At 55.1% G+C, this 57,671-nt stretch carries 52 protein-coding genes, 1 tRNA gene and 1 pseudogene (2 of these 54 cut by a window edge); 28 read left to right on the forward strand and 26 right to left on the reverse strand.

Features of this window, described 5'->3' with window-relative positions; translation table 11 throughout:
* Together F3H58_RS18675 and F3H58_RS18680 are read right to left on the reverse strand one after the other, a co-directional pair.
* On the reverse strand, positions 1-611 hold the beginning of the coding sequence (locus tag F3H58_RS18675) for a transglutaminase family protein (protein ID WP_149743246.1). Its footprint begins 2,716 nt before the window's first position; only the first 611 of its 3,327 coding nucleotides appear in the window; it begins with the start codon at positions 609-611; its stop codon lies beyond the left edge, outside the window.
* A gap of 53 nt (positions 612-664) precedes the next feature.
* Positions 665-910: a hypothetical protein gene (locus tag F3H58_RS18680; RefSeq protein WP_286169777.1), complete on the reverse strand. Its 246-nt coding sequence runs from the start codon at positions 908-910 to the stop codon at positions 665-667.
* Between F3H58_RS18680 and F3H58_RS18685 the strand changes: the two genes are divergently transcribed.
* Entirely contained in the window at positions 904-2,712 is a 1,809-nt protein-coding gene (locus F3H58_RS18685) for an ABC transporter ATP-binding protein/permease (RefSeq protein ID WP_149743248.1), read from the forward strand. The two genes, F3H58_RS18680 and F3H58_RS18685, sit on opposite strands and share 7 nt — an antisense overlap.
* Before the next feature lie 30 nt (positions 2,713-2,742).
* Here the strand turns inward: F3H58_RS18685 and F3H58_RS18690 are convergent, their stop codons facing one another.
* Positions 2,743-2,976 carry a hypothetical protein gene (locus tag F3H58_RS18690; protein WP_078052121.1) on the reverse strand — a complete coding sequence of 78 codons (234 nt, stop codon included), beginning with the start codon at positions 2,974-2,976 and terminating at the stop codon, positions 2,743-2,745.
* 134 nt (positions 2,977-3,110) lie between these two features.
* On the opposite strand from F3H58_RS18690, the gene F3H58_RS18695 reads away from it, so the two are divergent.
* The 4 genes from F3H58_RS18695 (at position 3,111) to F3H58_RS18710 (ending at position 7,900) form a co-directional block, all read left to right on the forward strand.
* Positions 3,111-3,500, forward strand: a complete 390-nt coding sequence (locus F3H58_RS18695; protein ID WP_035260778.1) for an acyl-CoA thioesterase — start codon at positions 3,111-3,113, stop codon at positions 3,498-3,500.
* Positions 3,501-3,670: 170 nt separating this feature from the next.
* Positions 3,671-5,914: a polysaccharide deacetylase family protein gene (locus tag F3H58_RS18700; RefSeq protein ID WP_149743249.1), complete on the forward strand. Its 2,244-nt coding sequence runs from the start codon at positions 3,671-3,673 to the stop codon at positions 5,912-5,914.
* A gap of 233 nt (positions 5,915-6,147) precedes the next feature.
* The gene (locus F3H58_RS18705; protein WP_149743250.1) at positions 6,148-7,188 is read left to right on the forward strand and encodes a four-carbon acid sugar kinase family protein; all 1,041 of its coding nucleotides are present in this window, start codon (positions 6,148-6,150) and stop codon (positions 7,186-7,188) included.
* 4 nt (positions 7,189-7,192) lie between these two features.
* Positions 7,193-7,900, forward strand: coding sequence for a FadR/GntR family transcriptional regulator (locus F3H58_RS18710; protein ID WP_003506041.1), 708 nt, complete (start codon positions 7,193-7,195; stop codon positions 7,898-7,900).
* Between the two features lie 47 nt (positions 7,901-7,947).
* Here F3H58_RS18710 and F3H58_RS18715 read toward each other — a convergent pair whose 3' ends face one another.
* The 4 genes from F3H58_RS18715 to F3H58_RS18730 all read right to left on the reverse strand — a co-directional run bounded on the left by F3H58_RS18715 (position 7,948) and on the right by F3H58_RS18730 (position 11,510).
* Positions 7,948-9,075, reverse strand: a complete 1,128-nt coding sequence (locus F3H58_RS18715) for an iron-containing alcohol dehydrogenase (RefSeq protein ID WP_149743251.1) — start codon at positions 9,073-9,075, stop codon at positions 7,948-7,950.
* On the reverse strand, positions 9,072-10,028 hold the full coding sequence (pdxA, locus tag F3H58_RS18720) for a 4-hydroxythreonine-4-phosphate dehydrogenase PdxA (RefSeq protein ID WP_149743252.1): 957 nt from the start codon (positions 10,026-10,028) through the stop codon (positions 9,072-9,074). The genes F3H58_RS18715 and pdxA overlap by 4 nt, the downstream gene beginning before the upstream one ends.
* A complete protein-coding gene (locus F3H58_RS18725; protein WP_149743254.1) occupies positions 10,025-11,221 on the reverse strand; it encodes a sialidase family protein in 1,197 nt (398 codons plus the stop codon). Before F3H58_RS18725 ends, pdxA begins: the two co-directional genes overlap by 4 nt.
* 97 nt (positions 11,222-11,318) lie before the next feature.
* Entirely contained in the window at positions 11,319-11,510 is a 192-nt protein-coding gene (locus tag F3H58_RS18730) for a hypothetical protein (protein WP_149743255.1), read from the reverse strand.
* 34 nt (positions 11,511-11,544) lie between these two features.
* Here F3H58_RS18730 and F3H58_RS18735 point away from each other — a divergent pair, with 34 nt between their 5' ends.
* The 10 genes from F3H58_RS18735 (at position 11,545) to tnpB (ending at position 23,023) form a co-directional block, all read left to right on the forward strand.
* Positions 11,545-13,053, forward strand: coding sequence for an ABC transporter substrate-binding protein (locus tag F3H58_RS18735; RefSeq protein ID WP_149743257.1), 1,509 nt, complete (start codon positions 11,545-11,547; stop codon positions 13,051-13,053).
* Positions 13,054-13,129: 76 nt separating this feature from the next.
* Positions 13,130-14,044, forward strand: coding sequence for an ABC transporter permease (locus F3H58_RS18740; protein ID WP_003519624.1), 915 nt, complete (start codon positions 13,130-13,132; stop codon positions 14,042-14,044).
* Between the two features lie 15 nt (positions 14,045-14,059).
* Positions 14,060-14,983, forward strand: a complete 924-nt coding sequence (locus F3H58_RS18745; RefSeq protein WP_149743258.1) for an ABC transporter permease — start codon at positions 14,060-14,062, stop codon at positions 14,981-14,983.
* Positions 14,976-16,619, forward strand: coding sequence for an ABC transporter ATP-binding protein (locus F3H58_RS18750; protein WP_149743259.1), 1,644 nt, complete (start codon positions 14,976-14,978; stop codon positions 16,617-16,619). Before F3H58_RS18745 ends, F3H58_RS18750 begins: the two co-directional genes overlap by 8 nt.
* Positions 16,616-17,497 carry a dihydrodipicolinate synthase family protein gene (locus tag F3H58_RS18755; RefSeq protein WP_149743261.1) on the forward strand — a complete coding sequence of 294 codons (882 nt, stop codon included), beginning with the start codon at positions 16,616-16,618 and terminating at the stop codon, positions 17,495-17,497. Before F3H58_RS18750 ends, F3H58_RS18755 begins: the two co-directional genes overlap by 4 nt.
* A gap of 197 nt (positions 17,498-17,694) precedes the next feature.
* Positions 17,695-17,784: transfer RNA gene (locus tag F3H58_RS18760), tRNA-Ser, on the forward strand.
* Positions 17,785-18,084: 300 nt separating this feature from the next.
* A complete protein-coding gene (locus F3H58_RS18765) occupies positions 18,085-19,587 on the forward strand; it encodes a metallophosphoesterase (protein WP_149743262.1) in 1,503 nt (500 codons plus the stop codon).
* On the forward strand, positions 19,584-21,902 hold the full coding sequence (locus F3H58_RS18770; RefSeq protein WP_149743264.1) for an ATP-binding protein: 2,319 nt from the start codon (positions 19,584-19,586) through the stop codon (positions 21,900-21,902). Before F3H58_RS18765 ends, F3H58_RS18770 begins: the two co-directional genes overlap by 4 nt.
* 384 nt (positions 21,903-22,286) lie before the next feature.
* Positions 22,287-22,673 carry an IS66-like element accessory protein TnpA gene (gene tnpA, locus F3H58_RS18775; protein WP_149743266.1) on the forward strand — a complete coding sequence of 129 codons (387 nt, stop codon included), beginning with the start codon at positions 22,287-22,289 and terminating at the stop codon, positions 22,671-22,673.
* Positions 22,670-23,023, forward strand: coding sequence for an IS66 family insertion sequence element accessory protein TnpB (gene tnpB, locus F3H58_RS18780; protein WP_149743267.1), 354 nt, complete (start codon positions 22,670-22,672; stop codon positions 23,021-23,023). The genes tnpA and tnpB overlap by 4 nt, the downstream gene beginning before the upstream one ends.
* A 226-nt stretch (positions 23,024-23,249) precedes the next feature.
* Here tnpB and F3H58_RS27280 read toward each other — a convergent pair.
* Together F3H58_RS27280 and F3H58_RS18790 are read right to left on the reverse strand one after the other, a co-directional pair.
* A pseudogene (locus F3H58_RS27280) lies at positions 23,250-23,357 on the reverse strand (recombinase family protein); the annotation flags it as partial.
* 166 nt (positions 23,358-23,523) lie between these two features.
* A complete protein-coding gene (locus F3H58_RS18790; protein WP_149743271.1) occupies positions 23,524-24,075 on the reverse strand; it encodes a recombinase family protein in 552 nt (183 codons plus the stop codon).
* A gap of 521 nt (positions 24,076-24,596) precedes the next feature.
* Here F3H58_RS18790 and avs3a point away from each other — a divergent pair.
* Positions 24,597-30,869 (forward strand): AVAST type 3 anti-phage nuclease/ATPase Avs3a, encoded by a 6,273-nt coding sequence (gene avs3a, locus F3H58_RS18795; protein ID WP_149743272.1) that lies wholly within the window; start codon positions 24,597-24,599, stop codon positions 30,867-30,869.
* A 25-nt stretch (positions 30,870-30,894) separates the two neighbouring features.
* On the forward strand, positions 30,895-31,602 hold the full coding sequence (gene avs3b, locus F3H58_RS18800) for an AVAST type 3 anti-phage protein Avs3b (protein ID WP_286169796.1): 708 nt from the start codon (positions 30,895-30,897) through the stop codon (positions 31,600-31,602).
* A 159-nt stretch (positions 31,603-31,761) separates the two neighbouring features.
* Here the strand turns inward: avs3b and F3H58_RS18805 are convergent, their stop codons facing one another.
* Genes F3H58_RS18805 through F3H58_RS18815 form a run of 3 tightly spaced genes read right to left on the reverse strand, consistent with a single transcriptional unit; the run spans position 31,762 to position 34,131 of the window.
* Positions 31,762-33,195, reverse strand: a complete 1,434-nt coding sequence (locus F3H58_RS18805) for a hypothetical protein (protein ID WP_149743274.1) — start codon at positions 33,193-33,195, stop codon at positions 31,762-31,764.
* Entirely contained in the window at positions 33,192-33,737 is a 546-nt protein-coding gene (locus F3H58_RS18810; protein WP_149743275.1) for a DUF805 domain-containing protein, read from the reverse strand. The genes F3H58_RS18805 and F3H58_RS18810 overlap by 4 nt, the downstream gene beginning before the upstream one ends.
* A gap of 43 nt (positions 33,738-33,780) precedes the next feature.
* The gene (locus F3H58_RS18815) at positions 33,781-34,131 is read right to left on the reverse strand and encodes a hypothetical protein (RefSeq protein WP_149743276.1); all 351 of its coding nucleotides are present in this window, start codon (positions 34,129-34,131) and stop codon (positions 33,781-33,783) included.
* Positions 34,132-34,236: 105 nt separating this feature from the next.
* Here F3H58_RS18815 and F3H58_RS18820 point away from each other — a divergent pair, with 105 nt between their 5' ends.
* On the forward strand, positions 34,237-34,497 hold the full coding sequence (locus F3H58_RS18820; RefSeq protein WP_149743333.1) for a helix-turn-helix domain-containing protein: 261 nt from the start codon (positions 34,237-34,239) through the stop codon (positions 34,495-34,497).
* A 56-nt stretch (positions 34,498-34,553) separates the two neighbouring features.
* On the opposite strand, the gene F3H58_RS18825 is transcribed toward F3H58_RS18820, so the two are convergent.
* Both F3H58_RS18825 and F3H58_RS18830 read right to left on the reverse strand, forming a co-directional pair.
* Positions 34,554-34,919: a DUF3768 domain-containing protein gene (locus F3H58_RS18825; protein WP_149743334.1), complete on the reverse strand. Its 366-nt coding sequence runs from the start codon at positions 34,917-34,919 to the stop codon at positions 34,554-34,556.
* 5 nt (positions 34,920-34,924) lie between these two features.
* Positions 34,925-35,530 carry a hypothetical protein gene (locus F3H58_RS18830; RefSeq protein ID WP_149743277.1) on the reverse strand — a complete coding sequence of 202 codons (606 nt, stop codon included), beginning with the start codon at positions 35,528-35,530 and terminating at the stop codon, positions 34,925-34,927.
* Positions 35,531-35,944: 414 nt separating this feature from the next.
* Here F3H58_RS18830 and F3H58_RS18835 point away from each other — a divergent pair, with 414 nt between their 5' ends.
* From F3H58_RS18835 to F3H58_RS18855, 5 genes are all read left to right on the forward strand, one after another.
* Entirely contained in the window at positions 35,945-36,928 is a 984-nt protein-coding gene (locus F3H58_RS18835) for a hypothetical protein (protein ID WP_149743278.1), read from the forward strand.
* Between the two features lie 23 nt (positions 36,929-36,951).
* Complete coding sequence (locus tag F3H58_RS18840; RefSeq protein WP_149743279.1) at positions 36,952-37,986, forward strand: hypothetical protein; 1,035 nt, start codon at positions 36,952-36,954, stop codon at positions 37,984-37,986.
* 698 nt (positions 37,987-38,684) lie between these two features.
* Positions 38,685-39,848: a T6SS phospholipase effector Tle1-like catalytic domain-containing protein gene (locus tag F3H58_RS18845; RefSeq protein ID WP_286169781.1), complete on the forward strand. Its 1,164-nt coding sequence runs from the start codon at positions 38,685-38,687 to the stop codon at positions 39,846-39,848.
* A 139-nt stretch (positions 39,849-39,987) separates the two neighbouring features.
* Positions 39,988-41,154 (forward strand): MFS transporter, encoded by a 1,167-nt coding sequence (locus tag F3H58_RS18850; protein ID WP_149743280.1) that lies wholly within the window; start codon positions 39,988-39,990, stop codon positions 41,152-41,154.
* Positions 41,155-41,335: 181 nt separating this feature from the next.
* Complete coding sequence (locus F3H58_RS18855; protein WP_286169782.1) at positions 41,336-41,791, forward strand: ArsR/SmtB family transcription factor; 456 nt, start codon at positions 41,336-41,338, stop codon at positions 41,789-41,791.
* 77 nt (positions 41,792-41,868) lie between these two features.
* Here F3H58_RS18855 and F3H58_RS18860 read toward each other — a convergent pair whose 3' ends face one another.
* The gene (locus F3H58_RS18860; protein ID WP_149743281.1) at positions 41,869-42,084 is read right to left on the reverse strand and encodes a hypothetical protein; all 216 of its coding nucleotides are present in this window, start codon (positions 42,082-42,084) and stop codon (positions 41,869-41,871) included.
* Between the two features lie 388 nt (positions 42,085-42,472).
* Here F3H58_RS18860 and F3H58_RS18865 point away from each other — a divergent pair, with 388 nt between their 5' ends.
* Positions 42,473-43,036: a hypothetical protein gene (locus F3H58_RS18865; protein ID WP_149743282.1), complete on the forward strand. Its 564-nt coding sequence runs from the start codon at positions 42,473-42,475 to the stop codon at positions 43,034-43,036.
* A 20-nt stretch (positions 43,037-43,056) separates the two neighbouring features.
* Here the strand turns inward: F3H58_RS18865 and F3H58_RS27285 are convergent, their stop codons facing one another.
* The 7 genes from F3H58_RS27285 to F3H58_RS18895 form a co-directional block, all read right to left on the reverse strand.
* Complete coding sequence (locus F3H58_RS27285; RefSeq protein ID WP_188128984.1) at positions 43,057-43,206, reverse strand: hypothetical protein; 150 nt, start codon at positions 43,204-43,206, stop codon at positions 43,057-43,059.
* A complete protein-coding gene (locus tag F3H58_RS18870; RefSeq protein ID WP_149743283.1) occupies positions 43,203-43,871 on the reverse strand; it encodes a hypothetical protein in 669 nt (222 codons plus the stop codon). Before F3H58_RS18870 ends, F3H58_RS27285 begins: the two co-directional genes overlap by 4 nt.
* A gap of 1 nt (position 43,872) precedes the next feature.
* The gene (locus F3H58_RS18875; RefSeq protein WP_149743284.1) at positions 43,873-44,298 is read right to left on the reverse strand and encodes a hypothetical protein; all 426 of its coding nucleotides are present in this window, start codon (positions 44,296-44,298) and stop codon (positions 43,873-43,875) included.
* A complete protein-coding gene (locus tag F3H58_RS18880; protein WP_149743285.1) occupies positions 44,295-44,507 on the reverse strand; it encodes a helix-turn-helix transcriptional regulator in 213 nt (70 codons plus the stop codon). The genes F3H58_RS18875 and F3H58_RS18880 overlap by 4 nt, the downstream gene beginning before the upstream one ends.
* A gap of 239 nt (positions 44,508-44,746) precedes the next feature.
* The gene (locus F3H58_RS18885) at positions 44,747-45,754 is read right to left on the reverse strand and encodes a hypothetical protein (protein WP_149743286.1); all 1,008 of its coding nucleotides are present in this window, start codon (positions 45,752-45,754) and stop codon (positions 44,747-44,749) included.
* A complete protein-coding gene (locus tag F3H58_RS18890) occupies positions 45,706-46,905 on the reverse strand; it encodes a tyrosine-type recombinase/integrase (protein WP_149743287.1) in 1,200 nt (399 codons plus the stop codon). Before F3H58_RS18890 ends, F3H58_RS18885 begins: the two co-directional genes overlap by 49 nt.
* A 356-nt stretch (positions 46,906-47,261) precedes the next feature.
* Positions 47,262-48,746, reverse strand: a complete 1,485-nt coding sequence (locus F3H58_RS18895) for a hypothetical protein (protein ID WP_149743288.1) — start codon at positions 48,744-48,746, stop codon at positions 47,262-47,264.
* Positions 48,747-49,349: 603 nt separating this feature from the next.
* Here F3H58_RS18895 and F3H58_RS18900 point away from each other — a divergent pair.
* Complete coding sequence (locus F3H58_RS18900) at positions 49,350-50,414, forward strand: tyrosine-type recombinase/integrase (protein WP_286169784.1); 1,065 nt, start codon at positions 49,350-49,352, stop codon at positions 50,412-50,414.
* A 209-nt stretch (positions 50,415-50,623) separates the two neighbouring features.
* Here the strand turns inward: F3H58_RS18900 and soxG are convergent, their stop codons facing one another.
* The 4 genes from soxG to F3H58_RS18925 all read right to left on the reverse strand — a co-directional run bounded on the left by soxG (position 50,624) and on the right by F3H58_RS18925 (position 55,728).
* Positions 50,624-51,172: a sarcosine oxidase subunit gamma family protein gene (gene soxG / locus F3H58_RS18910; RefSeq protein WP_149743289.1), complete on the reverse strand. Its 549-nt coding sequence runs from the start codon at positions 51,170-51,172 to the stop codon at positions 50,624-50,626.
* Complete coding sequence (locus tag F3H58_RS18915; RefSeq protein WP_149743290.1) at positions 51,165-54,128, reverse strand: sarcosine oxidase subunit alpha; 2,964 nt, start codon at positions 54,126-54,128, stop codon at positions 51,165-51,167. Before F3H58_RS18915 ends, soxG begins: the two co-directional genes overlap by 8 nt.
* Positions 54,125-54,400 (reverse strand): sarcosine oxidase subunit delta, encoded by a 276-nt coding sequence (locus tag F3H58_RS18920; RefSeq protein ID WP_149743291.1) that lies wholly within the window; start codon positions 54,398-54,400, stop codon positions 54,125-54,127. Before F3H58_RS18920 ends, F3H58_RS18915 begins: the two co-directional genes overlap by 4 nt.
* A gap of 77 nt (positions 54,401-54,477) precedes the next feature.
* A complete protein-coding gene (locus F3H58_RS18925) occupies positions 54,478-55,728 on the reverse strand; it encodes a sarcosine oxidase subunit beta family protein (protein ID WP_149743292.1) in 1,251 nt (416 codons plus the stop codon).
* Positions 55,729-55,817: 89 nt separating this feature from the next.
* Here F3H58_RS18925 and F3H58_RS18930 point away from each other — a divergent pair, with 89 nt between their 5' ends.
* The 3 genes from F3H58_RS18930 to F3H58_RS18940 all read left to right on the forward strand — a co-directional run.
* A complete protein-coding gene (locus tag F3H58_RS18930; protein ID WP_149743293.1) occupies positions 55,818-56,792 on the forward strand; it encodes a GlxA family transcriptional regulator in 975 nt (324 codons plus the stop codon).
* A gap of 49 nt (positions 56,793-56,841) precedes the next feature.
* Entirely contained in the window at positions 56,842-57,507 is a 666-nt protein-coding gene (locus tag F3H58_RS18935; protein WP_202048287.1) for a helix-turn-helix domain-containing protein, read from the forward strand.
* A 96-nt stretch (positions 57,508-57,603) separates the two neighbouring features.
* Positions 57,604-57,671, forward strand: partial view of a class II glutamine amidotransferase gene (locus F3H58_RS18940; RefSeq protein ID WP_149743294.1) — the 5' end (the start) only. The gene runs 838 nt beyond the window's last position; only the first 68 of its 906 coding nucleotides appear in the window; the start codon lies at positions 57,604-57,606; its stop codon lies beyond the right edge, outside the window.

Genomic DNA, 57,671 nt, shown 5'->3' on the forward strand with positions numbered 1-57,671 from the left:
CCCGACACGAAACGGGCGGCGAGGCCAAGATGGCGCAGAACCTGCACGAGCAGCCAGCTGGTATCGCGGCAGGACCCCTTGCCGGAAGCGAGCGTCTCCTCCGGTGTCTGGACGCCCGGTTCCATGCGGATGACGTAACCGATCTCCTGTTGCAGGCGGGCATTGAGGCCAACGACCATGTCCACCGTCGGCTGCCCCGGTGTGCGGTCGACGGTGGCCATGAAGGCGGCGAGCAGCGGGCCGGTCGGTTCCGGTTTCATGTAGATGGACAGGTCATCACGCAATTCCTGCGGATAGTCGAAGGGCCACTTTGTCGCCTCTTCCTCCACAAAGAAATCGAACGGATTGTAAACCGTCATATCGGCGACAAGATCGACCTCGATCTTAAATTCCGTCGCGGGCTCGGGAAAAACGAAGCGGGCGAGGTAATTGCCGTAGGGATCCTGCTGAAGGTTCACGAAGTGATTGGAGGGCGAAACCTTGAGCGAATGGCTGATAACGCGGGTTCTGGAGTGCGAGGCGGGCTTTAATCTTATGATCTGTGGTCCAAGGCGAACCGGATTGTCGTATTTATAATGCGTCAGATGATAGATGCTCGCTTTGATCGCCATTAATCTGCCTTGCCCGGTTTTCCGGCTTATGCGGTTTGTCCGCCCCTCTGAAATTATTCGGATTTTGTGCAATGCAGGAAAAGAAAGCAAGGATCATTTCCGGTGGCAACCGCATTGTTGGTGGAGGCCGCGATATTTGCCCGCAGGAAGAATTGTCCGGGCTTTTCAATCATCGCCGCTGAGATTTCGCCGGGATTGTGGACAAGGTTGAACGGCGTGTTATTGCTTGGCATCGAAAGGCGCAGAATCGCGACCCGCTTTCTTTGCCGACTGACGTTTCGGAATGGAATGAATGGCAACAACGGTGACCGACGATCAGCGCAAAAGCGCGGCTAATCTTTCGGGTTTCGATCTCGATTTCCCGGCGCAGCTGCGCATGATGGGGCGTGCCTTCTGGACCTCGCCGGTTCGCACCAGGCTGATCTTGCTGTCGATAGCGCTGCTCACGGTGATATTGCTCACCGCCTATGGGCAGATCAGGCTCAATGAATGGAACGCGCCGTTTTACAACGCGCTGGAGCGGCGCGATCTTGCCGCCTTCATTCACCAGCTGGAGGTCTTCGCCATCATCGCGGGGCTGTTGCTTCTCCTCAACGTCATCCAGACCTGGCTGAACCAGATGACGGCGCTGAACATGCGCGAGGGCCTTGCCAAGGATATGGTGGATCAATGGCTGAAACCGGGACGGGCCGCCCGTCTTGCCGGTTTCGGCACGATTGCGATCAACCCCGACCAGCGCCTGCATGACGATGTCCGCAATCTGGCTGAAAGCAGCACGGCGCTTTCCATCGGTCTCGTCAATGCGACGATCCTGCTGGTCAGCTTTATCGGCGTCCTCTGGTCGCTCTCGGCCGGCTTCGCCATCACCATCAGCGGCGATACCTATGCGATCCCCGGCTATATGGTCTGGGCGGCGATCCTTTACGCCGGTTCGGCTTCCCTGCTCAGCAATCTCGTCGGTTATCGGCTGGTGGGGCTGAATGCCGAGCGTTATTCCAAAGAGGCGGAGCTTCGCTTCTCACTGATGCGGGCCAGCGAAAATCTTGCCGCCATTGCCCTTGCACGTGGCGAAAAGAACGAAAGGCGGCGGATCGGTATCGATATTGATGCGGTGCTCGGCGTCATTCGCGGGCTCGCCATGGCGCTGACACATCTGACATGGGTTTCGGCAGGATATGGCTGGCTGGCAGTGGTGGCGCCGATCCTGATCGCGGCTCCGGTTTATTTCTCCGGCAACCTCACCTTCGGCGGGCTGATGATGGCCGTCGGTGCGTTCAACCAGGTCAACACGGCGCTGCGCTGGTACATAGACAATTTCGGGCCGATCGCCAGCTGGAAGGCGACATTACAGCGCGTTTCGGTGTTCCGTAACGCCCTTATCCAGATGGACAGCGTTGAACAGCACGGTCTGGCGATCGATCTGCAACGCAGCGCGGAGAATGAAAAAATCCGCCTCCAGTCGGTAGTGATCTGCCGCGATGCGGGTGGGCAGGATCTGGATCGCGGCTTCCAGCTGCGCGAGAGCGAAGTCGAGATCGGGCCGGGCGAACGGCTGATGATCAATGGCGAGCAGGGCGTGAACCGAAGGTTGTTGTTTGCGGCCATGGCGGGCCTGTGGCCCTGGGGGCAGGGCAGGATTGAGATGCCCGAACAGTCCGATACACTTTTCATTGCCCAGCACGGCTATCTGCCGGCGGGATCGCTGCGTGAAATCCTCGCCTATCCGCGCGCGCCCCAGCGTTTCGCCGATGCGGATTATGTCTCGGCGCTCACAGCCTGCGGGCTTGGCGAGATGGCATCCCGTCTCGAGGAAAACATTCGCTGGGATAAAAAACTGGATTCGGATGAGCAGGCCAGCATCCGGGTGGCCAATGCCCTGCTGCTGAAGCCGAAATTCGTCGTTATCGACGATTTGCTCGAAGGGCTGGAAAAACAGACGCAGGATACGCTGGCGGAAGTTCTGAACGGGATCGAGGGTGCGGCGATCGTCTATATCGGCCGGTCGGAAACATTCCTGTCGGTGCTCGCCCCGGCTGTGGCGCATCTCGACCACACCGCGCAGAAGGAAAATATCTCCAGGCCCGGGAGTGCTCCGCAATAGGGCATTGGCTATCGGGCTGATCCGAGCGGACTAGAGCCGCAAATGCCATTTGTCCGAATCGAGCCGCTGCTGTTTGGCAAGGCTTATGGTGGTGTCCGGCTCCACCTGCGAACGCAGGGCAAGGGTGCCGGTCGCCAGGCTGATGGCGACGACGCTGGCGACCGCCAGGACGATACGGTCGTAGCGCTGCTGTATTGTGTTGTTTCCACTCCAGTCATAGGCCATTCGCACGCCCTCGCGTTTTTTGGAATCGTGCCTCATCATGGTTAACCGAAGCTTACGATGGCTCTGTGATTCCTTGCTGTTTTGGAAGGGCTGCCGCGACAAATCGGCTATTGGCGGATGGGGTGCGGTTGTTTAAGTCCGGCAGCGGGAGGCTTGTGAAAGGACTTTGAGATATGGACCAGCAACCGCCCGCCGATATGGAACTCACGCTCAGAACGCTTGCGATGCCTGCCGATGCCAACCCGGCCGGCGATATTTTCGGCGGCTGGGTCATGTCGCAGATGGACCTTGCCGCTTTCGTCCGCGCCAATGATGTAGCCGGCGGCCGCACTGTCACCGTCGCAGTCAATGAGATCGTCTTCAAGAAGCCGGTCAAGATCGGCGACACATTGTGTGTCTACACCAAAATCGAAAAGATCGGCCGCACCTCCGTCACGTTGAAGATCGAGGCCTGGACCCGCAGGCACTATCAGGATTCACGCGAGAAGGTGACGGAGGCCGTTTTCATCATGGTCGCGGTGGACGACAACGGCGATCCGCGTCCTGTCCGCAAGGAGGCGTGAGGCGGCATCATTTTCTTTTCAAAGCAATTCCGAAGCGCCTGCAAAAGATTAAAAACATCGGCGTTTCGGATTTTTCGCAATTCGATATCCGTCCGCTCAATACTTTAGAAATATCCAATTTATTTATCAATTTTTGCGATCAAGATATGGAATAGGACGGGGATCAGGCTTTGACCATTCCAGGTGTTGTTATTGTCGGCGGCGCTCACGGCACGCTCGCCCTTGCCCGAAGCCTCGGCGCCCTGAATGTGCCCGTTTATTACCTCACCCACGATTCCCCTTTGCCGGGTTGGTCGCGTTTCGTACGGAAAACAATCCGCTGGGCCGGCCCGCATGATGCCGGGGCACTGCCGTTCCTGCGTCAAATGGCCGACAAGCATGGTTTGAAGGGCTGTCTGCTGGTGCCGTCCGGCGACGGAGAGGTCCAGCTCGTTGCGCAGCATCGTGAGGAACTGTCCTCGCTCTACAAAATCATCCTGCCGGATTGGGCCGCGCTGCAATGGCTTTGCGAAAAGCCGCTGCTTTACCAGCGCGCTGCAGAACTTGGCGTCAGTATTCCGCGAACCTATGCGCTGGCATCGGCCGCTGACATCGATACGCTGGACATATTGTTTCCCGTCATTCTCAAGCCGAATATGGGCGGTGGCAATACCACCATCGCCAGGGCGAAAGTCATTCGCGCCGATGACCGACATGCTCTGAAAACGGCTTTTGCCGATGCGAGTGGAGAGATCGGCGCTGGCAATGTCGTCGTACAGGAACTCATTCCGGGTGGGGGAGAAAGCCAGTTCTCCTACGCGGCGCTATGGCTGAACGGAGAGCCGCTCGCCGAATTCACTGCCCGGCGCGCCCGGCAATATCCTGTCGATTTCGGCTATACCAGCACCAGCGTCGAGGTCGTCGACAACGGGCAGGCGGTGGATGCGGCCCGAAAAATACTGAAATCGGCCGGTCATAGCGGGCTGGTCGAGGCGGAATTCAAGCTCGACGGCCGGGACGGGAAACTGAAGCTTCTCGATGTCAATCCACGCCCATGGTCATGGTTTGGCCTTTGCTCTGCGGCGGGCATCGACCTTGGCGCCCTGCTTTGGCGGGTCGCCAATGGCGAGCCGGTCGGCCAGCCCCTCAATGCGCGGCAGGGCGTATCCTGGTCCTATCTTGTCCGTGATACCGTTGCCGCCTTCACAATGGCCCGCAGGGGGCAGGCGAAAATCGGCAACTATTTCGCGTCTCTTCGCAATATCCGCAGCTGGGCCGCCTTTGCGCCGAACGATCCCTTGCCGGGTTTGATCGATCTGCCGCTGACGGTCTCGAGAGTCGTGAGAAAACGCCTTCTTCCCGGCCTGACATCAGGACAATCGGGGAGGGTGTTTTTTCAACCGGTAAAACGACTTGTGAAATATGGAGCCATAAGGGCGGGGCTGGAGGTGAGTTCTCTCCCGGCCGTCCGTTCTGCATTTCCGTCTTTCGCCGGGCGTGGTGTGATCTTCACGCTTCATCATGTGCGCCCCGGAGGGGCTGTTGCGGCTTTCGCACCCAATGTGCAATTGTCCGTCACGCCGCAATTTCTGGAAGAGGCGATACAGGCCGCACTCGAATGCGGTCTCGTTCCCGTGCATCTGCACGATCTGCCGGCTCTGCTCGCCGATAATCACGAGGGCCGGTCGTTCTGCGCCTTCACGCTTGATGACGGCTATCGAAACAATGCCGACTATGCCGCGCCGATCTTCCGTAAATATGCCGTTCCCTACACGATTTTCATCACGCCGGGTTTTGTGGAGCGAACACGCAGCCTCTGGTGGGAAACCGCTGCTGCCCTGACGCAGAAAGTCGCGTCGTTCGAATTCGATTTCGGGGCGGGGCCGGAGCATGTGGCATGCGCCAGCCCTTCGCAGAAAGCGGAGGCATTCACGCAGCTTGAAGATTTTGTCCAGAACTTTTCCGAAGACGAGGCGGTGGAAAGAATCGATCGCGTCGCGAGGCAGCATGGCGTCGATCCCATCGCGATCGTGGACGAACTTGTCATGGATGAAGATGAGCTCAGGGCGCTGGCGCAGGACCCTCTGGTGCATTTCGGCGCGCATACCATGACGCATGTGAATATGCGTAAGGTGGATGCGGCGCGTCTGGCTTATGAGATCGCGGAATCGGCGCGCCGGGTGGAAGCCTATGCCGACCATCGGCCGCGGTCCTTTTCCTATCCCTATGGCTGGATAAAGGCCGTGGGGGAACGTGAAGCAAAAGCGGTTCACGATGCAGGATTTTCGGCAGCCGTGACCACGCAGGCTGGCGTTGTCGGTCCCCACAGCCTTGAAAAGCCGACGCAGTTGCCGCGTGTATCGTTGAACGGACGCTTTCAGAAAAAGCGCTTCGTCAAGGCGCTCATCTCGGGCCTGCCCTTCCGGTTCATCTAGCGACGTTGTTCGTTCGCCATCTCTCGGCCGTCTCACCATATATGGCTGCGGCCCGCGTTTGGCGTTCTCTTTGCCGTTTCCGATTTCCTTTTTCGTTCTTTGAGCCTCTTTGCGGCTGAATTGGCCAATCCGAAAAGCTGCGCCATAATTTTTGTTATTCACATCCATTTATCTATTGATTATAAATAAATTTATCGACGTAAAACATTACAACTTTTATGAAGGCCTCGCCCGTGCTGCTGATTTTTGCCGATGATCTGACCGGAGCGCTCGACGCCGCCGCCCCCTTTGCCGGGCGTGGGCTGGCGACCGAGGTTGCGATAGGGCTTGACGGTGCACGTGCGGCGCTGGCGGATGCGCCCGCCGTCTTGAGCGTCAATCTCGGCTGCCGCGATGGCGAAGCGGATAAAGCCCGGCGTCGCACGCAGGAACTGTTGGGGCTGGTTCCGGCCGATACTGTCCTTTTCAAGAAGATCGATTCCCGCCTGAAAGGGCATATTGCGGCGGAAATGGATGCGATTTCCTATCGGCACGCGCTTGTCGCGCCCGCCATTCCGGATTTCGGGCGAGTCGTTATTGGCGGAGCCGTTTCCGGCTTTGGCGTCGAAGCTGCCATTCCGGTTCATGAAAGGCTGGGCGGACATGGCGGCCGCTGCACGATACCCGACACGCGATCACAGGGCGATATCAGGGAAGCTCTCGCCGCCGCGCAGGCGGAAGGGGCCGATCTTCTGGTTGGCGCGCGTGGGCTTGCCGAGGCGCTGGCTGAAGCGATGACGGCGCAGGCTGTTCCTGAAGCGGCGATCATTCCACCCGGCAGGGGGCTTTTCGTCATTGGGTCTCGCGATCCGATCACGGTGGAGCAGATTGACGTTCTCAAAAGCGTTGGACCTGTCTCGATCGTGGAGGCGCCGAATGGCGTCATGCCACGACACACCGATGACGGTGCCGGTCTGACGTTGGTTCAAGCGACGCAGGGTAAGGAAAATCTGTCGCCGCTTGCTGTTTCAGACCGGTTGGCGGAGGGCGTCGTGCCACATCTTACCGCGAGCGCCGCCAGGCTGCTGTTATCGGGCGGAGCCACGGCAGAGGCCGTGCTGCGGGCCATGGGCGTTTCGCGCCTGCGTCTTGCCGGCGAATGCCTGCCGGGTCTCGGGGTCGGCTGGTCCGGCGATCAATGCATCATTGCGAAATCCGGCGGTTTTGGGCAAGCTGACACGTTGAAACGGATCGCGAAAATGATGCTTGGCGACAATGACGCTGGAGAGAGCTGACCAGATGGGGCTGATGAAAGAAACGGCGCGCAAGGCACTTCCGGACATTATTTTCGAGAGAATGCACCGAGCGATCAAATCCGGGGCCTACAAGCCGGATGAGCGGCTGCCGACAGAGCATGAACTCGCCATGGAATTCGAAGTGTCGCGACCTGTCGTGCGCGAGGCGTTGCGGCGGCTGCGCGAGCAGGGGTTCATTTATTCCCGCAGAGGCTCCGGCAGCTATGTCAGGGCTTTCGGCCTGCGCGAGCCGCTTGGCTTCGGGCAGCTTGAAAACGTTGCTGATCTTCTCAATTGTTACGAATTCAGGCTGACGCTGGAGCCGGCTGCGGCGGCCGCGGCAGCCTTGCGGCACGATGGCGAGAGGCTTGCGGCGATCCGGAAGGCGCTCGAGCTGATGCGGGATGCGACCAATCGCCAGTCCCACCGCGAGGATGCCGATTATCAGTTCCACCTCGCCATCGCGCGGGCGGCACGAAACAGTTACTTCTCCACGGCGATGGAAGCGTTGAAGGACCATATTGCCGTGGGAATGAAATTCCACGGCATGTCGGTGAAGCGGGAGGCGTCCGGTCTGACGCGTGTTTTCGCCGAGCATGAGGCAATCGCAAAGGCGATTGCCGATGGGGATGCAGAGGCGGCGCGCCAGTTGATGCTCCAGCACCTGACCGGATCGCGCGACCGTCTGTTCGAGTCTTCGCACACGGACTAAGCGGGTGACCAAAGGCCGATGCGCGTGTCCGCGCACCGGCTTTTTGTTCAGAGGGCGTGGCGGTAAATGCCGAGCACGTCCTCGACGCTCATGTCGACGGGGTTATTGTCCATCAGCCGGCGGATGGCATGTGCATCCTCAGCGTAGCGGGGAAGATCGGCCTCAGTTGCGCCGTGCCGTGCAAGCGACATTTCAATGCCGAGCCCGGCGCAGAAGTCCGTTGCCGCCTTGCGCAGATCATCAGGCGAAAGATGCGCGCGAAGGCCAAGCGCTCCCGCCACTTCCGCCGTCTTCGCCGAAACCGCGGGCTGGTTGAAGGCCAGGACATGCGGAAACACAATGGCGTTCGCCAGCCCGTGCGGCAGGCTAAGAAGCGTGCCGAGCGGATAGGCGATGGCGTGGCCGGCCGCCGTGTTGACGGGGCCGAGGCAGATGCCGCCATAATAGGAGGCGAGCATCATGCCTTCCCGCGCTTCAGTATCCGCACCGTCGCGAACGGCGCGCGCCAGATATTTACCGACCAGTGCAAAGCCCATACGCGCGAAACCGTCGATCATCGGATGGGCTTTGCGGTTGGTGAAGGCTTCGACGCAATGGGCCATGGCATCCACCCCGGTTGCCGCCGTAACGGCTGATGGGACGGAGTAGGTGAGTTCCGGATCGAGCACGGCGAAATCCGCGATCAGATGAGGGCTTTCGACCGCGATCTTGTTGCCTTTCACGGGGTCCGTGATGAGCGAGCGGATTCCGGCCTCCGAGCCGGTGCCAGCAGTGGTGGCGATCTGCACCAGCCGCGTGTCTCGCCCGGCAACCCTGTTGGGCCCCGCCACGTCTTCAAGCGACTGGTTGGAATTCCAGAGGGCAGCGACCAGCTTCGCCACATCCATTACCGAACCGCCGCCGAGGCCGATGACAAGATCCGGCTTGGCAGCGCGTGCTGCGGCAAGGGCGGCTTCCAGCGTTGTTGTGTCCGGCTCGCCGGGAATGGCGTCGAAGATCGTGAAAGGGCCCTGCGATTGCAGCCGTTCGGCAAATTTTGCCGTCAACGGTGTGGCGATAATCAGGGTCGATGCGGTTTTTCCCGCCCAGGTGCCGACCTGTGAAATGGTGCCGGCGCCGACGGCGAGCCGTCGTGGCTGGTGGATGAGAATGGGAGCTGTCGACATGGTGCTCATTCCTTCCGCTCCTTGCCCGCCACCAGCTTGCGCGCATAGGCGATGGCCGCATTCATGTTGCCGTGATTGGCGATGCCCTTGCCGGCGATATCGAAAGCCGTGCCGTGATCGACGGAGGTACGGTCTATCGGCAGATCGACAGAGACATTGACGGCGGTGTCGAAGGCGACAAGCTTGATCGGGATATGGCCCTGATCGTGATATTGCGCGACGACGAGATCGAAAGCGCCGGAATAGGCCCGGTGGAACACGGTATCGGCGGAAATCGGCCCCTGCACCTCGATGCCTTCGGCGCGGGCGGCAGCGACCGCTGGCGCAATCTGGTCGTCATCTTCGGTGCCGAACAGGCCGTTTTCACCGCAATGCGGGTTGATGCCGGCAACCGCGATGCGCGGCCGCTCGTAGCCGATGCACTTCAGATGCGCGTTGCCGGCTCGGATGGTTGCCAGCACCCGCTCCGTCGTCGCCCGGCGAATGGCTTCCTGCAGGGAGACGTGGGTGGAAACGTGAATGACCTTCAACCGTTCGGAGGCGAGCAGCATATAGGCGGCCGAGGAGCCGGTGAGGCTGCGCAACATGCCGGTGTGCCCGTCATAATGACGACCGGCGAGGTTCAAAGCTTCCTTGTTGATCGGCGCGGTGACGATGCAGCCGATTGCGCCTGCTTCGGCATCACGAACGGCCTTTTCGATAAAGCGGAACGCGGCGTCTCCGGCCACTGGCGACAATGTACCCCAGGGCAGCGGCGCGCCCTCCACGGGCAGGTCGACCACGTGCTGAGAAAGATCGATATCAACGCCGAGCGCATCCCGCGCCGCTTCCAGCGTGGCGAGGTTGCCGTAAATCCGCGTCGCCGCACGATCCGGGGCGGACATTTCGGCGAGCGCCCGCACCGTGATCTCGGGGCCGACGCCGCAGGGGTCGCCCATGGTGATGCCAATGATGTTGCTCATCTTTGTCTCCCGTCGTTCTCGTTAGCCCAGCCGGGCGCCAGCCGGACATATTTGATTGCGCGGCGATGATAGGTGTAGCTCGCATGCAGCGTACCGTCCGGCGCTTCCAGAAGCCACGGATAGGACATTTCCAGATTGCGCCCATCGGTCGAATCGTTCGAAAGGCAGGTGCCCGGCCCGTCTTCGATCAGTATCCGGGTGGTAAAACTGCGCCCGTCATCGTCGGACAGGCAGATCGAAACCGGCGCGCGCGGCACGCCCCAGACCGGCACACAGCCGCCGCTCGGATCGGCATCCGGCCTGTCGTCGTCCTCTCCCAATTCGTCATAAAGCGAGGCGCGGCGGTCGCTCGATTGCGCGGCGTTGACGGGGTTGCAGATGATAGCCAGCCTGCCATCATTGAGCCTGATCGCGGCGATGGAGGAATTGTTATTCGGCACATCGGTCGGCTGCGGCTTTGACCACGAGCGGCCTTCATCGGCGCTTTCCGTACGATAAACGAAATCAGCCTGACGGCGGCGGAAGAAGGCGGCGTAGCGCCCATCCGTTACCGCGACCGGGCTCATATGCACGCAGCCGGTCGATTCCTCCAACTCCTGCAATTGCCAAGTCGCGCCATTGTCCGTGGATATGCCGAGCGCTGCCGTATCATGGCTGCCGTTCCATTTCTGGCCGGGACGCTGGACGCAGCGGAAGATCGGCAGCAGCCAGGCGCCGTCATCGCGGATGCGCAGCGGTGCGCGGATGAAACAGCCTTTCGGAAGGTCGAGAAAGCGGCCGGCCTCGGCGGACAGCTTTTCCGGTACAGTCGCGTCGCGGTGAATGCGCGCCATGCGAATGCGGCATTCATCCTGATTGCCGGAGGGCTGGGCTGTGTGAAACAGCCAGAGAACGCCATCCGGCGCGGTGAAGACAACCGGGTTCTGTTCGGAATGGGAGGGGTCGTGGCTCAGTCGCTGCGGCGGTCCCCACCGGGTTGCGCCCGCCGTCAGTACGGATGCGAAAATCGAAATATCCGATTTTCCTTCCAGCGTGCCGCCGAACCAGGCGCAGAGCAGGGTGCCGTCATCCAGAAGGTGCAGGAAGCTCGCATGGTTCTGGATCATGGGTGACGGCAGGAACGCTTCCTGCCGGTCTTCCGACACGGCATGGATGGCTCCGGTCATGGCTTGAGCGATGTCATTGGGGGTCATCGTGGTCTCCTCTTGTTCCGATGAAAAATGACATATTCAAAAAGTTGTCAAGTTTATTTGATAAAAAATGAGGATCAATCGTTTTTGGTTTTATGAACTAAAACTTTGTTTTTAAATAAGAAAAATGATGAATTTGGTTTAAATAAAAATTGCCTTCGAAAAATAAATTGACAAAAAATGCGATAACGTCGATGCTCTGTTTACGGGTGGAGGAGACAATCATCCGCATGCCATGCTCCTCAATGCAGGAGATGGGGATTTTCAGATGCCCCTTGCGGCGCGCCGCCATGTTGCTGAATTTCTGAATCTGGGAGGAGAACGGAATGAAGAAGTCATTGATTGCGGGCGCCCTTGTCTTGGGTTCCCTCAGCGCCGCGGTTTCGCCGGCGCTCGCGGCATCGGGGCCGATCAAGATCGTGCTGGCGGAAGAGGCGGACCTGCTCGAGCCCTGCATGGCCACCCGCTCCAATATCGGCCGCATCATCATGGAAAATGTCAGCGAGACGCTGACTGAGCTCGATGTGCGCGGCAAGAAGGGCGTTCAGCCGCGCCTTGCCGAGAAGTGGGAGCAGAATGCCGATGGAAGCTGGCGTTTCCACCTGCGTGAAGGCGTGAAGTTTTCCGACGGCACGGCATTCGATGCCAAGGACGTCAAGCACAGCTTCGAACGCATCATGAGCGACAAGAACGCCTGCGAGTCCCGCCGTTATTTCGGCGGCATGACGGTGACCCCGTCTGTCGTCGATGACCACACGATAGACCTCAAGACCGACCCGGCGCAGCCCATTCTGCCGCTCCTCATGTCGCTCGTCACCATCGTTCCCGAAGAAACCAAGATGGAATTCATCCGCGAGCCTGTCGGCACCGGGCCTTACAAGCTGACCAACTGGACGCCGGGCCAACAGATTGTCCTCACCGCGCGCGACGATTATTGGGGCGCCAAGCCGCAGGTGACGGAAGCGACCTATCTTTTCCGGGCCGATCCTTCGGTTCGCGCCGCCATGGTGCAGACCGGCGAAGCCGATCTTTCGCCTTCCATTTCGCAGCTAGACGCTACCAATACGAAGACCGACTTTTCCTATCTCGACAGCGAGACCGTCTATATGCGTCTCGATCACAATATTGCGCCGCTGAACGACGTGCGGGTGCGCCGCGCGCTCAACCTCGCCATTGACCGGCAGGCCTTCCTCGGCACGCTGGTTCCGGAAGGTGCCGTGCTGGCCACCGCTCTCGTTCCGCCGACCACGCTTGGCTGGAACCCCGACGTCAAGGTCTTCCCCTATGACCCCGAGGGCGCAAAAAAGCTGCTCGAGGAAGCCACGGCTGCCGGTGTGAAGGTGGATACGCCGATCACCATCATCGCGCGCACCGCTAACTTCCCCAACGTCACCGAGATCATGGAAGCGATCCAGCAGCAATTGCAGGATGTCGGCTTCAAGATCGACCTGAAATTCGTGGAAGTGGCCGAGCACGAAAGCTATTACTCCAAGCCCTTCAAGGAAGGCCGCGGACCGCAGATCGTCGCCGCCATGCACGACAATTCCAAGGGCGACCCGTCCTTCACCATGTTCTTCAAATACGCGACCAAGGGCACGCAGTCCGGCTTCTCGGACAAGAAGGTGGACGATCTGATCGAACGTGCGTCCGCAGCCGTGGGTGACGAACGCGCCAAGCTCTGGTCGGAACTCATCGCTTATCTGCATGACGATGTGGTGGCGGATGTGCTGCTGTTCCACATGGTCGGCTTCTCCCGCGTCTCGGAGCGGCTGGACTTCAAGCCCACCATCGCCACCAACTCGATGCTGCAGCTTTCGGAAATCGGCATCAAATAAGACCCCGCGTCTTGTCAATTGAGAAGCGGCGGCGCGGCGAAAGCTTCGCCGCCGCATTGAAAAACCGGAGGCAACCATGCTGAGCTTCATCCGAAAACGTTCCGTTGCGAGCCTGATCTCCCTGATCGGCCTCATCGTCATGGTTTTTTTTCTGTCGCGCCTGACGGGGGACCCGGCCGCACTGTTTCTGCCGGTCGAGGCTTCGGAAGAGTTGAAGCAGCAGTTCCGGGCGTTGCACGGGCTGAATGATCCGCTGATGGTGCAGTTTTTGCGTTATGCGGGCGATGTAATGACTGGGGATCTCGGAGAATCGCTCAGAAAAGCCCGCCCGGCGCTGGATGTGGTGCTGGAGGCTTTCGTCTGGACGCTCTGGCTTGCGGTCATTACGATGTCGCTCGTTACCACCGCCGCCATCGTCATCGGTTCGCTTGCGGCTTTCCGCTCCGGTGGCTTCTTCGACCGCGTGGCCTCGAGCATCTCGCTCATCGGTGCATCCGTGCCGGATTTCTGGCTGGCGATCGTTGCCATCGTCGTCTTCTCCGTCAATCTCGCCTGGCTGCCCACGTCGGGGACGGGTTCCGTGCTGCACTGGATATTGCCGATTGCGGTCCTGTTCGTGCGCCCCTTCGGCATTATCGTGCAGGTGGTGCGTGGCTCGATGATCGGCGCTTTGTCCTCTGCCTATGTCAAAACGGCGCGCGCCAAGGGCGTGAAGTCGGGTCCGATCATCTTCATTCACGCCTTGCGAAACGCCATGCTGCCGGTCATCACCGTCATTGGCGACCAGGCGGCAAGCCTTCTCAACGGCGCGGTCATCGTCGAAACCATTTTCGGTTTTCCCGGTGTCGGCAAGCTGATGATCGATTCCATTCTGCAGCGCGATTTCAACGTCGTGCTGGCCGCCATTCTCGTGACCGCGCTGGCGATCTTCCTGATGAATCTTCTGATCGATATTGCCTATGCGCTCCTCGATCCGCGTATCCGGCACTGAGGAGGCCGTTCAGCCATGAGCCTTTCCAATGCCGACACCGAGATCATCGCCGAGCCGTCCTTCGCAACGCGCATGCTGCGCATGTTGTGGGCGGATAAATTCGCGCTCTGCGCCGCGATCTTCCTCATCATCGTTGTTATCCTCGCTTTTATCGGCCCTGCCTGGCTTGGCGATCTGGCGACGAAACAGAACCTGCGCGGGCGCAACCTCGCCCCGTTCGACTGGCAGCGCGAGTGGTATTTCTGGCTGGGAGCGGATGCGCTCGGCCGCTCGCTTCTCGCGCGCATTGTCGCGGCCACGCAAAACACGATGATGATCGCCGCCGGCGCGGTGCTTCTTTCCGCCATCACCGGCACCGTGCTCGGGTTGATCGCCGGTTTTTCCTCCAACCGTGTCGGCCAGATCATCATGCGGCTTGCGGATGTGATCATGTCGTTCCCGTCGCTCTTGATCGCGGTCATCGTGCTTTATCTGCTCGGTTCCTCCATCCTCAACCTGATGCTGGTTCTCGCCATCACCCGCATTCCCGTTTACATCCGCACCACGCGGGCGGAGGTGCTGGAGGTGCGCGAGCGCATGTTTGTGCAGGCAGCAAGGGTCATGGGCGCATCGGGCAAGCGCATCCTCTTCCGTCACATCCTGCCCGTCGTGTTGCCGACGCTGACGACGCTCGCGACGCTCGATTTCGCCTATGTGATGCTGGCGGAAAGCGCGCTGTCTTTCCTCGGCATCGGCATTCAGCCGCCGGAAATCACCTGGGGCCTGATGATTTCGCAGGGGCGGCAATATCTCACCAATGCCTGGTGGCTGTCCTTCTGGCCGGGACTTGCCATCATCCTTACCACCCTGTCGCTCAACCTGCTTTCCAACTGGCTGCGCATCGCGCTTGATCCCGTGCAGCGCTGGCGGCTGGAAATGAAAGGCCGCAAGCATGGCTGACCATCTTCTCGACGTGCGCAACCTTTCCGTGGAGTTCCACACCGCAAGCGGTGTCGTCCATGCGGTGAAGGATGTCTCCTACCATATCGACCGTGGCGAAACGCTGGCTATCCTCGGCGAAAGCGGCTCGGGCAAGTCTGTATCGTCCTCGGCCATCATGAACCTCCTCGACATGCCGCCCGGACATATCAGCAGCGGTCAGATATTGCTTGACGGTCAGGATCTTCTGACCATGCCGGCCGAGGCGCGACGCGAGATCAACAGCCGGCGTATCGCCATGATCTTTCAGGATCCGCTCAGCCATCTCAATCCGGTCTATACTGTCGGCTGGCAGATCCGTGAGGCGATGACCACCCACGGCATGGACAAGGCAAAGGCCGAAGCGGAGGCGAGGCGGCTTGTCGCCCGCGTCGGCATTCCCGACCCGGACGGGGCCTTGAAGAAATATCCGCATGAATTTTCCGGCGGCCAGCGCCAGCGCGTCATGATCGCCATGGCGCTAGCTCTTCGGCCCGATCTCCTGATCGCGGATGAACCGACAACCGCGCTTGATGTGACGGTGCAGGCTGAAGTGCTTTCGCTGCTCAAGGAATTGCAGCGGGAAACCGGCATGGCCGTGCTCATCATAACCCATGATCTCGGCGTCGTCGCCGAAATCGCCGACCGGGTGGTGGTGATGGAAAAGGGCGTTCTGGTCGAAGCCGGCACGGTGCGCGAGGTCTATCGCAATCCGCAGCACCCCTATACCCGCAAGCTCATCAGTGCAGCACCCGGCAGGGGCGACATGCACGAGCCGCAGGCGGCGGGCGAAGCGCTGCTCAGCGTGCGTGATGTGCGCAAGCGTTACGGCGCCTTCGAGGCGCTGAAGGGCATTTCCTTCGACCTCATGGAAGGCGAAACCATCGCGGTCGTCGGCGAAAGCGGTTCCGGCAAATCGACGCTGGCGCGTATTCTACTTCGCCTTGACGAGCCGGATGCGGGCAGCGCCTTGTGGAAGGGTCGCGACCTCTTCAAGCTTCCGCCTGCCGAACTCTTCGCGCTCCGGCGCGATTTGCAGATGGTGTTTCAGGACCCCACCCAGTCGCTCAATCCGCGCATGACGGTGTTTCAGCTGATTTCCGAGGCCTGGGTTATCCATCCGGAGATCTTGCCCAGGTCGAGATGGCGTGAGCGGGTCGCCGAATTGCTGCATCAGGTGGGTCTCTCGCCGGAACATATGCGCCGTTATCCGCATCAGTTCTCCGGCGGTCAGCGGCAGCGGATCGCCATTGCCCGCGCATTGGCGCTGGAACCGAAGCTCATCATCTGCGACGAGGCGGTCTCGGCGCTAGATGTTTCGGTTCAGGCGCAGGTCATCGCACTGCTGGACAAGCTGCGCCGCGAAATGGGCCTCTCCTTCATCTTCATCGCGCATGATTTGCCGGTGGTTCGGGATTTTGCCGATCACGTCATGGTCATGCAGCGGGGAGAGGTGGTGGAGTTCGGCACGGTTCGGCAGGTTTTCGACGCGCCGCGCGAGGCCTATACCCGTGCCCTTCTATCCGCGAGCCTCGATCCCGACCCCGATATGCAATCTCAGCGTCATCCGGCCGTCGCCGGCGACGCCATCGGAAATTCAAGCGGAGTTCTTTCATGAGCAAACAAGCTTTCGTCGCGCTCGTCACCTGTTTCAACGAGGACGAAACCATCAACTATGAGGCAACCCGCGCGCAGGTGCGCCGCCAGGTGGCGGCCGGCAACAACATCATGTGCGCCGGCACAAATGGCGATTTTACCGCGCTGACGCATGCGGAAAAAATCCGGCTGACGGAAGAGGTGGTGGACGAAGTTGCCGGCCGTGCCAAGGTGATCGTGAATGCGGGCATGCCCGCCACATTCGAAACCCTGCAACTTGCCAAAGCCTTCGACCGCATCGGCGTTGACAGTATCGCCGTCATCACGCCCTTCTTCATCGCCTGCACGCAGGACGGCTTGATCCGCCATTTCTCCACGGTGGCTGACGCCGTTGAAACGCCGGTCTATCTCTATGACATTCCCGCCCGCACCCAGAACCACATAGAGCCGGAAACCGCCCGCAAACTCGCCACCCATGGCAATATCGCCGGCATCAAGGATTCCGGCGGCGCTCAGCAGACGCTCGAAGCCTATCTTCAGGTGGCAAAGGAGATGCCGGGTTTCGAGGTCTATTCCGGCCCGGATCACCTCGTTCTCTGGTCGTTGCAGAATGGTGCGGCAGGCTGCATTTCCGGCCTCGGCAACGCGCTGCCGGATGTGCTGGCCGGCATTCTCAATGCCTTCAACGCCGGTGATATGACCGAGGCCGAACGCCAGCAGGCAATCTACGCCGACTTCCGCACCGATCTCTACGCCCTCGGTTTCGCACCGGCCATGGTCAAACGCTCGCTTTATCTCCAGGACCCATCCGTCGGCGCCAGCCGCCAACCGGCCCTTCTGCCCGATAGGGAGCAGGATGAAAAAATCCGGGAAATCTTGCGGCGTTATCAACGGACCTGACGCTGCTATCGAATGTGACGCGCACCCCTGCGGGTCGTGCGCGTCCCTTTAAAAATATCTGCGAAAACGGCCATAAGCCGATGCATTTCCCCAGCCTCACCCATGACGAATAATTTGTGACACAAACACGAAATTCCCCTTGTCAGCCCGGCCATTGATGTTTAAGAGGAGCGCGCAACGCAAGCGTTCGCGCATGCGGAGAGGTGGCAGAGTGGTCGAATGCACCGCACTCGAAATGCGGCATACCTGCAAGGGTATCGTGGGTTCGAATCCCACCCTCTCCGCCATTCGTTGCTAATTGACCTGTTATTTCAGTAGCTTGGCTGAAAAGCATTATAAAAGCCCACAAAACCACCCACAAATTTAAGTTATTTGACCTTTTATTGATGAAATCCTGAGAGTGCTCTAATCTTCGTTCCAAAACGACGGAAATTGGGCGTTTGGGAACTGTTACCTTACTCGGGACGTGAGCTCAGTATGGTATGGACTCCCAAGTACCCAAGCCGCACATCACCAATAAAATTCTCCAAATATTTTTATATATCGGTTCGGCTTAGATCGACTAGCATTAAACCTTATGCGAGTATGTGCTTATTATCGCGGTTGAGTCCGGCATTGAGGCCCATAATTTGATCTCCATTTTGCATATTTCTGACCTGCACCGCTCACCATCCGAACCCGTCAACAACGACTCACTGATTGCTGCGTTGGTGGCCGACAGTGATAGATATATAGGTGAGACGCCCAAAGTGCCCCCGCCTTGTGGGATCATCGTTAGCGGTGACATAATTCAGGGGGCGAAAATAGGCGATGTTGGCTGGCGTGAAGAAATGGTTAACCAATACGCAACAGCCAAAGATTTTCTGTGCGAACTGTCTGATCGATTTCTGGGAGGAGATAGAAGCCAGTTGGTTTTGATTCCGGGAAATCACGATGTGTGCTGGAATACGTCTCGGTCTTCGATGGAAAGCGCTAAATCCGAAGAAATTAATGATAATATTCAGAGCCTTATTGAGCGGCAAGGCAGTTTATACCGGTGGTCTTGGAAGGATCGAAGCGTTTACAAAATCACTGACACCACACTATATCAGCGAAAGCTAGACGCATATTGGGAGTTTGTATCTGACTTTTATAGGGGCTATACTTTTCCATTGCCCATCGACAGGTCGCGAGGATTTCAGCTTTTTGAGGTTGATGAAGGCCGGATTTTAGTTGCGGCATTTGATTCGACCTACGGAAATGACTGCTTTGGATATTCAGGCGATATCCAGCCCGGTGTTATCGGGCGCTGTTCTCTAGCAATAAGAGCTCTTCCCAAAACATACGAACTTAAGGCAGCCGTGTGGCATCACAGTATCGAGGGGCCGCCTATGCGCCACGATTATATGGATGTCAGTCACGTCAAGGAGATGGCCGGCTTCGGGTTCCAAATCGGGTTCCATGGTCATCAGCATATTGGTGCAACTCAAACACGCTCAATACATTTGAATGAAGAACATGCCATGGCTGTTGTTAGCGCGGGGTCCCTCTGCGCTGGCGCTCGCGAGCTCCCTCGCGGAATAAATCGCCAGTACAACATTGTTGTGATTGAAGACGATTACAAAGCCGGCCGTGTTCACGCGCGTGAGATGGGTGAGGCGGGTCAGTTCTCAAGAAAAAATAATGGCGAGTTTCTAATGGGGCACGCACGTATTAGTTGGTTGGCTCAGGAGAATATAGCTGGTCAAGTCGTTAAGCCAGATGAAGACAATGCTCGTAGAGCTATTCTTCGTGCCGAAGAATTTCTAAAGAGTGGCGAGGCCAAGAGAGCACTTGATGAACTTATGGCTATCGATGTTGATAAAAGTTCTTATGCGAAGCGGCTCGCGTGTGAAGCGGCGCTTGAAGCAAAGGACTGGGAAATCCTCAAACGGCTGCTCCCAAAAGCTGATTCTGACGATGAGATCGTTTGGCTTGCTATCGCCTTGATTGAAACGAAGGATTTTGGTGGAGCTGCTGAGTTAATTGCAAAACATGATACGTTAGCAAAGCCAGTTGTGCAGCAATTGAATGATCGACTGGCAGTCGCCAAGATGAAGGCTGGAAAATGACCGCAAAATTGATACCTTTTCAGATCGAAACTCAAAGGGTCATTCAGCTTTTAGCAAAGCAGATCTATCAATCCCCGCTGGCTTTGTTACGCGAGAACACCCAAAATGCATTTGATGCGATAAGGCAGCGCCTCCATAAAGGAGATGATTTTCAACCACGCATAGAAATCAAACTGTTTTCCAACAAGATCGTTATATCAGATAACGGCCTCGGCATGACGCCGGATGACCTTCGACAGCATTATTGGAAGGCCGGTAGTAGCAGCAAGAACAATGATGAGGCTCGCGCCGCCGGCGTGGTCGGTACATTTGGTATTGGTGCGATGGCCAATTTTGGCATTGCTGATGAACTTACTGTTGAGACTGAAAGCGCGTTAAGCGGTGAACGGACTCTATGCAAAGCGGTAAAGGAAAAGCTTTCGCTTACTGACGATTGTATCGAAATGCACACATTGGATAGCAAAAGCGAGCCCGGAACCACCATCGAAGCGAGCATATCTCCTGGCTCCGAAATAAATATTGACCAAGCAAAAAACTATGTATCTGAGTTTATATCTCTGGTTGAAGTGCCTGTATACGTTAATGGGCAGATGATAAGCTGCAAGCCTGTTGAGAGTTATGTACCGACCATACCGGAAACATGGAGAAATGCTGTTTCTGCATGCAGATTAGGTGATCGCTTTTCAGCTGACGTTGAAATGGTGTTGTCTAACAACGCGGATATCTGGATCAAGCTAACTAATCTTGTTTGGGATGGAAAGCCATTGGCTGGCCGTCTAGTTCTACGCAGCGGGCACCCGAATTTACAGACATTTAGAAGCGGCTTCGGATTGGCGACCGCCTCAGTCAGCTCAGCGTATCAATTTGGTGGAGTTGCAGACTTGCTGGTCCTTGAGCCAACCGCTGGTCGCGAAGCCCTTACGGTAGATGGGATGCAGCTTTTGCAATCAATGGTCCATGAGATAGATGGCTACATCTCTGTTGAGCTTAGTAAACGTGATGAATGTGATGCCAGTACCGCGTTTATGAACTGGGTGGCAACGAGAGACAGGTTTGATTTATGTGGGCTCCTCCGAATGACAATTCAGCCCGGCGATCGATTGACATTAAATGAAATTTCTAACCTCACCAAAAATAAGCCGATGATGCTCTACGAAGGCACGGATCAGTCGATTATTAAGCTACACGCTAACGAGGATTCACCCTTACTTCTCGCAGCAAGAACTAACCCAAGAAGAAAGTGTGAGCAGGGCTACCTACAGCGGTATGCAAAGATCGAAACAGTTTCTAATAAGCCGGTGATTACGAACTTACGCAGTTGGAAGGATTTGAGTGCAGCTGAAAGTGCTTTAGCGTTTAGAATAGAATCTATCTTAGAATCTGATTATTTCTTAAAGGCTAATGTTTTTTATGCTGATATATCTCATCAATTGCCAATACTAGCGGAAAAAGGAGCCGAATCCGTTAGAATAGTTTTGAATCCAGAAGGTCAAACACTAAAGATGCTATTTGGTTTGTTTGAACACGATTATTCTTCATTTGGAAGTATGGCTAAAGATTTCGTCCGGACTATTATTTTCCCAAAGGTTAGTGACTTCGTTCCTAGCAGCACGCGTCAGGGAGCCGAAGCCTTTCTTAAGGCTATCAGACGTCCTCGCGAATTATTTGAGTATGCGGACGATGATCTGGGAACGCTCCCTAAAATATGGGAGGATTATCAAGAAGGCTTGATCTCAATGGAGCAAGCAGTTCAACGCTCACAGTCAGCGGTGCGGGGAAGCGTACAGTTTGTAGACGTGGGTGCATCACGTAATGTGCACGAAGTTGTGCCTGACATAATACAAAATGAAACGGCTTTACAACACGCGGAAGCTGATATCGCCGTGAATTTCGAAGCTGCCCCCGCTATTACACGTTTGGAAAATACCAGTTCCGCAAAACTACTAGTTCTTGGTGAAAATGAGCCCCCGTTAAGAGGCTACCGCAACTTTTTGGCCATCACTGACCGAGTTCGGGAAGAAATGGGTGACTTTTTTCTTCAGCCTCACAAAACTTCAGTGGTTTGGGGTGGACAAAAAACACTGTTCATTTTCTTACACCATTCTGGGCAATTTGGCTTGTACTACGACCTTCAGACTCGGGAAGTAGTGGATGCCCCGGCAGGTGGAGGCGCATTCCCATCATGTACAATCGTTTTGAAGGACCGGATTTACATTCCTATTCCTGAGCCAATCGCACAAAGCTTTGTACCAACGGCTGGTCAGCGTAAGCGGTTCGAAGTACGCGCGGATATTTTAAGGACAGACTCGATGTAGGTTGAATTTTTATTGTCTGTTAAACTGTAACAGGTTGGTGGCCTTATTTTTAGAAACAACCAGTATTTACGAAAGTACTTAAATCTCTTTTTTATGCGCTTCGCTGTGGCGTACGGCCGGTAGCGTTTGCCAAACTTATCGACAAATGAGAGCACAAGCGAGTTCAGCACTCTGTCCGTGCGATGGAGGGTTTATACAGCCAGTTTGGGGTCGTCCGTAGGGTAACCCGTGACGTAAAGGAGAAAACCAACACACTACGTCCTTAACGGCAAATTTTTTCGCATGTACATGTCGATTGTGGGTAACCGCTGTTCCAATCCCACATTGTCCTCGCCCACCTGATCTGTGATCGCCTATCCATGGACGAGCAACGGGAGTTTCTCCATGGAGACTACATTGGAGTTTCTCACGGCCAGGAAGTCTGGGCGTGAGCCACAGCGGCATTGGCCGGACGAGGTGAAGGCCCAGATCGTTTCGGAGAGCCTTCGGCCCGGAGCGTTGGTGAATGAAGTTGCAGAACGCCACGGCCTGAAGCCAAACCACCTCTCGACTTGGCGAACGATGGCACGGCAGGGCAAGCTGGTTCTGCCAGCACCCGAGGGTGCGGTGGAGTTCGCGGCGGTTGTCGTCGATCCACCCATTGCTGAGCCGCCCGTCAAGAAAGCCAGCCGTCCCGAGATCATCGTCGGCGCTGTCACGATCCGGTTGGAAGAAGGCGCGTCCGCCTCCCGGATCGCCGCTGTCGCGCGTGCCTGCGCGGTTCTGGTATGATCTTTCCCTCGAACCGCGTGCGGATCATGATGGCGACCAAGCCCGTGGACTTCCGCAAGGGGCATGATGGCTTGGCGGCGCTGGTGAAGAACGAGCTGCACAAGAACCCGTTCACCGGAACGGTTTTTGTATTCCGGTCGCGCAAGGCCGATCGGCTGAAGCTGATCTACTGGGATGGCAGCGGCATCGTCATGGCCTACAAGAGGCTGGAGGATCACACATTCACCTGGCCCGGTGTCAAGGATGGACTGATGACACTGACGCATGCCCAGTTCGAGGCGCTGTTTGCGGGACTTGATTGGCGGCGGGTTCGCTCTGTTGAGGTAAGAGCGCCAACAGCAATCGAATAGGTGCGTCACGATGACTCGGTTCGCAAATTTCGGCGGCGTGACGACACCAAATTTGATAGGCTTTCTCCATGTTGGACACGGTCGATCTTCCAGACGATATTGCTGCCCTGAAGGCGATGCTGATCGCATCGCAGCTTCGTGAAGTCCGCAAGGATGATCGGATCGAGCGACTGGAGAAGCTAGCGCCGCTAACGCCAGCATCAACATATGTCCCGCTCAGCTTCCAACCGCGCTCCGCAACAAATGAAGCCCCCAGATCAAGCTGGGTTTCGATTGAAGCTGGGTTCTGTTGATCTGTTGAATACCGCGCGTAAATGACCACTCTCTTGTACATATTGGCCTCCCGATAACAATGTCAGGTCAAGGTAACACGACGCCGATGTGCTCAAGTATTTGTCGACCTCTGCAGTTCTCCAAAATTCGGTCAAGGTGTGAACGGGGCTGCGCTTACGATTGTGGTCGCAACCCTTGTGAATGCTGAGATTTCCGCTATTCAATTGCTACGTCATCCGTGCGGCAAGTACGCGATAAACCTGCATTCGCGAGCAATCAACTTGTTTTGCAATTGACAAGATTGAAAACCCGCTATCACGCAATTTAAAAACAAGATCATGATCGATGCGCTGCTTCCCGCCCTTATATGTGCCGCGGACTTTCGCTCGATCGATTCCTTCGCGCTGGCGATCTTTAATGAAGCGCCGCTCCATCTGCGCCACCATGCCAAGTACAGTCAGAATGACTTTGCCCATTTCGCCTTTTGTTGAAACGTGTGGTTCGAGAACGGTAACGTATGCTCCGCGCTGTTCACATTCGTGGACAATGTTTAGGACGTCACGGGTGTCACGGCCAAGGCGATCAAGGCGTGTGACGATCAACTCGTCATCTTCGCGCAAAAACTCGATGATCGTTGCCAACTCGGTTCGGCCTCGGCGGCTTGCGCCCGACACCTTTTCGCATCGAACGATCTGGCAGCCTTCGGCGACGAGTCGCTGTTGCTGAATTTCTAAATCCTGATCTAGCGTGCTAACGCGTGCGTAGCCAATTCGTGCCATGTGTCACCTCAAGCTTTAGGCTTGACGCTACCCTGTCACAAATAGCCGCTGTCAACCCAGATGTTACATGGGTGGCTGTAACCGCTAGTTCGTCACATGTGAGTATACCCTGATGCGATCAGTAATCATGGTATTTTGTGAACATTTAGGGTCGTTTATCTAACGGCGGCTTCACGCCTTCAAGTCGGTCATTTAAATTCCGTTTTCTTGATCTCAAAACCCGACTTCGGTTTTAAGGGAGCGGTCAACAGCTGCGTTCCTTCAGAATGTATTGCTAGTCGACCGCCCCTAAGCTGGCAGGCCACGCAGGCCGCATAAGCCCGATACGCTGTTGGAGTGGCTTTTCAATTGGTGAAATTTGGGCGGTTCGGGAATCTCATGTTTGCCCTTGCGCAAATACAGTTAGCAACGCCCTTATGGAGCTGCATTCACTTACATTACTCAATTCTTGTTTGCTACACTGCTGAAAGATTCGTCCATAGGCTGCTAGGCGGCAAAATCTATCAGTAGGCAATATTGAAATGGCAAAAACCAATCTTGTTCGCCCCAGCCGCGATGGCGATCAGTTTCATTACCTTTGGGCAGCGCGACGATGCCTAGAGCTGCTGTCCGCCACTTGCGACCTCGTGGCCGTCACTATTGAGGGAATATCACCGACAGAATTTGGTGGCGGCGAAATCGTTACTGCTGGAGAAGACGTTATCGATATCGCCGAGTACTTCGGCAGCGAGGATTTTGCTGACGCACGGCTCGTGCGTTACATGCAACTCAAGCATTCAACCTTGCACGCGCATGAACCGTGGACGGCCAGTGGACTAGAGAAATCAATTACGGGCTTTGCCGAGCGGTACAGGGAATTGCTCAAGACGTTTCCTAAAGATGTCCTAGTCGGAAAGCTGGAGTTTTGGTTTGTAACGAATCGGCCAATTGGCGATGCTTTCGCTGAGACTGTCGAAGACGTTGCGGAAGGGCGGACTGTTCGCCACATCAAAGAAGCCAAGAAGATTGAGCGATTCGCAGGCCTTTCCGGCGATGATCTTATGGCGTTCTGTAAGCTTATACATTTTGAAGGACGACAGGATGACTATTGGGATCAACGCAACATTCTATTCCAGGATGTTGGTGGCTATCTCCCAGATTCGGACGTATATGGTCCCCTGAAGCTAAAAGAGCTTGTGACGCGGAAGGCGCTATCGGAGGGAGAGCGCAATCCTTCCATTACAAAGATGGACATATTCCGCGCTTTGGATACCGATGAGAGCGCTCTATTTCCGGCTCCGAACCTCATTGAAAAATTGGACGGTTCGCTGGCTCGGGATCAAGAGCTTCACCTTGTGGCCGAAATTGTTGCGGCCAAAGGTCCAGTGGTAATTCATGCGTCTGGCGGTATCGGCAAGACGATCTTTGCTAATAGAATTGCAGGCGGTCTTCCCAGCGGCTCGAATTGCATTCTCTACGATTGCTTTGGAAACGGCCGATATCGCAATGCATCCGGCTATCGCCACCGGCACAAAGACGGTTTGGTACAAATTGCAAATGAGTTGGCGAGCAAAGGGCTCTGCCATTTGCTCATTCCGACAGCTCATGCGGATTCGGCGTCTTATGTCAAAGCCTTCGTGCATCGCATAGGGCAAGCTTCGGACCTCATACGGCTTCAAGACCCCAAAGCGCTGCTGTGTATCGTAGTCGATGCCGCAGATAACGCCCAGATGGCCGCTGAAGAGATTGGAGAAAAGAAATCATTTGTGCGTGACATTATCAGAGAAAAGATGCCGGATAACGTCCGGTTAGTATTCCTTTGTCGCTCACATCGTCAACACCACCTCGACCCGCCTAGCGAAGCGCTATGTCGTGAACTGAAACCATTCAGCCGCGCAGAAACGGCATTACATCTTCGACTGCGTTTTCCCGAAGCGAATGAACATGATGTGGACGAATTTCATCGCCTCAGTTCATGCAACCCCCGCGTTCAGGCTCTTGCCTTGTCTCGTAACGAGACTCTGCCCATTACACTTCGCTTGCTTGGCCCCAACCCCAAATCAGTTGAAGACACCATCGGCAGCTTGCTCGAAGCAGCCATAGAGAAGTTGAAAGATCACTTGGGGCCATTAGAAAGATCTCAGGTCGATAGTATATGTACTGCACTGGCCGCGCTTCGCCCGCTCATCCCCTTGTCGGTCTTGTCTGCGATTTCGCACGTTCCTGAGTCAGCAATAAAAAGCTTTGTCATAGACATCGGAAGGCCGCTGCGTTTGGCAGGCGATTCTGTGCAGTTTTTCGATGAACCTGCAGAGACGTGGTTTCGAGAGAGGTACAAGCCGACGAGCGCCTCAATGGGCGGCTTCATCAGTGTTCTGTATCCGCTCGCCTCAAAAAGCCCCTATGTTGCATCTGTTTTGCCGCAATTGATGCTCGATGCCGGACAATTCTCAAATCTTGTTGACCTTGCGTTGAAGTCCGATGCTCTCCCGGACACGAGTCCCCTAGAGAGACGCGACATCGAACTGCAGCGACTACAATTCGCGCTGAAAGCAGGACTACGTTCGAAACGCTATCTTGATGCGACCAAACTCGCGCTAAAAGCGGGGGGTGAAACGGCCGGAGACGACAGGCAGAGGAAGATTTTACAGGCAAATACTGACCTGTCTTCGACGTTTCTCGACGTTGACCTAATTCAGGAAATAGTGTCGCGAGGAACATTCGGTTCAGGCTGGCTTGGATCGCATCATGCCTACGAAGCGGCTCTGATGTCGGGGTGCCCGGCTTTGGTGGGCGATGCTCGGAGCCGTCTGCGCATGGCATCCGAATGGCTTAGGAACTGGAGCAGACTGTCTGAAGAAGAGCGAGAGAAGGAACGAATTTCGGACGAAGACATCGTTGCATTGACCTTTGCCGAAATTAATATCCATGGTGCCGAAGCTGCAGCACACAGCCTCGGCCGCTGGACACCAAGGGAGGTTTCGTTCCGCGTAGGGCTTGCGGTTGCCAAACGACTTATCGATCACAACCGCATAGATGATTTGAATGCGTTCGCGGTAGCCGCTGACAACAATCTGTGTTTGGTGCTGGGGATCGCCGTAGCATTGCAGCGAATTCGAAAGGTACCGCCTCTCGAAGTGACGCAAAGAGCGTTCCGATTGCTTGCCAGCACCCGAATAAGCCTTAGCGATGGCGGTTCGTTCACTGATCGCTTCTCCGCCCTGAACGCAGTGGTTATTCTAGTGGAAGCGGCTTTAGAGCAGTCACTTTGTTCTAAAAAAGAGGCGGCATCGGTCCTTTCGCGCTACCTGCCAAGTGAGCCGCCGTCAGATATTACGTCCCGTTTCTCTAACACGCGATCTCATCTCCTGCGTGGTTATAGCCTGCGTGCTACGCTGATCGATACACCCCTCGAACTCATGGATCTCGCGCATGGGTCTCTCCGACAGGAGTTAGAAGGGAAAAACCGACATTCGACGTCTCCCGATCTTCAAGAATTCAAAGAGGACATCGGCTCGCTCCTACCTTGGCACAACCTCAGGGCGAGGGTTATCGCCGGACTCGTTACTGGTCCAATGCTGAATGACGAGCTTGCCTTGGCGCGTGAGGCGTCAAACACGGCCGCTCGAATTAATTACCGGGACGACCACTACACTTCGAACGAGATAGCCTTGCTATGGTTCGAAATCTTATTCAGACTGCAGGCAGTTGACGAAAAAACGCTGGGCGCTTTCTCCAGTTGGAAAAGCAGTTTGAAACGACCGCTTTTCACGCCTACTTTGACCACTCTGGCAAGGCTATGTTGCGAAAACTCCAATGCCCGGAAAAACGCGCTCGAATTTGCGTTGGAAGCATTTAATCTTACCGACGGCGAAAGATCTGATGCCGAACAGAAGTCGGAGGGCTTTATCGAAGTATCCCGTTCGATCCTTTGCCTTAGCAAAGGAGAGGCCCAAGGATATTTCAACGAGGCGGTGGAAGTTGCGAGTAAAATTGGTGATGAGAACTTGTCGAGGTGGGATGCCATACTGGACCTGGCTGACCGATGCTTTCGCAAAGACCGCCCAGTTCCCGAGACGGCGTACCGCTTCGCGCGCTGCGCAGAGCTAACCTACGATTATGTTGTGCGAGACAAGCACTTCGATTGGCACGGAACCGTCGAGGCTTTGACCGGGCTGTGCCCTCCGTCATCACTGGCGATTCTCAGCCGTTGGCGGGACCGTGGTTTTGGATGGTCAGAACGCATCGTTCCTGTCGCAGTGAGAAAGCTCATTGAAAGGGGTGAACTAAATCCGCTTAACGCACTGCCATTGATCGGTTTCCGGGGGCGCTGGCGATATGAAGAGCTGCTTGATGGGGCGTTGAACGCTTGTAAATCCTCAAACGAGAGAGCAGCCACAGCGGCTCAGTTTTTCCGGTATGCTCAACATAACTCTGGCGACTTTAAAAGACTTCAGGAAGTCACAGACCGCTACGGAGTGTTTGTGGAAGGCCTCGATACAACCGCTCGGTTCACTGAACTCGGGGAACTCAAGCGAAAATCCCGGAAAGACGATAAAACTGCCTTCGGGGTGGATGAAGCTTCGGTAACGACTAAGGATTGGAACAGCGTTTTCTCCGGAATAGACTTGGCTAGTGCCGAGGGTATTTCCGAGAGTTTTAGAAGATATACGGCTTCAGAGTGCCACTGGTATCCCGAGCATTTCTTCCAGCAAATGCTCGCCCGTGTACCTGTAGGTTCGGAAGCCGAATTCATCTTGTCATTTGGCGAAGTTCCTGAATTCGAGCTATTTCATTTAAGATATTTCTTGGAGAAATGCCCGAAGGAATGGAGTCAGCGACCAGCTCTCAAGAGCGCCTTCGGTGTGATCCTAAGGAAGCTTTGCCGACGGTACTGCCTCAACGTAGCAAAGTATCGGCACTACGAAATTTTTCCCTTTAAGACTGCTTGCCTTCTCAGCGGAGTGGACGAAGCCGACATTGTCGAAGTTGTCCTAGATGGTATCGGTGAGACAGCAGACTTAGCCGATGCAGCGCGGCTATTTTCGCTGGTCGGGCTTTTGTCAATCAAGCTCTCTGAAGACGATGCGTTAGAAGCGCTCGACTTCGGCCTGGAACTTTTCTCCAGCTCTTTGGAGGAGAAAGACGGCGATGGTCCTTGGTCGCCTGATCTCCAGCCTCCTTCTGACATCAATGCCGCCGTGGCGGGTTATGTCTGGGCCGCGATGGCCGCACCAGAGGCCGTCATGCGGTGGGAAGGCGCGCATGCGGTGCTGGGCTTTGTCGCGCTTGGACGGAAAGAGATCTTAGAGCACCTTTTCAACATGAGCTCTGAGAATGGAGGAGGCGCATTTGTCGATGCCAAATTGCCGTTCTACGGCCTACACGCGCTCCAGTGGTTTCTGATTGGCGTAACTCGAGGGGCAATGGCAAACCCTGCGGCGCTGGCACCATATGACCAACGTCTCATGGACTTTGCATTGAAAGGAGAGTCACACATCCTTATCAGGTTGTTCGCAGCTCGGGCGGTCCGCATATTGATGGAAAACGAAATAGTCGATGATCAAGGCGATCTCAGGCACACTTTGGAGCACGTCGCCAAGTCGCCATTTCCTGCCGTGCAATCGAGAACTTATGATCGTTTCGCCAGAAGCGATGAGACAGGAGATGCGAATGATGACAGCTTCTATTTCGGCTTGGACACCGGTGAGTACTGGTACGCCCCATTGGGAAGAGTATTCGGTTTGTCGCAAGGACAAGTCGAATCACAGGCAAGAACTATCATCCGGAATCAGTTAAAATTTGCTGGCCGCGGACGGTGGGACGAGGACGAGCGTCATCGTCGTAAGCTGTACCAAGAGGGTCACACCTACAGTTCACACAGTTCTTATCCTCGTGCAGATAGTCTCAATTTTTATCTAGCATACCACGCCATGCTGATCGTCGCGGGTAGAAATCTGGCCTCCAAGCCGGTATATTCCGACCCGGAATATGGGATCGTCGACGAGTTTGCTGATTGGCTGGAGCGGCATGACCTATCACGTCAGGATGGACGTTGGCTCTGGGACCGGCGAGACCATGCACCGCTTGAACAGCTATCTTGGTTGGATTGCGATAAGGCGGACCAAAACTACGGCCTCATCACGACTTCGGATTTTGACGAGGCGTTGCATAGTGGTGCAATGACCAATATTTGGGGACATTGGACAACAGCAAATTCAGAGCGCGAGCAGTCTGTCGATATCCACAGCGCCTTGGTATCCCCGATGAGCTCGGAGGCCTTGTTACGTGCATTGAGCACCGCCGACAGCAGGTATGATTACGCTATTCCAGGCGCTGAAGATGATATGGAAATCGATGAGCATGGATACTCGCTCAAAGGTTGGATCATCGACCGTAGCCACGACAGAGGGGTGGATAGCCAAGATCGTTGGGCAGGAGGCATCAGCTACCCGGCCCCACGCCCGGCGGAAGCCATTTGCGAATTGATGGGGTTGCGAACGGATGCTGATCAACGGACGTGGACAGATAAGAATCACTCAACTGTCATGATGTCCCAAGTCTGGGGGCACTTTGACGAGGGCAACCGGCATGAGAATGTCAGCCCGGAACGCGGAAGTCGCATCAATGCATCACACGACTTCCTGAAAGCACTCCTTGGCAAGCTGCAGCGCGATCTGATTATCGAGGTAACCATTGATCGTCGGCGACGTTACAGATCATATGAAAGCAGTATCGAAAATGAAAAAGACAGAATCCCTACAAAGTCAAGAATCTACCTGCTCAAAGCCGACGGAAGGTTGTACACAATCTGATGCAATACTGTCTTTAGGTCGAAAGCTGGTGGAGGCAATGAATGTCGACGGTTCTGCCGATACACTTAGCAGGTGGATGGCCCACTATGTTGCTGAACTGATCGTTGAAGCAGAGAGAGCCACTGGTTGCGAGAAGGCGGCAGTACAGGATAGGTGCTTTACGGCTATTCTTGGACTATGGAGTCACCGAGCGGAATTTCCTAGAGGAATGCGGCCGCACCAAGAGTTGGAACCGATCTTGCGGGTCCTAGAAAGTCTCGACGTTGCGACTGAACACCCAAGGTATTACCCGTCCGCGCAACCATCGGAGAATGATATTCAGAGCGCTGAAGTGGAAAAGTGGCTCAATCTGGCTCGGGGGATCGACTATTCAGCAAAACTCCTGATAAGGCACTGCCTGTCTCAGGCAGCCGATTTGGCAACGGATAAATCAAAACAGTGGGTAAAGCTTGCCGAAGCTGCTCAAGCTAATTCCGGTGTCTCCGAAATTTTCATCCGTTTCATATCCACGACCGAGGATTTGGACGATAAGGGCAACGTGAACAGCGCACTGCGAAAAGACCTTGAAGATCGATTGCAGCGCCTCAGAGCATTTCGGGGATTAGCAGAGGGATTGGAAGATTATCTTCAGGCTGAGCTCGTTAGTTTGCCGCAGGTTGATGATGTCAAGGACGAGGGAGAGCGCATTTCCTTATACTCTCCTCCAACTCTAACCGCTTCAAGCCTTGATTAATGGCCTCTGTGGAAACCAAGCCTCTCAAGGCAGCTATCCGCTGACCTACCTCCTGATCGGACAGTCTGCAACCGGTCGTAGAGTGGTCGTCGCCACGATGAGCCTCAAGTCCAGCTTTGGCGCAAGTCGATTAGGTTTCCGCCGAAGTCCAACGTTAACTCATTTATTGCCAGCACAAACCCGCACATTTCTATTCTTCCAGCATTTGCCATCACGCGTCATTTCTCCGAGATCAGAATGCGCATGGGTACTTCCCGGCGTCTCGTTCCACGCGCCGTTAGCGCCAGTTGGGTCAATGCCAATAAGTGCAAAGTAGCCGTTTGCCTCCATTACGAAGCTGCCGTCCACGCCGCCATAGTTTCCCCAGTAACAAGCACCGTCGATAACGTTTTTGCCAGCCACTTGAAGCAGGCAGCCTTTCCGATTTGGTGGCGTTTGCTTCGCAGAGGGGTAGTTGCTCACCTTTTCTGTCTTCGGAGCAGCTTTGTTGAAACATGACTGAAACTGGGAGAAAGGCGTTGCGGCATCGGCAAGGCTGATGGCAATCGTCTTGCCATCAAGGTCAGCGATTTCTAGTTTTTTGCCTTTCTTGCCCTCATCGAGGATTTGCGGTGAGATTTCGTAGAAGCCGTGCCAGCCGAAATAGTCTTCTGGATGGCCGTTGGACACTTGAACTGTCTTATCATCGACCTGCCAAGACGCGCGAACGATACCGTCAAAGTTTCCATTCTCCACAAATGCAACGAAATCCTTGCCCGGCGCGCCCATAAAGCCGACCGTTACGTCGCCCTGCTTCGCTTCCACAAAACACGTATCGCCCCAATCCTCCTCGCGTTGTTCAAAGGTCCACGGTGATGTTGAGGCGGTGATGGCTGCGACTGACTTCGATGTTGGGTTTTGAAGCATCACGCTGTGGTTTGCAGGCGCTTGTGCGGCTGTTCCGGCACCATCACCTGATGGTTGCGCAAATGGCGACGTAGACGAAGCCTGAGGGGCCTTGAAAAGTGACGGGCCAAGCCCCGTTAAGGTGGATATGCAGGTGTCGAAGCCAGTTCCGAGCGCTATCGCTTCCGTATAGGTCATCACCGGCACAAACCACGGCGGTTCATTCCCTTGAAAGGTGATCGCGAGCGGGGCCGGCTTGTTTGTCGAGATCGCTGTGCCCAGGATAGTGGTAACCTTGAAGCCACCACCGTCTTCCGCAACGGTCTCGGGAATTTCGCCATAGAGCTCATCGCCGTTGACCACCTTCGAAACGAACTGAATGTTACCCGCCCATTCGGTTCCGATGCTGACATTGGTCGTCTGGCCAGCCGGAAGGTTCCAGTTTTGCTTGGTAACGCGCAGCCTCGGAACAATTTTGTCGATGCCGATGAGCGTGTATTCGATCACGACCGACTTCCCTGACCACGCCGTGCTGCGGAAACCACAAAATGCTTTGTCGCCAAAAGGATCTGGTGTCTTCAATACGACCTGCCAGCTATTGCCCTTGTGGTAGGAGTGTTCTCCGGCGATGGCAGGTGTTGAGATTGAACCCGCGACAGCAGCGCCGAGGCTAAGCACGGCGAGAAGTATTTCGGCTTTCTTGGTCATGATGATTTTTCCGTGGGATAGGCGGTGGTTCGACGTTTTCCAGAAAACTGGCCGGTGCCGATGATGCCCGCCTTCATCGTTTCAAATTCTTCAGCGGTGATCGCGCCTGAAGAGCGCAGTGCCGCGAGTTTTTCGATGCGATCAATCTGTTGATCCGAACCTGAAAGGGGCAAAGGCGGGGTGGGGCGGTGGTCGCGGCTCTCTGGAACGTCCGTTGCCCGATGCTTTGACGGGGTGCTGCCGATCACGATGAATGCAACGATCCCAACCAGCGGGATAAGGCAGGTCAGCACAAGCCAGCCGCTCTTCCCAAGGTCGTGTAGGCGCCTGACGATGACAGCGAGCGACGGGACATAATGGCCCACGACAATCAGTGCCGAAACGAGGGGCTGGGGCTCACGTGGCCCAGCAATAGCCACGTCGATGATCAATCCGCTGATGGCTAAACCCAGCGATACGAGGTGGTAGTACCAAAATTCCTCTCGTGTGGATCGGCCCGAAAAGGTGGCGTAGCGACGCATGGCGTCAAGGTAGGCGCTCATGAATATCCCCGTGTATCCTGATTGTCGTCCGAGCGTTGCGCCTTCACGCCACAGGCAGGTTTTTCTTCCGCTTGGCCGAACGCCACGTGAAAAAACCCATGACAGCGAGCAGGAGAGCGATGACGCCCCAAACCGACATGTCGCCGAAGGTACCTTGCGACGACGCGATGAAGGCCATCAGCGCTGACACGAAGAAGATGATGGCACCGACCAGCGGTAGACCGAAGGAGAACGCGCCACCGATCACCAGCAGCACGCCTGTCAGCATGCCGACCGCGCCGGCGCTCCCTGTTGCCTGATCGTTCAGCAGCCCGCTGCCTGCCGTGACCGCGCAGGATTGCAACAGCACCAATAGGCCGAGGAAGAGCCCGATAATTCCAACTGCGATTTTCATAGTACCCCCAAGTTGTCGCCGCGTAGGCAACCGTAAGCCGTTAATAGGAAATATGTGGTATATATTCGATGGATTAATGCTCGGCAAGATGGTCGCCATGCCGGGATGGAACATCGTGAACGCATTGGATGGAATCTCAGGAAGGTCAGGACCGCTAAGCGCGTAACGCAAGAGAATCTTGCTGTTGATGCTGGGGTGGACCGAACCACCATCAGCGGTATCGAGAGAGGCGAATTTAATGCTTCGGTCGATTTGCTCGCGCGGCTTGCCGACGCTCTCACTATCGATATTTCGTTGTTCTTTGAAATTCCTGCTGAGGCCACGCCGCCCGAGCCGTTGAAGGCGGGTCGCAAGCCGGGACGCTGATCGCCAGCATCCGAGCCGAAAACGGTGCTTGCTAATGTAAGGATTGCGCACATGGCTCAATACTCATCCGCCCGCATGACGGTGAGCACCCGGCAGGTCACGTCGTCATCTGCCGGATCGGATGATCCGAATTGCAGGTCGAGGTCGTAATAGTCGATCTTCCAAAAGAATACGGCGTCTTCGAGCGTGACTGCGCCAAAATCATGCTCGCGGTAGGGGTCGTTGTCTGGCGAGAAATAATCGAACGCCTGCACCGCCAATACCACCGCTCGCTGATGATCGGCCCTGAGGTTCGTGACCCCCGGCGTCAACAGCACTCGTCCGCCGGAGAAGCTTTTTCGAAAGGCGTCGTTTTTATCGCGGATGGCTGCGGCCCGAGAGGCCGCATCCTCGCTGATGTTCTGTTTCAAAGCGCACCCCATGACGATCACTTCTCGACGTAAGCGGGGTGAATGAGCGCGACCTGATCGACGCGGCGGGTGAAAGGTGGCATGTCGAGATAATCGCGCCACTTGAGGCGAAGTCCTGTGTCGCCTTCGATCTTGATGACGGTGGCTTCGTACCACCCCTCCAGCGGACCTTCAGTCGCCAACACGAGGCTACCCACGGTCAGCTGGTCCCAGCTTTCGGGCATATTCTTGGGCGGAATAGGGTAGCTGGTTTCCGGGGCGGGTTTGTCCGGCACCACACGCGGTTGCTCCAGCCGTTCGCGCTGCTCATCGGATAAGTGGGCAGCAATGGCCTGATAGAGCTCCTGCTTCACGAATGGCACGAAGGCTTTGCCGCTGTCGAACAGCTTGCCCTGTGGCAACCGACCGAGAAACGCCCTGAGCTCGTCATCTTCCACCTTGAGCGCCACCATTCCCATCAGTTCGGCGGCTTTCTCTGCGGCGCGGGTATCGGTGGCAGGGAAGAATGAAGCGTGGGGCCTGCCGTTGTCGTCGCGGCCGAGGATAATGACGGGGCAGGGCAGGGTGACGGCAGGGGTGGCGGGTAAGGCGGTGGTTGTAGGTGTAGTGGGTGAAACGTTCATGGCTGTAGCTCTCCAAAACAAGAAGAGGGGCCGAACGGCCCCTCACACCAGCAGCAGCAGCGCCGGCGCGTTATGGTATATCATTGCAATCAAGGATTGTCAAATTTAGGGAAAATAACAGCTTAAGATGGCATTCTTGGTGGAGGAATAGCGAAGGTTCTTTCGTGTCCTTTGTTTGATCACTCGCAAGCAATGCGGTGTGGGATTCATCCAAGCGACGTCTGACGGACGCCGCAAAAAAAGCCCAGTCAAAAAACTTCCCTTTTGACTCATGTATTTAGGACCGCTCAGGTGAGCGGCCCGAATATATGCATTCACAAATTGCAAAAACTGTGATTTTCTCCCTTTTGCGCGCAAAATACCATTTCTAAGTGTCTTGCCTGAGTTTGTGATCTCTCAACACGGAGGAATACTATGGCTCGCGTAAAGTTTATGTCGCTCACCCACATCGCTTTTGCCTTAGCCACCTCGATGGCTTTGGCTACCCCGTCAGCAGCGCAGACGACTAGTTCCCCAAATTCCTTGACCGCTGACAAGCCCACCCAATGGCAGAAGAATGAGTTCCTTTCGACATTGGACGAGCAAAAAGAATACGCTTTCCTCGATGTGAATGACCAATTTCTCATCAAATCAGTCCCACAGGATAATATGACAACGGTGCGACTAGCGGTGCTAGATGGAACGCGCTCAGAATACGCCTCCTGCGGAACGATAGGGAAAAAATGGGAAAAGGGACTTCCGGGAACGACATGGCTCATGCTCTCATATTCCAAACCGAACTCGACCGGTCACCGCGAGTACACGGTTCAACGAACACTCGACTTCGACGGGACCATCCGGACGTATCGTTTTAAAATTGACGGAAAACGAGAGATCCGTCTCGATGAGGGGATTACCCTAAGCGTAAGCAACAACATCCTTACTTATACCCAGATCGGCGGCCCCATTGGTTTCTCAGGCGAAATATCAGCGCTGAGGGTAAAATACGGCCTGACTGATGACTATCGTGACCTGAATTTGACCACCGAGTTGGGCAAGAAAATGTGGCTCATCGATACGCAAAATGATGGCGGCGTGATTTCCTATAGCGTCAACAACCTGAAACAATTGCCCCACGTGCCGGGAAATCAGATGGCAGCACCGAGAAAGCAAATGATTGCGTCACCTTTGAAGGGACCCGGTATTTTGGTCGCTTCGGAATCACTGATTCACAATGTAGCGGCGCGTTCAGATGATTCTTCCGATGTTGATGTTCAACAGGAAGACGAAGACATGCCGAGAGCGATGGCATTGTGCCCGCAAGGTCAACCCTGCCACTGGTCTATTAATTGTGGCATGACCGTCGATTGCTTTTGTGTTCCCAGTGGTGGGCCATATGGAAACGTTTGCTTATTTTGAGTTCTTAATTGCAGGAGCGACCCGTGCAAACTACCCGTCTTCTGCCGAAGGATCAGGCTCCGCCGCTAAGAGTGAGCGGGCCTACAGCCGTACCCCCAAAATTTGATCGATTAAGCTTCGTGATTTTGTGGAATCTCGACTGCGGCGGGTGCCTGCCAATCGTTCAGGAACTCGCTGAGATCGGTGCTGGACATAACGTGCCGTGTCACGGCGTTGCGGTGATGGTACGGGATACGAACGCTTGCGCTTTGGCTATCGAGCAAGGGCCGTCAAAAGCGATGCTTGCCATTGAACAACCCGGCCCGCTGAATTCCGCGTTATTCCGCGGATCAGTCACGAGGATGTGGCTGGAGGCGAGTGGACAAGGTAGCCTGCCCGCGGGTTTTGTGATCGACAGCTCGAACTCGATTATCTGGATGGGAGACCCGAACGATCTAAAAGTGGATCTTCCATCCATCTTCGACGGAAGCTGGAATGTTGATGCCGCGCGGGAAAGGCGGGCATCACGGGTAGCCATTAGTGATGTCCGCAAGCTCCAATTGGGCCGGGATGTGTTTGACAGACTTGCCTTCGGAGCCTTTAACGAGGCGCTTGAAATCATCGAAATTATGGAGCGGGAGCTGCCATCCGTCTCGGGTGAAATTGATTTTTGTATTTTCAAACTGACGGCGTTGATCGGATTGGACCACGATACCGCAACAGAATTCTACGAGGATTGTTCGGCACGGCTTATCGGAAACGTCCAAGCTCAAGCCGGGTTGGCGAGTTGCATTTTCGCCCGGATGCCATCCAATAAAAAAGCTCTGTCCATTGTGATTTCGCGACTGACGGCCACAGAGGCGACTTTGCAAAACAACACCGATGGCTGTCTCGAAACGGACTATCTTCGTATCACGCTCAGTTTGACGCTGGCAGACGCGCATAAACGGTATGGTTCAAATGAAGCAGAGGATTACTTCGACCGTGCGTTGGTTATGTCGCAGACTGAAAAGGTCCCGGAGCGCGTTCGTTTGAGGATCGCCAATGAAATAGAGAGAATTCAGAATATCAATGTTTGACGTTTGGGCATATGATCCGAAACAAAAAACAAACCGTTTTTGAGTGCGCAAATTGGACACGAAAACTTATTATTCAAGCCGGTGTTTTTCGATTTTTGGAGCGGCAATTTTACTTCCTATGACATGGGTCCTATTCTCTATTTCGTCGTTGGGTCATATTTCTGGTGTCTTCTTCGGTCTGCTGTCTTTGATGTTTGCTTGGTTCTCGACGATTTATCTTTCTAGCATATTCAGGCGCTCCAAGGTCACCCTCACGCCAGAAGGGTTCACGGTTCGACGCGTCTTAAGGAAGCCTGCTTTTGTCGCGTGGCAAGATGTAGAGTCAATTAACACAATATATATTAGGGGTTTCTTTCCAGTCGTTACATGGCGACCGAAACGAAAGCCCGAACGGTCACCTGTGCTGAGTTTTTTATTTGATGGTCGAGCGTTCCCGGTCCGTTCAGGGTTTTATGCAAACTCTTTTCTCAAAGAGTTAGAGAAGTTTCACGAAGCGTATGGCGGTCCACGCGGTCAAGCGTTCGAAGCCCATTAAGCCGGATACCTGCCGGACATGCCACGGAGGGACCTTCTCTGACTGCGTAGACGCCAAACCCTCGTCAAGTTCGCTCAGCCGCATCATCAAGGTTGATTTTCATCCGGTAGGTTTGTCCGACTCAGGAGCGTCGCGTATAAAAAGCTGTCGTAGGAGAGGAACTGTGGAATTGTTGAACACACCGCCGTTGTCACCGAAAAAGAAGCTCGCGATCTTTTTGGACGGAACGTGGAACGCAGTCGGTACAAACACGAATGTTTGGCGCCTCCGCTCTCTTTGCGCAGACAAGGATGCCAAGGGCCTACAACAGCTTCGCTACTATGATTCTGGGGTAAATGGCTTCATCGGAGGCGGTTGGGGCAAAGGCCTCACCGAAAATGTCCAAGAGGCTTACAACTGGCTTGTCGAGAATTATGAAGATGGCGACCAAATCTTCATCTTCGGTTTTAGCCGTGGAGCCCACACCGCCCGGAGCCTCGCGGGCTTCATTTCAATATGCGGTCTTCTGAAACCCGGAGGAGCATTGGGGGTAGATCAGCTATATGAGCGGTATCGTAATGATGATGACCGCACGATCTATAAACTTCCCACGTTTGAACCCAAGAGCATCACGCTTGAAGAGCGGTGGATGCTGAAATACTCCCGCCCGGTGGCAATCGAAATGGTCGGCGTTTGGGACACCGTGGGGGCGCTCGGCGTTCCCGCTTTTAGCCTCGCCGGAGTCAGCAGTTCTACACTGAAGTTTCATCATACAGGCCTTCGCATACCGGTCAGGCACGGGTTTCATGCGCTTGCGATTGACGAACATCGAGCGAAGTTCGCACCCACGCCCTGGACAATTAGAAGCAAGGCTGGAAGCGCCCCGGCGCAAATGAGGTCGATAGAGAGTGTTGAACAGCGCTGGTTCGTCGGCGCTCATGCGAACGTCGGCGGCGGTTGTTTTAACGATACGCTTGCCCAGATCCCGCTGAGGTGGATGATGCAAAAAGCGTCTAATCTTGGACTGGCTTTTCGCAATGAACTTGAGCTGGAGGGTGACGAGCATTTGGGCCCGGTTTCGGATTCCTATAAGGAGTTCCTAAAAGGCGCCTATTCCTGCGTGAGCAAGAGAAGTTATCGCCCTGTTGCACCTGAACCGTTTGTAGGGCCGACGGGCACCCACACTAGAGTCAATGAAACAATTGACGTTTCAGTTTTCGAACGATGGCGGGACAACGTCGACTATCGGCCGCCAAACCTGAGTGATTGGGCAAAGCGGAAAAAGATCGATCCAGTCGACATCCAAACTTCCGTTTTAGCGAACTCGCCTACCGTCGACGCGCCTTGACCGAGACGCTCTTGTGAGCTGAACCGGTATTTCGCGCCAATTCGAAGCGATCTCCCCCAAGTCTGAGCGTCTACGGCCAAAGATTTGATGGTGCCGTGGTTGTTATCTGAGCGTCACACTTCGGCTCTACGAGTGAACAATGCAACGCCACCTCTTTGTGTTATTCCTCCTTGCGCTGACCCAGATCACCGGCTGGGGCGTGGTGAGCGTTTTGCCCGTGATCGCGGCGACGGTAGCGGCAGAATTCCAGACCTTACTGCCGACGGTCTTCATCGGAACCTCTGTGATGTTTGTCGCAATGGGGCTCGCTGCCCCTTGGATAGGCCGTGCGTTCCGCAGGTTTGGACCGCGTTCCGTCATGGCTGCGGGAGCCGGGGTGATCGCGGTTGGGCTTTGCCTGCTTGCTCTGTCTACCGGCCTTTTGGTGTTCTGGGCAGCTTGGGTGTTAATAGGACTGGCAGGCTCGATGTTCCTGACGACATCAGCCTACGCCTATATTGCGGATTACGCAGAGGATCGGGCGCGGAGCCTTATCGGCACATTGATGCTGGTAACCGGTCTGGCCGGTAGCGTCTTCTGGCCCATCACCGCTCTTCTCGATGGTGTGGTTGGCTGGCGTGCAACAGTTCTTATCTATGCCGGTATCATGGCTTTTGTTGTCTGCCCGCTGGTTTTACTCGGCCTGCCGGCAACTGGAACTGGGGCTCCGGAGGCCATCAACAAAAGAACTGCTCGCAAGGGTCCTGTCTTCGCCCTTCTTGTGACCGCCATCGCTTTGAACAGCTTCGTGACGTTTGGCATTGAAGCAGTAGGCATCCAACTCTTGCAGGCGACCGGAATGGACCTTGCCAGAGCCATCGCGGTTGCCTCGCTTTTGGGGGTCTTCAAGGTCGGCGGGCGCGTGATTGACCTGCTCGGCGGAAATCGATGGGACGGGCTGTCCACCGGGATCGTGTCCGGCGCAATGATACCCATCGGTCTTGCGGTAATGTGGATTGGCGGTCAAGGCATCCTGTCTGTGGCTGGCTTTCTCGTGATCTACGGCGTGGGGAGCGGGGCTTTCGCTGTTGCCCGAGCGACAATGCCGCTCGTCTTCTTTGAGAAATCCGACTATGCCGCCGCAATGGCTACTATTGCCTTGCCGATGAACCTGATCAACGCACTGGCACCGCCGGTCTTGGCTGCGCTGATGGCGGGGACCGGAGCGCATGCGGTCTTTGCGGTTCTTGGAGCTCTCAGCACGATGGCTTTTATCGTTTTGTGGCAATTGAATCGCAAGCGGTCGTGGAGTGCAATCGCTGGGTGATTGTGGCCGACGCACTTTTGTTTAAAGCTCCTCAATGCCGCAAGCGGGGAGGTGAATATCTGCAACAATAGAGATTGCCCGGAACTGGATGGGGTAAAGAAGGCGGCATCCGGTCAGGCAATCAAGCGTTCCAAATTTTTTAAAATTCATATTGAAATCGATAATCTCAGAGAGATTTTGAATGAGCCAGGAACTAGACAACCCGCGTTGGCAGTCCGTGCCGGATCGACCTACAGGGACGATTCTGCACTTTCGAAAAGACGGAAACCCACGCAAATGTTATGACGAAACCCATGGAAATCTGCGTGGGAGAACGAAGATGCGTCGATTGTCTGAACAGGATAGCTCCCTCTATTTCCAGCGTTGCAGTCAGGTGCTCAGCGTCCTGTCAAACGCAAAAAGACTGGAGGTCGTGCTGACATTGCTCAAAGGCGAGCGGAGCGTGACGCAGTTGGCGCACCAGATCGATCTGTCGCAATCGGCGCTTTCGCAGCATCTTGCAAAAATGCGCGAGGCGGGCGTCGTGGAAACAAGACGACACGGCCTTGTCGTCTATTATCGCATCGCAATGCCGGGGGTCAGCGGGCTACTGGAAGATGTCAACCGCTTCCTTGAAGCAAACCCTGAAAAAGGGTGATGCCAAAATGCGCGCAGGATGCCTTCCTGGCTGCGCGCGACTGGTGCCGGATGCTACCGCTTCATTCATGACAAGGCTTAACTGGCGGTGAGACATGCCGTAACGCGCCATTCTTCATCGCGCAGGTGTGCCAAGTCCTCATCCAATTCGCTCAGCCTCATCATATGGGCTGTGATCTGCAATGAGATGATGTGCCGATCATCTATCGAGAAACGTTCCCACCTTTTGAGATTGTCGATGACCTCAATGAGGTCGAGACGTTCCTGTTCGAGCTTCTCCAAGTTCCAGATCATCGTAGCCGGCTCCCGTTTCGACTTGCGTGAAACGTAGCATGCCGGGATCGGTTCAAACCGATAAGATTTAGCGTAAATTTTATTTAAATCTCCGTTTCTGCTTTTTCCGGAGAAACCGCAGGTCAGCGCTTGTCCGCGCCTGCAAGTCCGCCGCCAGCTGCAAAATTTCCCTAGAGACGCCGCCGTAAATAACGGTCGGCATAAAGCCAATTACATTTGCAGGCCGCAACGCCCTGCGTGGAAGCGCCACGCGGGACTTCGCTTGCTCTATCTGGAGACACAGATGCTGCGTTCGCAAGGGCAAAGCATATGGCCCAGCTGTACCCAAATTACCCTACAGACAGACACACACCCACACACAAACAACCTAACCAAGGGAGATATGCTCATGCATAGCCATACCCATACTGATACCCAACAGATACTCGATGCCTACACCCAGATGGTGGAAGAACGAACAGCAGGGGGGTGGGAAACTTACATGGTCACGTTGATGTTCAACCCTTTGGCCGGCAACGAGAACGCCAAAAGGCAGCAGATGCGTCGGATTACGGAGAACCTATATGCCCTCCTGTTGACCCGCTTCGTGAGGCGTCCTCACAACACCCCGATAGTAGAGATGCCATTCTGGCTCGCCAGTTACGATTGGCCAGTGCGGAAGCTGTCCGGCTGGACTGCTGCTGACAGCCTGATCAACGACGGGATGCATATGCATATTCTCGCGATGATACCGCCCAACGGACGTGAGGGCCGTCGTCTGACTGACGTTATCGCGAACGCACCCACAACCTTCCTGACCGGAAAGACTGCGCCACTTTCCCGCATTCATGTGATGCCCATCGAAAAGACCTTGGCGCGGGCCGCAGCATACACCCTGAAGTCGGTGGACAGAAAAAGAACGACCCCGGAAGATGTGATTATCCTTCCGAGGTCGAAGAGCGAGCTTCAGTAATATAAAGACGATGAGGTCGATCAGCCCTTGTCCGCCGGTGGCACAATGGGTTTCACCTTGTGCACCAGCAACTTGAAGGACGCGCTGATGCTTTCGATGGTCGCGGTGATCTTGACCTTCTCACCAACCTTATAACGCGTAAGAGATTTTTTCGAGTTCTTGAACCTCATAGTCCCGGGCCAGTCAAAAGCGGGATCGCTGGCCCGGCGATCAGGCTGATCGAGATCATGCGTTTTTTCACTTTTCTTATCAGGACCCGCGTTAGCCGCGCGGGTCTTTTTCGGTGCATTTTCGGTATCGTCTTCCTCAGATCGACGGCTCTCGTTACTGTCGTTCTTGTCGTCATTATGCTCTTTCTTTTTCTCCTTTTTTCCTTCTTATGCTTGGCGTATTCTGCAGCGAGTTTTTTAAGACCTTCCTTTTCGAGGCGATCCTCGAGATCTTCACCTCTGAGGCCTTCCTCCTGCACCAGAAGGGCAACGGCGTTGTAGTAGAAGCTTGCCTTCTTTTGTGCACCCTTGCCGGGACCCACCATGAACTTTATGGCAAAGCGCACGGCTTGATCGATTTGGTCTTCTTCCGGTCCCCCAGACTCCCAGGAATATTTGCAAAAGTAAGCCCATTCTTCTCTATCGTCTTGCATCTCCAAGCCGATCTCGACTGCAGCAACGATATCGGATCTTATGCCCTTGCGATGCTCTCGACGGCGTTCTTGATGCGCGTCATGGAGTGCCAAGATTCTGGCGACAGCTGTGTCGTCATTTTCAGTTTTTTTCGGACAATCCGATTTTTTGGCGGCGATTTTCGACCGCGTTAAGTGAGCAGCAGCTGCCATATCATTGGCCCTCCAGGTAATCGTAGCCGTCCTCAGCTCTTTTGATTAACTCTTTGAATTCGGAAACCAAATAGCGGAGGCGGCATTTGTGCTGGTGTCGGACTTCTGTTCTTAAATCGCCTCTTCCGTTGATGATTGCTTCGAGAAAACTGCAAATTTGCGCCAGTAACATCTCCATCTCTTCCTCGTCATCGCCGCAAGACCACCCGTATAGGGGGCGCGGGCACTGATAGGTATGATGAATGAGATTTGAGCACATTCGGCGAACTTGCTTGGGAGATTTGCGCTCGAGTACGTTGTCCAGCTTTTGCAACTCACCGCAAAACTCGATCATTCCGGAAACGACAATTTGGGCTTCTTCCGACCTTTCTTCTCGATATGCCCGTTCCGGAAAGCTTTCATCATCATCAAGGAAACCAGGAGTCATGCTGCACCGCCTTCCTGTTCTAGGCGGTCGATGAACGCGATGATTTCGGAGGCGCGCCATGCACGCATACGGGGGCCGATTTTGATTCCGGGCGAGATTCGGCCGTCGCGAACCATCATCCAAAAGGTGGATTTGCTGACCCCTAATATGCCATCTGGTTTTGCAATTTGATCCACTCGAAGAAGCTTGTGATGTGCTTTTATTTCCATATGTATTTTCCTTTTTGTTTCATCCGTATTGGATGAAAGGAAAATAGACCGTGGGCTTTTCTGGGGGAATTTCTCCGAGAGTTTCTGAAGATCTCCGCGGAAATTTGGAGAGGATTAACCGCCTGAAAAGATTAATCTTTCTCTCTCCACCTGAATATCGAGATGTGGAGAAACCGTGGTGGGGGACGAGTAGTTGCTTCATTGCTGAGACGGAGTAGCGCCGCCTTCTGCACAAAACTTTAACGCACGTCGCGGTTCAATCTTGCACGGGTGGCCCTTGCCTTTTGGATTAGCCGCTTCTTATTGACGTCTCGATCCGTTGCCGCCGCCAACTCCTCTGGTGCAAATGGGAATACATCGAATTCAAGAGGATTTATTTCTCTTAATGGCTCCGCGTTGATTTTATACAGTGTTGGCTCGTGCATTTTTAGCAAAACATGGTCACAGACATAGCGAGCGCGACCTAAGAGAAGCGGAATGAAATCACGTTGTTCTCGATAATCAAAACTTCCATCATGCCATTGGTCAGATAAAACGCCGTCGGCGACAACGATTGTGCTCGCCGCATAATTCAGCGCTATCGTGTGCTTCATAACCGACCAAACGTCATAGATTGAACTTTCGGATGCCCAAAAGTTGTCAGTATCGACCTCTTGCTTAACTGCATTTATTCCACGCCTAACGCTTGGTTTGATGTTCAGGTTGGGAGTTGAAGCCCAATAGTGGCAATAGCGCATGAACTGGAGGACACTTACTGTAGCCCGATAGTCAGAATTAACGGCATCGTAAACTTCGTCTCGACTAGCGGCATTTGTGCCTGCTATCCCACCAATACCATTATAGAGATGCTCAATAAATTGTGGACCTGCAATAAAATAGCGGGCGAAAATATCCTGCTCAATCATAGTCCCGAAAGGAAGTTCACTGGCCAAATCTTCCGCTTCCTCAAGAAGCCGCCAAACGGTGTCAGAAACCAAATCGTATATTAGCCCATCTGACGTCGAATCGATTATCCAGCCGCAGAACGCTGTATAGACCGCTTCCTTGTGTCCGTAGAAGGAGGGACGGTCGTCGGCTAGGAGCTGAACAGCTCTAAAAGCGTCAAAGTCGTCTAATAAATATGATTCAGCAAAAAGCGGCTCGTCCGCAGGGCGCTCAACAAAATTCGCCTCACAGGCCATGTCCGTAAGCTTTTCGGTTAACCGTTTGGCAATGTCGGGTATTTTGAAAACAGATGCTTTTCCCATTCGGCCATCAACTCCCGTCGCTTTTCAAATAGATCGCCACGACGGTAGGCTGCCTCAACTTTGTTTGCAATCGCATGAGCTAGGGCCATCTCAACCACCTCGCGTGGGTGATTAGTGGATTCTGCAGCCCAATCTCTGAAAGATGACCGAAACCCGTGAGCCGTAACATTAAGCTCCATAATGCTTAGTATTTTGAGGAACACCATGTTTGACAGCGGCTTGCCGCGCTTTTGTCCAGGAAACAGGTAGTCGGTATCCGATGAAAGTTCCTGTGCTTCTTCCACTATTTTGACCGCTCGATCAACAAGGGGAATCCGATGCTCGCGCTTTGTTTTCATCCGCTCGGCAGGGACAACCCATACCTTTTTTTTGAGGTCGAACTCACTAGGTTTCGCGAGAATGGTTTCACTTGTACGTGTCGCTGTCAGGATGAGTAACTCGAATGCCAGCTTTGTTATCAAGTTACTGTTAGAGGCCTTTAACTTGACAATGAAATCAGGGATTTCTGCAAATGGAAGCGCTTCATGATGTTTGACTAATTTTGATTGCTTTGGCAGCCCCCTCGTTACACCCTCCACAGGGTTGTCGCCGTCTCGGAAGCCCGAAACCTTCGCCCAATCAAATACGTTTGAAATGCGTTGGCGGACACGTCGTGCGGTTTCTGGCTTACTTAGCCAAATCGGAGACAGTACCCGCAGGATGTCCGGCGTGTCGATTTTATCTATCCGCATGTCGCCGATGATTGGAAAGGCGTATTCTGTCAGCGTGTTGATCCACTGTTGAATATGTTTATCATTTTTCCATGCTAATTTGTGCTCGGTATGCACGGTTTGGGCCGCCTTCTCGAAAGTTGGGTAAACTCTTTTCGCTTGACGCTTAGCGGCGAGAGGGTCGTCGCCTTGTCGAGCTGATTTCCTGTATTCTTGAGCTTTTTCTCGCGCTTCCGCCAAGCTCACCAATAATAGACTTCCCAGCCCCATGTCGGTTCGCTTACCTTGTATGGTAACTCGCAGCATCCAACGTTTTGCACCGGATGGATCGACAATCAGGTATAAGCCGTTGCCATCAGTATATCGACCCGGGGTGGTTAGCTGCTTTATCTTCAGCGCAGATAGCGCCTTTTCGGGATGTTTCCCCGCCGGTTTAACCATAGTTCTCTTGAAGCCCCACAAAATACCCCACATAATATGCTGGATTTTACTGGCTTACAATGCATGTGAGTGGATGATTGAAAAATACATGATATTGATTTTAAATAGTTTATCAAATGACGTTGTGCGTCTTAGTCTTCTAATTTGGCGGCCACCCTCTCCGCCATAATCAAGCGCTGAGCCTTAAGGTTTTCCTGTTCAGCGATTCAATTTTACCCGTTTTTTGATCGATGACATTCATTGAAGTTTGAGGATTGGGGCCGCATCCTAGGCACTTGGTCAAAATCACAGCAAAATCTAAGGCAGGTCGCCGCCACAGCATCTGGAGCGACAGCGCGGCCTTAATGCAAACTTCCTTACTCGTCGCCGAACACAATCGAGTTGTCACGATACCTCGGAAGCTGCCAAACGATTTTTGGACAGTCATCATGTTTGAGCGACTTGAGGTAGGCTCGGTATTGCGCGTCTGCATAATCGAAGCACGAAAGAAATGTCCGAAAACCGGGCTTCCAAGCCGAAAGCTCTAAGCAGAACAAAAGTGCTTGATCGAAGAAATCGTGAGCATTCTCTACGAGATAACGAGTGTATTCCGGACTTTCGCCCGAGTGAACAATACTGTTGCGAGATCTGTAAATTCTGTAAATCTGCCATTGAACAAGCTTCTCGTGTGACTTAATTTTTTCTAACGCAAAATTCTTGTCCGAAAGTATTTTTGCGACAGATGAAATTCTATTTTTAAGAAGCTCGAAGTCACCGCATTTATCGAAGAGTTCACTTCGCGTATTTTCGTTCAGATCGCTAACAAGTAGCTTTACGAATTTTGACTTCAAGTCTACATCTAAACTATGATCTGGCATTTTCTTTATAATATTAGTGAATTCACGCCTGTTCCACCTAATTATATCAAATAAAATATTCGTCGTTATCCTATTGAGGTATCCTAACATAAGAATTGGAACAACTTTGTTGACAACGTTGCTGATTTTTGACCCTGAACTATCCGATGGAGTTATCGTTTCTAGGCATGTCCACATGTTTACAAGCTGTATATCATAACTGGATACGCTTAAGCTCATCCCGTGAATGTTGATTACATTTTGAAATTTATGTAAATCAGGGCCGCCGTCTAATGATATTTTCTCAGAGTATCGAGCCATTACGCTCGTAGCCTCACCCTTACGCATGTCACGTATGTAATGCATTGTATTGCTGACGGCTGCAATAGTCTTGAATTCGCCTTCACAGCAACTTTGCTCTACTAACGCAACGTGAGAGAGCTGAAGCTCGTCTTTATGGCTGAATACACGGAAAAAATTATAAACAGATTCCAGCGAAGACTTTGCGCTCACGACAGCAGAATTATAATCCGTTGCCGTTACCAAGATCATACAAAGATAAGGCAGTCCACTCTTCAATTTAAATTTATTGATTTCGTCAACAAATTCCGTAGAAAAATCTTCGTCCTCGGTGAGGTCTTCTTCATCAATAACAAAAACCGATGATCTTCGGAGAGTTCTCTCATCCAATGCTGCTATTACTTTATTAATTCCGAAAATCACTTTGAAAGTGTGGTGGTGAGGATATACCTCCTTACAAAACTCTTTAAATTGCGCGATTTCTGATATCTCTCCACCATCCCAAAAGAAATCAACCAACGTTTTTTGTATGTGGTCTCTTGATACTCCTCTCCACTGTAAAAACGATACGAACTCTCTCGCGAGAAAATCTAACTTCGTTTTTTGCTTAGCGTCGGCCGCGATAGCGATAACTGCTGCCACGAGCTCGTGAAAATACTCTTGGTTGTTCAACTCAGCATAGGCGATTTCAAAACGGCGAGCCAAGTCATCTATCTTCTCGTTCTCGAACCTCGGTGATATCAGATTCTCCAGATCCAAGGATGATATAGACTTTGCTATAAAATTGCCCTTAAGCCGAAATCTGATTTCTTCGACGATATGCACGAGCGAATTCATAGATTTATCAACGTGCTGATCGTCTAAAGATTTGGATTCTTTAATAATTGACAGAGATTATCGAAGTAGACCCTGTATCGACATAGTAGGCGATTTATAACTATCCAACGAATATGGAAAAGTAAGCTCTTCTATTCTCTGGATAAAAAATAGAAGCCCACGAGTTTCTTCGATGTTAGTCCAGTTAGACATATTTCTTGAAAGCATAATTCCCCATTATTTTATGAGTTATGAGATGCAGTAGCCAAACGCGATTCAACGAACGAGTTCTACCAACAATAGCTACCGCATATCTACCATCCTTGCGATTTACCTCAACCAGAAGACGTCTTCAATATTCCTAAAATATAAATCTTCCCCATAATTTATCTCATCGCCTCTTCTCCAAATCACGTCCCTCACTCATTATGAACCTTGGCACCTTTCAGGGGGCATCCTACGCGTGACCTTCAACATTGATTGGAGATCACGATGGCCACTATCAGAAAACTCAGAGGGCGCTGGCAAGCTCAGGTGCGACGGCGCGGCATGAAGCCGCGATGTAAGAGCTTCGACACTAAGCTCGAAGCCGAAAAGTGGGCGCGCGATCTCGAAGCACAGGTTGACAGGTTCGGTGCTGCGCCGGATACGAAAATTCTCGAAAGCACGACGCTTGGGCAGCTTCTCGAACGATACCAGCGTGAAGTCTCTCCTTTGAAGCGCGGGTCCGTCCAAGAGATACAGCGGATCGATGTGCTCCGTCGCCACGAACTCGCATACAGGACGATGATCGGACTGAGCCAACAGGACATTGCGTCGTTCAGGGATGAACGCCTGCAATCCGTAGCTCCATCTACCACCGTCAGAGAGCTTGCCATCCTCAGCCACGTCCTCGAGGTCGCCATGCGCGATTGGGGTCTGCCGCTCGCAAAGAACGTGGTAAAGATGGTTCGTCGTCCGGTGATACGCAACGAGCGGAGCCGTCGTCTTGCACCCGATGAGGAGCAACGACTGCTTGATGCTTGCGACGCCGGAAAAATACCTTTTCTACGCACGCTGTTGGTCGTTGCCGTCGAGACCGGGATGCGCCGTGGTGAGCTTCTCGGATTGAAATGGAGTGACTTCTCTCACAATCGTCAGGTGCTTTCGCTCGCTCTTACCAAGAACGGTTCTGGTCGTGACGTTCCTCTGTCACAGCGGGCATTTGATACATTGATAGCTTGGAAGGAACATCCGGATATAGATCAATCTAGTATATTTCCAATGCGTGCTGGGACGCTGGAACAGGCATGGCGAAGGTTGCTGGTGCGTGCGGGCATAAAGGGGTTGCGCTTCCATGATCTACGCCATGAAGGTGTCAGCCGCCTGAGCGTGGTGAACCACGTGGCTCCCATCACCGTCGAAGCTTCCGCCAGCGAGGGATTGATACCCTGCACGACGACCGAAGCGGCGCGGTACATCAAAGGCCCGAAGACCACCACGTGGCCGACGACCGTCAGCCAGAGCGAAGGCTGCAAGCCAACGAAATTGGCGACGATCAGCGCCGCCAGGCCATAAACGAGGCTCGGCAACACCAGTGGGGCGAGACAGCTCTCTCCGGAAGAGTGGGGACGCTGGCTCTCGGGTAAACAAAAGCGTTTCCTGCCGAGAAGGCGTCATAACATCGATTCAGCTGCAAACGCCGTTTGCATAAGTTTGGTAATCAGGCACAGCAGATGACGCCATCTGTTTTAGTGGCACCATCGAGCAACGCCTGACCGACACGATCACTGGAATTCGAGGCTCATCCGGGCAAGGTCGTCCCACAGGCTTTCGGCAAAACCGCGCAGCACGATGACTTCGAAGACCTGTCCGTCGACGCGGGTGAGGTGGGCGGCGATGTGGCCGATCAGCGTCGCGGCGGAATGTCCCACCGGGAAGGCTGCTAGAGACAGGTCGACCGCCGTGCCTTTGGCCAGAACCCGCTCGGCCATCTTGCCTTCGATGCGGATGCGAACGCGTCCCTGGCTCTGGTCCACACCCGTTGCCAGAGGTTCGAGCGCTGCAAGAAGCGCCTTCATATCGGCATGAGACAGGGTGTGCTCGCCGACGATGAACCATTGGCCCGGTGAGACCACGCGTATATCGCCTTTGGCAAGGTCGCGAAGGCGGGCTTCCAAATCCGCTGCGCCGGGTGCGGCCAGAACGTGGATGACCGTGCCTTCCGGCAGGGGAGAGAGCTCGATGGCGGTGGAGGCAATCGCTCGCTTTGCGCCCAGCACCGGGCGGAGCGTCGGCCGGAAGTCAGACTTGAGATCAGACTTGAAATCAGACATGGAGTTTCTCGTTTTGAGGATCGACAAAAACCGGGTTGCAAAGGCGGGCTTGGGTAAAGTCGTTGCGCAGGCCGTTCCAGACCATGATTTCCTCGCCATGCCGCGCAGGGCCATTCTTGACCAGGGCGAGACCGATGGTCGAACCCAGATGCGGTGAGAAGGCGCTGGAGGTCACATAACCCTGATCGTTCTCCAGCGTTGCCGTGGCATTCTTCGCAAGAATATGCGAGCCGGTGCGGAAGGACTGTTTTGGATCAAGCGGCACGACGCCGACGAGACTTGGACGGTCGGCGTCGGAAAGCCCCTCGCGCTCCAGCATCCGTCGGCCAATAAAATCGGTCTTCGTGGTGGAGACCATTTTGCCGAAGCCGAGATCGGCGGGCACCACCGTGCCGTTGATTTCATTGTGGGTGACATGGCCCTTTTCGATGCGCAGCACGCCAAGCGCCTCGACGCCATAGGGCATGATATTCTCCGGCTCGCCGGCTTCCATCAGCGCGTCGGCGACGCTTTCGCCGTAACCGGCCGGGACGGCAAGCTCGTAGGCCAGTTCGCCGGAGAAGGAAATCCGGAACAGGCGTCCATGCAGTTGCCCGCCAAACAGGGAGACTTCCCGGGCTGCAAGGAAGGGAAAGGCTTCATCGGAAATATCTTCATCGACGATTCTTTGCAGAATGGTGCGTGCCTTCGGTCCGGCAATCGCCATCTGCGCCCATTGATCAGTGACGGAGGCAAGCCGCACGTCGAGATCAGGCCAGAGCGCCTGCGCGCAGAATTCCAGATGGTTCATGACGCCCGCCGCATAAGCGGTGGTGGTCGTCATGAAGAAGCGGTTTTCCTCCAGCCGGCTGGTGGTGCCGTCATCATAGATCATGCCGTCCTCACGCAGCATCAGGCCATAACGCGCCTTGCCGACCGGCAGTTTGAGGAAAGCGTTGCAATAAACCCTGTTCAGGAATTCGGCGGCGTCCTTGCCACAGATTTCGATCTTGCCAAGCATCGATACATCGCCGAGCCCGGCATTCTTGCGCACATTCAGAACCTCACGGTCGACGCTTTCCCGCCAGCCGTTTTCACCTTCGCGCGGAAACCAGGAGGAGCGATACCAGAGCCCGGTTTCGACGAAGACGGCCTCGTTTTTCTCGGCCCAGCCATGCAGTGGCGATTTGCGCACCGGCTGGAAATGCTGGCCATGATAGGCCCCAGTCAGTGCGCCGAAGGAGACGGGCGTATAAAACGGCCGGAACGTCGTGGTGCCGACATCCGCCGGGGAGATACCGCGCGCTTCGGCCAGCAGCCCGATGGCATTGACATTCGAAAGCTTGCCCTGATCCGTCGCCATGCCATTCGTGGTGTAGCGTTTGGCGAGTTCGACATGGCCATAACCTTCACGGATGGCGAGGCCGAGATCCTTGCGGTGAACGTCGTTTTGGTAATCGACAAAGGCTTTCGCCTTGATGCCGGGAATGGACCAGAGCGGTTTTGCGGGTGGGGCCACGATATCGTTTTCCACCGTGCCGAATGTCGGTGCGGTTGATGCAAAGCCGAGCTCTTGCGCCAAGGCTGCGCCCTTTCGCGCACCATCCTCAAGGCAGGCGGCGATACCGTTTATTGCGGAAACCGCGCCGGCGAGTTCCAGCCCCTTGAGATTGCCGGGCGCCAGAAAAGCGGCATCGTCTTCCGACCAGACCGGCCTGCCGCCGCGATGGCAGGCGAGATGGATGATGGGGCTGAAACCGCCCGACATGGCCAGCGCATCGACATTCAGGCTCTCCGCCTGGCCATTCGCAAAAACCTCAATGGCGGAAAGCGCCTTGCCGCCCTTGGCATTCGAGACGACGCCACCCTTGATGACGCGCGCCTTGCCTTCATAGCCCGGATTGCCCTGTTCACGGCTGTCGATGATGGCGGCAAGAGCGACGCCCTGCGCCTCCAGATCGCGGGCGAGCGCATAACCGCTGTCATTGGTGGTGAAAATTGCCGTCGCCGTGCCGGGGCTGACGGCATATCGATTGAGATAGCTGCGCATGGCGCCCGCCATCATCACGCCGGGAATATCGTTGCCGCCGAAGACCAGCGGCCTCTCTTCCGCGCCGGTGGCAAGCAGCGCCCGCTTGGCGACGATGCGCCACAGGCGCTCCACGGGCACATGGGCTTTCGGATCTGGCAGGTGCTTTTGCACCCGTTCCACCGCGCCGAAGACGTTGCCGTCATACCAGCCGAAGGCCGTGGTTCGCGTCAGCACCGTTACATTCGGCAAAGCGTCGAGTTCGGCGAAGCATTGCGCCGCGAAATCCGGAGCGCTCTTGCCGCCGATGGCCGCTGTCTCGGAAAGAAGCCCGCCGCCTGCGAGGGAATGTTCATCCACAATGATGACGCGCGCGCCGGCGCGTCCTGCGGCAAGGGCTGCGGCGAGCCCGGCCGCGCCGGAACCGATCACCAGCAGGTCGCAATGCGCCCAGCATTTGTCATAGGCATCCGGGTCCGCCTCGTAGCTTGCTTTACCGAGGCCGGCGGCTTTGCGGATGAAGGGCTCATAAACCTTTTCCCAGAAGGCGGCAGGCCACATGAAAGTCTTGTAGTAGAACCCCGCACCGAGGAAGGGAGACAGAAGGCCGGTCAAGGCGCCGATATCGAAATCGAGAGAGGGCCAGTGGTTCTGGCTGTTGGCTTCCAGCCCGGCAGAAAGCTCCTGCATGGTGGCGCGGGTGTTCGGCTCCGTGCGCCCGCCGCGGCCGATGGTCATCAGCGCGTTCGGCTCAGCTGCACCCGCCGTCAATATGCCGCGCGGGCGGTGGTATTTGAAACTGCGACCGACGAGTTTCTGGCCGTTGGCGAGCAGGGCGGAGGCGAGACTGTCACCCGCAAAGCCTGACATCGGCTTGCCGTCGAAGGTGAAGGAGAGCGGTTTGGAGCGGTCGATCAGACCGCCGGTCTTCAGGCGGTTGGAACTCATGCGCTTGTCACTTTCGTCTTGTCGGCAGCATCGCGGCAGGCGGATATTTCGTGGGTCACGGTATCGCGGGCCACGACCAGCCAGCGGCGGCAACCGGAGGTGTGGTGCCAATATTCCTCATAGGCTCCGCGCGGATTGTCGCGCAGATAGACATAGTCGAACCATTCCTCGGTGCCGGCATCGGCGGCCGGCCTTTGGAGGGCTGCACCCTTGATGGTGAATTCTTCCTTGGGTCTTGGCCCGCAATGCGGGCAGGGCACGAGACTTGCCATTTCAGATGTCCTTGATCCGCCAGATAGCGGGATGGCGAAAACTGTGAGCGATTGCCGCCTGAAATCCCGCTGCAAATTTAGTGAAGGTTGGGCTGGGCTCCCTGGCCCTTTTCATCGATGAGATAACCGCGCCGGAAGCGGTCCAGCCGGAAGGCCGTCGCCGTCTCCTGCGGTGTGCCGCGAGCGAGAAGATGGGCGAAGCAGAAACCGGAGGCGGGCGTCGCCTTGAAGCCGCCGTAACACCAGCCGGCATTCAGGTAGAGATTGTCGATAGGGGTCTGGTCGATGATTGGCGAACCATCCATCGACATATCCATGATGCCGCCCCAGGAGCGCAGCACCCGGACGCGCGAGAGCGCCGGTATCATCGTCTTGCCGGCTTCCGCCACATGCTCGACCGTCGCCAGATTGCCGCGCTGGGCGTAGGAATTATAGCCGTCTATGTCGCCGCCGAATACGAGGCCGCCCTTGTCCGATTGCGAGACGTAAAAATGGCCCGCCCCGAAGGTGACGACGCCATCGATAAAGGGCTTCAGCCCTTCCGACACGAAAGCCTGCAAGACATGGCTTTCGATCGGCAGTTTCAACCCGGCCATGGCGGCCACCTGCGAGGAATTGCCGGCTGCCGCGAGCGCCAGCTTGCCGCAGCCGATGAAGCCCTTGGCGGTCTCCACACCCACGATCCGGCCGTTTTCGCGGCGAATGCCGGTTACCTCGCAGCCCTGAATAATATCGACGCCGCGGCTGTCTGCGCCGCGCGCATAACCCCAGGCCACGGCATCGTGACGCACGGTACCGCCGCGTCTTTGCAGCAGGCCACCCTGCACCGGAAAGCGGGCATTGTCGAAATCGAGAAACGGCAGCATGGCCTTGACTGCGGCGCGGTCCAGCAAATCGGCATCGACGCCGTGCAGTCGCATGGCATTGCCGCGCCTTGTATAGGCGTCGCGCTGGGCATCCGAATGATAGAGGTTTAGCACACCGCGCTGGGAAACCATGGCGTTGAAATTGAAATCCTGCTCCAGCCCTTCCCACAGTTTCATCGAAAGCTCGTAAAACGGGTTGTTGCCCGGCAGCAGATAATTGGAGCGGATGATCGTGGTGTTACGGCCGACATTGCCGGAGCCGATGTAGTTTTTCTCCAGCACCGCGACATTGGTGACGCCGAATTCTTTCGCAAGATAATAGGCCGTCGCCAGGCCGTGTCCGCCGCCGCCAACGATGATGACGTCATAATGCGGTTTCGGAGACACCTCACGCCAGGCGGGTTTCCACGCCTTGTTGCCGAAAAGGCCGTTCTTGAAAATGGAAAAGGCGGAATAGCGCATCTGCGTACCTCGAACGATATGGCGCAAGCTTACCGGCGTCGTTCGAAAGGGAATTGCAAATAAGGGACATAATGATTTAAAAAAGAGACATGACGATCATTGAGCAGAAGAATGTCCAGCGCATTGGTTTCATCTTGGTTCCGAATTTCGCGCTGATGTCTTACGCCTCGGCCGCGGAGCCATTGAGGGCCGCCAATCTGATCGCCGGAACCGATCTTTACGATGTGGTTCCGCTTTCTTTCGATGGCGCGGCCGTCAGAAGTTCTTCCGGCATCATTGTCGAATGTGATGCGCTCGCCACCACAGGCGAAAGATGCCACACGATCTTCGTCTGCGCGGGGGGCGGGCCGCAGGACTGGACCGTTGCGGAAAATTCCTATGGGACGCTAAGGCGGCTGGCGCGGCAGGGTGTCCGGATCGGGGGCATTTCCAGCGGCGCTTATGTGTTGGCGGCGGCGGGATTGCTGGAAAACCGCGATTTCACCATCCATTGGGAACATGCGCCGGTGCTGAAAGAGGCCTTCGGCCATCTGACGCCCCGGCAGGCGCGGTTTGTTTTCGACGGGGACCGCATCACCTGCGCCGGCGGCGTCGCGCCCCTCGACATGATGCATGCGATGATTTCGCAGAGAATGGGTGCTCATTTCGCACGGCGTGTCAGCGACTGGTATCTGCACACGGCCGTGGCCGAACCCGGCGCGCCGCAAAGGGGTTCCGCCGCCGAGCGCCATGGCACCAACCATCCGGCCCTGCTGGCCGTGCTGGAAAAAATGGAAACGACCATCGAAAGTCCGCTCGACCGGCAGACCATGGCAAAGCTGGCGGGCACAAGCGCGCGCCACCTCGACCGGCTTTTTGCGACCCATCTGAAAACGACATTTCTGGAAACATACCGCGCGATCCGCCTCGATCACGCCCGGCGATTGCTCGAGCAAAGCCCGCTCTCCATCGCGGAAGTAGCCTTCGCCACCGGCTTTTCCAGCGCCGGACATTTTTCAGGGAGCTTCAAGGCCCGCTTTGGCCATACGCCGAATGCCATGCGGCAAAGATTTCCTCCGAATTAAAATAGTTTTCCTGTAAGGAAGGAAAAACACGACGATACCGGAGGATACCATGGCCAAGGATGCCACTCAGAGCGAAGCTGCGCAGTTCCTGTCACAGGATCCGCATGCCGTTCGCGAGCCAAGGGTGAATAATCTGGAAATGGCGATCGGCCACGAGGTCCGCGCCTATCGCAAGAAGCTCGGCATCACCGTCACCGATCTTGCATCGGCCACGGGCGTTTCTGTCGGCATGCTCTCGAAGATCGAGAACGGCAATATCTCCCCGTCGCTCACCACGCTGCAGACGCTTTCAAAGGCGCTGGGCGTGCCGATCACGGCCTTCTTTCGCGGTTTCGAGGAACCGCGCAGCGCCACCTTCGTCAAGGCGGGGCAGGGCGTGAATATCGAGCGCAGGGGCACGCGCGCCGGTCATCAATACAGCCTGCTCGGCCATATCGACAACAATACCAGCGGCGTTACCGTCGAGCCCTATCTCATCACGCTGACCAAGGATTCGGACGTGTTCCCGACCTTCCAGCATGAGGGAATGGAGTTTCTCTACATGCTGGAAGGCGAGGTGGTTTACCGCCACGGCGAGCAGCTTTTCACCATGCAGGCCGGCGACAGCCTGTTTTTCGACGCCGATGCGCCGCACGGGCCGGAGGAATTGGTGAAGCTTCCCGCCCGTTATCTGTCGATCATTTCCTATCCGCAAAGGCGACTGGGCAATGACTGAGAATTTGCCTTAGAAGAAAAAAATATTCCTGATAGTTGACGGAATGGAATTCCATATGTTAGCCCTTCATTCGGAAACGAATGGAGGTGCCTGTCGATGTGCGGCATTGTTGGACTATTCCTGAAAGACAAAAGCCTTGAACCGCAGCTGGGTCAGCTGCTTTC

Origin of the sequence: Rhizobium sp. NFACC06-2, assembly GCF_900101425.1 — a bacterium.
Classification (GTDB): domain Bacteria; phylum Pseudomonadota; class Alphaproteobacteria; order Rhizobiales; family Rhizobiaceae; genus Agrobacterium; species Agrobacterium leguminum.

What these genes read in the sequence shown, in the direction of transcription:
- F3H58_RS18860 (WP_149743281.1), bottom strand. Translation starts at nt 42,084, where the DNA reads ATGATCTGGAACTTGGAGAAGCTCGAACAGGAACGTCTCGACCTCATT.
- F3H58_RS18770 (WP_149743264.1), top strand. Translation starts at nt 19,584, where the DNA reads ATGACCGCAAAATTGATACCTTTTCAGATCGAAACTCAAAGGGTCATT.
- F3H58_RS18710 (WP_003506041.1), top strand. Translation starts at nt 7,193, where the DNA reads ATGGGGCTGATGAAAGAAACGGCGCGCAAGGCACTTCCGGACATTATT.
- F3H58_RS18755 (WP_149743261.1), top strand. Translation starts at nt 16,616, where the DNA reads ATGAGCAAACAAGCTTTCGTCGCGCTCGTCACCTGTTTCAACGAGGAC.
- avs3a (WP_149743272.1), top strand. Translation starts at nt 24,597, where the DNA reads ATGGCAAAAACCAATCTTGTTCGCCCCAGCCGCGATGGCGATCAGTTT.
- F3H58_RS18715 (WP_149743251.1), bottom strand. Translation starts at nt 9,075, where the DNA reads ATGAGCACCATGTCGACAGCTCCCATTCTCATCCACCAGCCACGACGG.
- F3H58_RS18740 (WP_003519624.1), top strand. Translation starts at nt 13,130, where the DNA reads ATGCTGAGCTTCATCCGAAAACGTTCCGTTGCGAGCCTGATCTCCCTG.
- F3H58_RS18935 (WP_202048287.1), top strand. Translation starts at nt 56,842, where the DNA reads ATGGCCAAGGATGCCACTCAGAGCGAAGCTGCGCAGTTCCTGTCACAG.
- F3H58_RS18835 (WP_149743278.1), top strand. Translation starts at nt 35,945, where the DNA reads ATGGCTCGCGTAAAGTTTATGTCGCTCACCCACATCGCTTTTGCCTTA.
- F3H58_RS18920 (WP_149743291.1), bottom strand. Translation starts at nt 54,400, where the DNA reads ATGGCAAGTCTCGTGCCCTGCCCGCATTGCGGGCCAAGACCCAAGGAA.
- tnpA (WP_149743266.1), top strand. Translation starts at nt 22,287, where the DNA reads ATGGAGACTACATTGGAGTTTCTCACGGCCAGGAAGTCTGGGCGTGAG.
- F3H58_RS18820 (WP_149743333.1), top strand. Translation starts at nt 34,237, where the DNA reads ATGGAACATCGTGAACGCATTGGATGGAATCTCAGGAAGGTCAGGACC.
- F3H58_RS18925 (WP_149743292.1), bottom strand. Translation starts at nt 55,728, where the DNA reads ATGCGCTATTCCGCCTTTTCCATTTTCAAGAACGGCCTTTTCGGCAAC.
- tnpB (WP_149743267.1), top strand. Translation starts at nt 22,670, where the DNA reads ATGATCTTTCCCTCGAACCGCGTGCGGATCATGATGGCGACCAAGCCC.
- F3H58_RS18855 (WP_286169782.1), top strand. Translation starts at nt 41,336, where the DNA reads ATGAGCCAGGAACTAGACAACCCGCGTTGGCAGTCCGTGCCGGATCGA.
- F3H58_RS18830 (WP_149743277.1), bottom strand. Translation starts at nt 35,530, where the DNA reads ATGAACGTTTCACCCACTACACCTACAACCACCGCCTTACCCGCCACC.
- F3H58_RS18870 (WP_149743283.1), bottom strand. Translation starts at nt 43,871, where the DNA reads ATGGCAGCTGCTGCTCACTTAACGCGGTCGAAAATCGCCGCCAAAAAA.
- F3H58_RS18865 (WP_149743282.1), top strand. Translation starts at nt 42,473, where the DNA reads ATGCATAGCCATACCCATACTGATACCCAACAGATACTCGATGCCTAC.
- F3H58_RS18725 (WP_149743254.1), bottom strand. Translation starts at nt 11,221, where the DNA reads ATGACCCCCAATGACATCGCTCAAGCCATGACCGGAGCCATCCATGCC.
- F3H58_RS18880 (WP_149743285.1), bottom strand. Translation starts at nt 44,507, where the DNA reads ATGGAAATAAAAGCACATCACAAGCTTCTTCGAGTGGATCAAATTGCA.
- F3H58_RS18875 (WP_149743284.1), bottom strand. Translation starts at nt 44,298, where the DNA reads ATGACTCCTGGTTTCCTTGATGATGATGAAAGCTTTCCGGAACGGGCA.
- F3H58_RS18810 (WP_149743275.1), bottom strand. Translation starts at nt 33,737, where the DNA reads ATGAGCGCCTACCTTGACGCCATGCGTCGCTACGCCACCTTTTCGGGC.
- F3H58_RS27285 (WP_188128984.1), bottom strand. Translation starts at nt 43,206, where the DNA reads ATGAGGTTCAAGAACTCGAAAAAATCTCTTACGCGTTATAAGGTTGGT.
- F3H58_RS18690 (WP_078052121.1), bottom strand. Translation starts at nt 2,976, where the DNA reads ATGATGAGGCACGATTCCAAAAAACGCGAGGGCGTGCGAATGGCCTAT.
- F3H58_RS18930 (WP_149743293.1), top strand. Translation starts at nt 55,818, where the DNA reads ATGACGATCATTGAGCAGAAGAATGTCCAGCGCATTGGTTTCATCTTG.
- F3H58_RS18825 (WP_149743334.1), bottom strand. Translation starts at nt 34,919, where the DNA reads ATGGGGTGCGCTTTGAAACAGAACATCAGCGAGGATGCGGCCTCTCGG.
- pdxA (WP_149743252.1), bottom strand. Translation starts at nt 10,028, where the DNA reads ATGAGCAACATCATTGGCATCACCATGGGCGACCCCTGCGGCGTCGGC.
- F3H58_RS18900 (WP_286169784.1), top strand. Translation starts at nt 49,350, where the DNA reads ATGGCCACTATCAGAAAACTCAGAGGGCGCTGGCAAGCTCAGGTGCGA.
- F3H58_RS18750 (WP_149743259.1), top strand. Translation starts at nt 14,976, where the DNA reads ATGGCTGACCATCTTCTCGACGTGCGCAACCTTTCCGTGGAGTTCCAC.
- F3H58_RS18730 (WP_149743255.1), bottom strand. Translation starts at nt 11,510, where the DNA reads ATGGCGGCGCGCCGCAAGGGGCATCTGAAAATCCCCATCTCCTGCATT.
- F3H58_RS18745 (WP_149743258.1), top strand. Translation starts at nt 14,060, where the DNA reads ATGAGCCTTTCCAATGCCGACACCGAGATCATCGCCGAGCCGTCCTTC.
- F3H58_RS18735 (WP_149743257.1), top strand. Translation starts at nt 11,545, where the DNA reads ATGAAGAAGTCATTGATTGCGGGCGCCCTTGTCTTGGGTTCCCTCAGC.
- F3H58_RS18915 (WP_149743290.1), bottom strand. Translation starts at nt 54,128, where the DNA reads ATGAGTTCCAACCGCCTGAAGACCGGCGGTCTGATCGACCGCTCCAAA.
- F3H58_RS18790 (WP_149743271.1), bottom strand. Translation starts at nt 24,075, where the DNA reads ATGGCACGAATTGGCTACGCACGCGTTAGCACGCTAGATCAGGATTTA.
- F3H58_RS18850 (WP_149743280.1), top strand. Translation starts at nt 39,988, where the DNA reads ATGCAACGCCACCTCTTTGTGTTATTCCTCCTTGCGCTGACCCAGATC.
- F3H58_RS18815 (WP_149743276.1), bottom strand. Translation starts at nt 34,131, where the DNA reads ATGAAAATCGCAGTTGGAATTATCGGGCTCTTCCTCGGCCTATTGGTG.
- F3H58_RS18685 (WP_149743248.1), top strand. Translation starts at nt 904, where the DNA reads ATGGCAACAACGGTGACCGACGATCAGCGCAAAAGCGCGGCTAATCTT.
- F3H58_RS18885 (WP_149743286.1), bottom strand. Translation starts at nt 45,754, where the DNA reads ATGGGAAAAGCATCTGTTTTCAAAATACCCGACATTGCCAAACGGTTA.
- F3H58_RS18890 (WP_149743287.1), bottom strand. Translation starts at nt 46,905, where the DNA reads ATGGTTAAACCGGCGGGGAAACATCCCGAAAAGGCGCTATCTGCGCTG.
- F3H58_RS18805 (WP_149743274.1), bottom strand. Translation starts at nt 33,195, where the DNA reads ATGACCAAGAAAGCCGAAATACTTCTCGCCGTGCTTAGCCTCGGCGCT.
- F3H58_RS18695 (WP_035260778.1), top strand. Translation starts at nt 3,111, where the DNA reads ATGGACCAGCAACCGCCCGCCGATATGGAACTCACGCTCAGAACGCTT.
- soxG (WP_149743289.1), bottom strand. Translation starts at nt 51,172, where the DNA reads ATGTCTGATTTCAAGTCTGATCTCAAGTCTGACTTCCGGCCGACGCTC.